Annotated in this window: 60 protein-coding genes; 20 read left to right on the plus strand and 40 right to left on the minus strand. The window is 37.3% G+C overall.

Translation table 11 applies throughout. From position 1 onward, the window contains the following. Together WQ54_RS18975 and WQ54_RS18980 are read right to left on the minus strand one after the other, a co-directional pair. Window positions 1-511, minus strand: a 511-nt coding sequence (locus WQ54_RS18975) for an IS1182 family transposase (RefSeq protein WP_046586336.1), incomplete at its 3' end; no start/stop codon positions are given. A gap of 104 nt (window positions 512-615) precedes the next feature. Continuing rightward, window positions 616-1221 carry a KinB-signaling pathway activation protein gene (locus WQ54_RS18980; RefSeq protein WP_046586431.1) on the minus strand — a complete coding sequence of 202 codons (606 nt, stop codon included), beginning with the start codon at window positions 1219-1221 and terminating at the stop codon, window positions 616-618. A gap of 147 nt (window positions 1222-1368) precedes the next feature. Here WQ54_RS18980 and gerD point away from each other — a divergent pair, with 147 nt between their 5' ends. Next, entirely contained in the window at window positions 1369-2007 is a 639-nt protein-coding gene (gerD, locus tag WQ54_RS18985; RefSeq protein ID WP_046586338.1) for a spore germination lipoprotein GerD, read from the plus strand. 99 nt (window positions 2008-2106) lie between these two features. On the opposite strand, the gene WQ54_RS18990 is transcribed toward gerD, so the two are convergent. The 3 genes from WQ54_RS18990 to WQ54_RS19000 form a co-directional block, all read right to left on the minus strand. Further along, window positions 2107-3162: an Mrp/NBP35 family ATP-binding protein gene (locus tag WQ54_RS18990; RefSeq protein WP_046586340.1), complete on the minus strand. Its 1056-nt coding sequence runs from the start codon at window positions 3160-3162 to the stop codon at window positions 2107-2109. Window positions 3163-3241: 79 nt separating this feature from the next. Beyond that, window positions 3242-3955, minus strand: a complete 714-nt coding sequence (gene cwlD, locus WQ54_RS18995) for an N-acetylmuramoyl-L-alanine amidase CwlD (RefSeq protein WP_046586342.1) — start codon at window positions 3953-3955, stop codon at window positions 3242-3244. A gap of 82 nt (window positions 3956-4037) precedes the next feature. Next, entirely contained in the window at window positions 4038-4475 is a 438-nt protein-coding gene (locus tag WQ54_RS19000; RefSeq protein WP_046586345.1) for a DUF2521 family protein, read from the minus strand. 147 nt (window positions 4476-4622) lie between these two features. Between WQ54_RS19000 and WQ54_RS19005 the strand changes: the two genes are divergently transcribed. Next, window positions 4623-6035 (plus strand): LysM peptidoglycan-binding domain-containing protein, encoded by a 1413-nt coding sequence (locus WQ54_RS19005; RefSeq protein WP_046586346.1) that lies wholly within the window; start codon window positions 4623-4625, stop codon window positions 6033-6035. A gap of 201 nt (window positions 6036-6236) precedes the next feature. Further along, window positions 6237-6965 (plus strand): hypothetical protein, encoded by a 729-nt coding sequence (locus WQ54_RS19010; RefSeq protein WP_046586433.1) that lies wholly within the window; start codon window positions 6237-6239, stop codon window positions 6963-6965. A 47-nt stretch (window positions 6966-7012) separates the two neighbouring features. Here the strand turns inward: WQ54_RS19010 and WQ54_RS19015 are convergent, their stop codons facing one another. The 5 genes from WQ54_RS19015 to WQ54_RS19035 all read right to left on the minus strand — a co-directional run bounded on the left by WQ54_RS19015 (window position 7013) and on the right by WQ54_RS19035 (window position 15077). Next, entirely contained in the window at window positions 7013-9568 is a 2556-nt protein-coding gene (locus tag WQ54_RS19015) for a LamG-like jellyroll fold domain-containing protein (RefSeq protein WP_046586348.1), read from the minus strand. 625 nt (window positions 9569-10193) lie between these two features. Continuing rightward, the gene (locus WQ54_RS19020) at window positions 10194-11012 is read right to left on the minus strand and encodes a glycerophosphodiester phosphodiesterase family protein (protein WP_156178022.1); all 819 of its coding nucleotides are present in this window, start codon (window positions 11010-11012) and stop codon (window positions 10194-10196) included. A 131-nt stretch (window positions 11013-11143) separates the two neighbouring features. Beyond that, the gene (locus WQ54_RS19025) at window positions 11144-11854 is read right to left on the minus strand and encodes a hypothetical protein (protein ID WP_046586350.1); all 711 of its coding nucleotides are present in this window, start codon (window positions 11852-11854) and stop codon (window positions 11144-11146) included. Between the two features lie 688 nt (window positions 11855-12542). Next, window positions 12543-12905: a ribonuclease toxin immunity protein CdiI gene (cdiI, locus tag WQ54_RS19030; protein WP_046586352.1), complete on the minus strand. Its 363-nt coding sequence runs from the start codon at window positions 12903-12905 to the stop codon at window positions 12543-12545. Between the two features lie 6 nt (window positions 12906-12911). Continuing rightward, window positions 12912-15077 carry an EndoU domain-containing protein gene (locus tag WQ54_RS19035; protein ID WP_052737871.1) on the minus strand — a complete coding sequence of 722 codons (2166 nt, stop codon included), beginning with the start codon at window positions 15075-15077 and terminating at the stop codon, window positions 12912-12914. Between the two features lie 308 nt (window positions 15078-15385). On the opposite strand from WQ54_RS19035, the gene WQ54_RS19040 reads away from it, so the two are divergent. After that, window positions 15386-16003, plus strand: a complete 618-nt coding sequence (locus WQ54_RS19040; protein ID WP_231597580.1) for a cell wall hydrolase — start codon at window positions 15386-15388, stop codon at window positions 16001-16003. A gap of 142 nt (window positions 16004-16145) precedes the next feature. Here WQ54_RS19040 and WQ54_RS19045 read toward each other — a convergent pair whose 3' ends face one another. Next, window positions 16146-17354, minus strand: coding sequence for an MFS transporter (locus WQ54_RS19045; protein ID WP_046586354.1), 1209 nt, complete (start codon window positions 17352-17354; stop codon window positions 16146-16148). Window positions 17355-17539: 185 nt separating this feature from the next. Here WQ54_RS19045 and WQ54_RS19050 point away from each other — a divergent pair, with 185 nt between their 5' ends. From WQ54_RS19050 to WQ54_RS19060, 3 genes are all read left to right on the plus strand, one after another. Beyond that, entirely contained in the window at window positions 17540-18415 is an 876-nt protein-coding gene (locus WQ54_RS19050; protein ID WP_046586356.1) for a LysR family transcriptional regulator, read from the plus strand. A 272-nt stretch (window positions 18416-18687) separates the two neighbouring features. Next, window positions 18688-19542 (plus strand): GRP family sugar transporter, encoded by an 855-nt coding sequence (locus tag WQ54_RS19055; protein ID WP_046586358.1) that lies wholly within the window; start codon window positions 18688-18690, stop codon window positions 19540-19542. A gap of 14 nt (window positions 19543-19556) precedes the next feature. Continuing rightward, the gene (locus WQ54_RS19060; RefSeq protein WP_046586360.1) at window positions 19557-20342 is read left to right on the plus strand and encodes a glucose-1-dehydrogenase; all 786 of its coding nucleotides are present in this window, start codon (window positions 19557-19559) and stop codon (window positions 20340-20342) included. A gap of 279 nt (window positions 20343-20621) precedes the next feature. On the opposite strand, the gene rpsI is transcribed toward WQ54_RS19060, so the two are convergent. The 16 genes from rpsI to secE all read right to left on the minus strand — a co-directional run bounded on the left by rpsI (window position 20622) and on the right by secE (window position 31609). After that, a complete protein-coding gene (gene rpsI / locus WQ54_RS19065) occupies window positions 20622-21014 on the minus strand; it encodes a 30S ribosomal protein S9 (RefSeq protein WP_046586362.1) in 393 nt (130 codons plus the stop codon). Between the two features lie 20 nt (window positions 21015-21034). Beyond that, window positions 21035-21472: a 50S ribosomal protein L13 gene (gene rplM / locus WQ54_RS19070; protein ID WP_046586364.1), complete on the minus strand. Its 438-nt coding sequence runs from the start codon at window positions 21470-21472 to the stop codon at window positions 21035-21037. A 142-nt stretch (window positions 21473-21614) separates the two neighbouring features. After that, entirely contained in the window at window positions 21615-22358 is a 744-nt protein-coding gene (truA, locus tag WQ54_RS19075; RefSeq protein WP_046586365.1) for a tRNA pseudouridine(38-40) synthase TruA, read from the minus strand. Between the two features lie 7 nt (window positions 22359-22365). Continuing rightward, window positions 22366-23163, minus strand: coding sequence for an energy-coupling factor transporter transmembrane protein EcfT (locus tag WQ54_RS19080; RefSeq protein WP_046586367.1), 798 nt, complete (start codon window positions 23161-23163; stop codon window positions 22366-22368). Beyond that, window positions 23160-24026 carry an energy-coupling factor ABC transporter ATP-binding protein gene (locus tag WQ54_RS19085; protein ID WP_046586369.1) on the minus strand — a complete coding sequence of 289 codons (867 nt, stop codon included), beginning with the start codon at window positions 24024-24026 and terminating at the stop codon, window positions 23160-23162. Before WQ54_RS19085 ends, WQ54_RS19080 begins: the two co-directional genes overlap by 4 nt. After that, window positions 24002-24844: an energy-coupling factor ABC transporter ATP-binding protein gene (locus tag WQ54_RS19090; RefSeq protein ID WP_046586371.1), complete on the minus strand. Its 843-nt coding sequence runs from the start codon at window positions 24842-24844 to the stop codon at window positions 24002-24004. The genes WQ54_RS19085 and WQ54_RS19090 overlap by 25 nt, the downstream gene beginning before the upstream one ends. A gap of 629 nt (window positions 24845-25473) precedes the next feature. Next, on the minus strand, window positions 25474-25869 hold the full coding sequence (rplQ, locus tag WQ54_RS19095; protein ID WP_046586373.1) for a 50S ribosomal protein L17: 396 nt from the start codon (window positions 25867-25869) through the stop codon (window positions 25474-25476). Window positions 25870-25963: 94 nt separating this feature from the next. After that, window positions 25964-26908, minus strand: a complete 945-nt coding sequence (locus WQ54_RS19100; protein ID WP_046586375.1) for a DNA-directed RNA polymerase subunit alpha — start codon at window positions 26906-26908, stop codon at window positions 25964-25966. Window positions 26909-27087: 179 nt separating this feature from the next. Further along, entirely contained in the window at window positions 27088-27477 is a 390-nt protein-coding gene (gene rpsK, locus WQ54_RS19105; RefSeq protein ID WP_046586377.1) for a 30S ribosomal protein S11, read from the minus strand. Between the two features lie 22 nt (window positions 27478-27499). Next, window positions 27500-27865: a 30S ribosomal protein S13 gene (gene rpsM / locus WQ54_RS19110; RefSeq protein WP_026561242.1), complete on the minus strand. Its 366-nt coding sequence runs from the start codon at window positions 27863-27865 to the stop codon at window positions 27500-27502. Between the two features lie 22 nt (window positions 27866-27887). Next, on the minus strand, window positions 27888-28001 hold the full coding sequence (gene rpmJ / locus WQ54_RS19115) for a 50S ribosomal protein L36 (RefSeq protein WP_003156543.1): 114 nt from the start codon (window positions 27999-28001) through the stop codon (window positions 27888-27890). 35 nt (window positions 28002-28036) lie between these two features. After that, window positions 28037-28255 (minus strand): translation initiation factor IF-1, encoded by a 219-nt coding sequence (infA, locus tag WQ54_RS19120; RefSeq protein WP_003348578.1) that lies wholly within the window; start codon window positions 28253-28255, stop codon window positions 28037-28039. Between the two features lie 294 nt (window positions 28256-28549). Further along, window positions 28550-29296 carry a type I methionyl aminopeptidase gene (gene map / locus WQ54_RS19125; protein WP_046586383.1) on the minus strand — a complete coding sequence of 249 codons (747 nt, stop codon included), beginning with the start codon at window positions 29294-29296 and terminating at the stop codon, window positions 28550-28552. Next, window positions 29283-29945: an adenylate kinase gene (locus tag WQ54_RS19130; RefSeq protein WP_046586385.1), complete on the minus strand. Its 663-nt coding sequence runs from the start codon at window positions 29943-29945 to the stop codon at window positions 29283-29285. The genes map and WQ54_RS19130 overlap by 14 nt, the downstream gene beginning before the upstream one ends. A 57-nt stretch (window positions 29946-30002) precedes the next feature. Continuing rightward, window positions 30003-31295 carry a preprotein translocase subunit SecY gene (gene secY, locus WQ54_RS19135; RefSeq protein ID WP_046586387.1) on the minus strand — a complete coding sequence of 431 codons (1293 nt, stop codon included), beginning with the start codon at window positions 31293-31295 and terminating at the stop codon, window positions 30003-30005. A 137-nt stretch (window positions 31296-31432) separates the two neighbouring features. Continuing rightward, window positions 31433-31609 carry a preprotein translocase subunit SecE gene (gene secE / locus WQ54_RS19140; protein ID WP_156178023.1) on the minus strand — a complete coding sequence of 59 codons (177 nt, stop codon included), beginning with the start codon at window positions 31607-31609 and terminating at the stop codon, window positions 31433-31435. A gap of 349 nt (window positions 31610-31958) precedes the next feature. Here secE and WQ54_RS19145 point away from each other — a divergent pair, with 349 nt between their 5' ends. Then, complete coding sequence (locus WQ54_RS19145; RefSeq protein WP_046586389.1) at window positions 31959-32132, plus strand: tryptophan RNA-binding attenuator protein inhibitory protein; 174 nt, start codon at window positions 31959-31961, stop codon at window positions 32130-32132. 399 nt (window positions 32133-32531) lie between these two features. Here the strand turns inward: WQ54_RS19145 and WQ54_RS19150 are convergent, their stop codons facing one another. The 3 genes from WQ54_RS19150 to WQ54_RS19160 form a co-directional block, all read right to left on the minus strand. Further along, window positions 32532-33455, minus strand: coding sequence for an AEC family transporter (locus WQ54_RS19150; RefSeq protein ID WP_046586391.1), 924 nt, complete (start codon window positions 33453-33455; stop codon window positions 32532-32534). 430 nt (window positions 33456-33885) lie between these two features. After that, window positions 33886-34296, minus strand: coding sequence for a GNAT family N-acetyltransferase (locus WQ54_RS19155; RefSeq protein ID WP_046586393.1), 411 nt, complete (start codon window positions 34294-34296; stop codon window positions 33886-33888). A gap of 372 nt (window positions 34297-34668) precedes the next feature. Beyond that, window positions 34669-35121, minus strand: coding sequence for a MarR family winged helix-turn-helix transcriptional regulator (locus WQ54_RS19160; RefSeq protein WP_046586395.1), 453 nt, complete (start codon window positions 35119-35121; stop codon window positions 34669-34671). 119 nt (window positions 35122-35240) lie between these two features. On the opposite strand from WQ54_RS19160, the gene WQ54_RS19165 reads away from it, so the two are divergent. After that, window positions 35241-35684, plus strand: a complete 444-nt coding sequence (locus WQ54_RS19165; protein ID WP_046586397.1) for a GNAT family N-acetyltransferase — start codon at window positions 35241-35243, stop codon at window positions 35682-35684. Further along, window positions 35681-36334 (plus strand): YitT family protein, encoded by a 654-nt coding sequence (locus WQ54_RS19170; RefSeq protein WP_046586398.1) that lies wholly within the window; start codon window positions 35681-35683, stop codon window positions 36332-36334. Before WQ54_RS19165 ends, WQ54_RS19170 begins: the two co-directional genes overlap by 4 nt. Window positions 36335-36489: 155 nt before the next feature. On the opposite strand, the gene WQ54_RS19175 is transcribed toward WQ54_RS19170, so the two are convergent. Then, window positions 36490-36984 carry a CBO0543 family protein gene (locus WQ54_RS19175; RefSeq protein WP_046586400.1) on the minus strand — a complete coding sequence of 165 codons (495 nt, stop codon included), beginning with the start codon at window positions 36982-36984 and terminating at the stop codon, window positions 36490-36492. 861 nt (window positions 36985-37845) lie between these two features. Between WQ54_RS19175 and WQ54_RS19180 the strand changes: the two genes are divergently transcribed. After that, window positions 37846-38751 carry a helix-turn-helix domain-containing protein gene (locus tag WQ54_RS19180; protein ID WP_046586402.1) on the plus strand — a complete coding sequence of 302 codons (906 nt, stop codon included), beginning with the start codon at window positions 37846-37848 and terminating at the stop codon, window positions 38749-38751. Window positions 38752-38912: 161 nt separating this feature from the next. Here the strand turns inward: WQ54_RS19180 and helD are convergent, their stop codons facing one another. Continuing rightward, window positions 38913-41213 carry an RNA polymerase recycling motor HelD gene (gene helD, locus WQ54_RS19185; RefSeq protein WP_046586442.1) on the minus strand — a complete coding sequence of 767 codons (2301 nt, stop codon included), beginning with the start codon at window positions 41211-41213 and terminating at the stop codon, window positions 38913-38915. Between the two features lie 706 nt (window positions 41214-41919). On the opposite strand from helD, the gene WQ54_RS19190 reads away from it, so the two are divergent. Then, a complete protein-coding gene (locus WQ54_RS19190) occupies window positions 41920-43683 on the plus strand; it encodes a Rieske 2Fe-2S domain-containing protein (RefSeq protein WP_046586404.1) in 1764 nt (587 codons plus the stop codon). Window positions 43684-44214: 531 nt separating this feature from the next. Here WQ54_RS19190 and WQ54_RS19195 read toward each other — a convergent pair. Beyond that, window positions 44215-44667 carry a MarR family winged helix-turn-helix transcriptional regulator gene (locus WQ54_RS19195; protein ID WP_052737872.1) on the minus strand — a complete coding sequence of 151 codons (453 nt, stop codon included), beginning with the start codon at window positions 44665-44667 and terminating at the stop codon, window positions 44215-44217. Between the two features lie 353 nt (window positions 44668-45020). Between WQ54_RS19195 and WQ54_RS19200 the strand changes: the two genes are divergently transcribed. The 7 genes from WQ54_RS19200 (at window position 45021) to WQ54_RS19230 (ending at window position 50891) form a co-directional block, all read left to right on the plus strand. Then, window positions 45021-45206, plus strand: coding sequence for a hypothetical protein (locus WQ54_RS19200; protein WP_046586406.1), 186 nt, complete (start codon window positions 45021-45023; stop codon window positions 45204-45206). 227 nt (window positions 45207-45433) lie between these two features. After that, window positions 45434-46069, plus strand: a complete 636-nt coding sequence (locus WQ54_RS19205; RefSeq protein ID WP_046586408.1) for an HlyD family secretion protein — start codon at window positions 45434-45436, stop codon at window positions 46067-46069. Window positions 46070-46106: 37 nt separating this feature from the next. Next, complete coding sequence (locus tag WQ54_RS19210) at window positions 46107-47699, plus strand: DHA2 family efflux MFS transporter permease subunit (RefSeq protein WP_046586409.1); 1593 nt, start codon at window positions 46107-46109, stop codon at window positions 47697-47699. Between the two features lie 30 nt (window positions 47700-47729). Then, window positions 47730-48260: an NAD(P)H-dependent oxidoreductase gene (locus tag WQ54_RS19215; protein ID WP_046586411.1), complete on the plus strand. Its 531-nt coding sequence runs from the start codon at window positions 47730-47732 to the stop codon at window positions 48258-48260. Window positions 48261-48272: 12 nt separating this feature from the next. Further along, on the plus strand, window positions 48273-48635 hold the full coding sequence (locus tag WQ54_RS19220) for a hypothetical protein (protein ID WP_046586413.1): 363 nt from the start codon (window positions 48273-48275) through the stop codon (window positions 48633-48635). Between the two features lie 737 nt (window positions 48636-49372). Beyond that, window positions 49373-49873, plus strand: a complete 501-nt coding sequence (locus WQ54_RS32030) for a cupin domain-containing protein (protein ID WP_052737873.1) — start codon at window positions 49373-49375, stop codon at window positions 49871-49873. Between the two features lie 526 nt (window positions 49874-50399). Next, a complete protein-coding gene (locus WQ54_RS19230) occupies window positions 50400-50891 on the plus strand; it encodes an Rrf2 family transcriptional regulator (protein ID WP_046586415.1) in 492 nt (163 codons plus the stop codon). A gap of 407 nt (window positions 50892-51298) precedes the next feature. Here WQ54_RS19230 and WQ54_RS19235 read toward each other — a convergent pair whose 3' ends face one another. From WQ54_RS19235 to WQ54_RS19255, 5 genes are all read right to left on the minus strand, one after another. Next, window positions 51299-51688 (minus strand): peptidoglycan-binding protein, encoded by a 390-nt coding sequence (locus WQ54_RS19235; RefSeq protein ID WP_046586417.1) that lies wholly within the window; start codon window positions 51686-51688, stop codon window positions 51299-51301. 219 nt (window positions 51689-51907) lie between these two features. Next, on the minus strand, window positions 51908-52534 hold the full coding sequence (locus tag WQ54_RS19240) for an ABC transporter permease (RefSeq protein ID WP_046586419.1): 627 nt from the start codon (window positions 52532-52534) through the stop codon (window positions 51908-51910). Window positions 52535-52538: 4 nt separating this feature from the next. Continuing rightward, on the minus strand, window positions 52539-53426 hold the full coding sequence (locus WQ54_RS19245; protein ID WP_046586422.1) for a glycine betaine ABC transporter substrate-binding protein: 888 nt from the start codon (window positions 53424-53426) through the stop codon (window positions 52539-52541). Window positions 53427-53451: 25 nt separating this feature from the next. After that, complete coding sequence (locus WQ54_RS19250; protein WP_046586448.1) at window positions 53452-54054, minus strand: ABC transporter permease; 603 nt, start codon at window positions 54052-54054, stop codon at window positions 53452-53454. Between the two features lie 46 nt (window positions 54055-54100). Further along, window positions 54101-55234, minus strand: a complete 1134-nt coding sequence (locus WQ54_RS19255; protein ID WP_046586424.1) for an ABC transporter ATP-binding protein — start codon at window positions 55232-55234, stop codon at window positions 54101-54103. Between the two features lie 437 nt (window positions 55235-55671). Between WQ54_RS19255 and WQ54_RS19260 the strand changes: the two genes are divergently transcribed. Next, on the plus strand, window positions 55672-56085 hold the full coding sequence (locus WQ54_RS19260) for a DoxX family protein (protein WP_046586425.1): 414 nt from the start codon (window positions 55672-55674) through the stop codon (window positions 56083-56085). Here WQ54_RS19260 and WQ54_RS34350 read toward each other — a convergent pair. Both WQ54_RS34350 and WQ54_RS19265 read right to left on the minus strand, forming a co-directional pair. Continuing rightward, window positions 56050-56337, minus strand: coding sequence for a hypothetical protein (locus WQ54_RS34350; protein ID WP_197089628.1), 288 nt, complete (start codon window positions 56335-56337; stop codon window positions 56050-56052). The two genes, WQ54_RS19260 and WQ54_RS34350, sit on opposite strands and share 36 nt — an antisense overlap. A 206-nt stretch (window positions 56338-56543) precedes the next feature. Then, window positions 56544-57584, minus strand: coding sequence for an NAD(P)-dependent alcohol dehydrogenase (locus WQ54_RS19265; RefSeq protein WP_046586428.1), 1041 nt, complete (start codon window positions 57582-57584; stop codon window positions 56544-56546). Window positions 57585-57671: the final 87 nt, after the last annotated feature.

Here is a 57671-nt window from a genome sequence, read left to right on the forward strand (position 1 = left end):
TTTTTGTTTCTGCTTTGACAGCTTCTTTTATAAACTTCCTCTTGTTTGCATTTGCTTTAACATGTGTAGAGTCTATAAAAACAACAGAAGGATCAACAAACCCTTTTTCTATTGCTTCATTAAGAATATGGTAAAAAATCTTCTCAAAAAGATCAGTGTCTTTAAATCGTCTCTCATAATTTTTACCGAAGGTGGAAAAGTGGGGAATCTTTTTATTGAAGTCAAAACCTAAAAACCAGCGATACGCAACGCTCGTATCAATCTCATCTATTGTTTTTCTCATTGATTTAATTCCGAATACATATTGAATAAAGACCATCTTTATTAACACAACAGGGTCGATACTTGGACGACCATTATCCAAACAATACAAATCTTCAACTAGGTCATAAATAAAACTAAAATCAATAGCGGCTTCAAGCTTTCGAACAAGATGATTAGCAGGAACTACTTCATCAAGTGCAATCATCGATATTTGATAACGACCTTCCATTGATTGTTTCGATAACATATATTTGCACCCCTCAAACCAACTTTACTTCTTTATTCGACAAAAAAAGCTTGTAGACCTGCCTGAATATCAGACTTTGTCTACAAGCTGAGAGCTAGTATATACTAGCTCTTTTTATGTTGGATAAATTTAGGAAGCATTAATAATTGATAAGCATTACAAACCTGTATTGGGATCAGCATAAGCAATAACCAATCATCTTCATTTACCCTTAATGCTGGAAACCATTCAATTGTTGTAACAACAACCATAAAAAACAAAGCAGGGACAAACGCCTCTTTATTCGTATCCGATCTTTTTATAAACGCAACAATAATGGCAACAATAAAGATATAACCCGCCATTAACAAATAAGGAAATATTGTTTCATGTGCCTCGGCAAATAGCTGGTAACGAAAATAAACTAAATCAAATAAAACAAAGGCGACTAATACAATTTGTGCTAAATTCCACCTAGATACTGAGCGGAAAATCCCTAATCCAAACCTATGTACAGTTAAATAAGCGAAAAAGCCCATTTGACTAATGACACTGAAAATAAGCCCAACTCCAAAAAGCCAAAATAAGATTGAAATGATCTCTTTAAAATCAAACCGAAGAAACAGTTCATTATATTCTGACCATTTTAACGCAAATCCAATAATACTTGTAGCGATTCCGCCAACAAGTAAAGTACTTAGAAATAAACGAACCCAATTTCGACTATTCACTCCACTATCCTCCATCATGTTACTCCTATTGATTTTACCAATCCTTCATTAAAATTGCCACATCATAAGCATTTTCCTCGTATAAATTCTCCTATCTAAATCAAAATATAAATAGTAAGTTGAGAAAAGAAAGGAGCTTGGATTAACATGAAGAGATACTCGCTCCTCATGATTATAGCAATGTTGATTTTTACTGTCATATCCGGGTGTGCTCCAAGGGAAGAATCCGCGGGACAGGTAGATTATGAAGAAACAAAGAAGATGGTTGTAGATATATTAAAAACAGATGATGGGAAAAAAGCCCTTCAAGAGGTAATGAAGGATGAGGAAATGAAACAAGTCCTTATAATGGACCAAAAAGTTGTTACCGATACAATTGAAAAAACCTTAACATCTGATAAAGGGGCAGAATTTTGGAAGAAGGTCTTTGAGGATCCTAAATTTGTTGAAACTTTTGCAAAAAGCTTGCAGGAAGAGCATGAAAAAGTTATTAAAGGGTTAATGACCGATCCTGAGTACCAAAAGCTCCTTATCGATCTTTTCCAAGATCCTGAACTAGAAAAAACCATGCAAACATCACTTAAAAGCCAAGAGTTCAGAAAGCATCTTCAAGATGTCATTACGGAAACCTTAAATAGCCCTTTATATAAAGCAAAAATTCAAGAAACTTTATTAAAGGCTGCAGAGGAAGCAGGAACTGGACAACAAAGCGGCGGCGGTCAGTCAGAACAGGGCGGCACCCAAGGTGAAAATGCAGGTGGCGGCGGACAGGAAGGCGGAAGCTAAAAGAGACTGTCTCAAAAGGGTCCAATCCTCAAAAACACCATCTATATAGGTGTTTTAAAGGATTGGCCTTTTGTTTTCCGAGACAGCCTCTTCCTTATGCTATACAGGTATAATATTTGTTATTTGCTCAGCAATTGATTGATAAATTTGACCTGTTGAATGGTCTTGTGCATACACAGATGGAGCAAAATCATCATCATTCCAATCAGGCTGCTGTAAAGGAATCTTCCCAATCAACGGTACTCTAAGCTCCTCAGCAAGCTTTTCTCCACCGCCGCGTCCAAACACATATTCTTTTTCTCCTGTTTTGGCACTTTCAAAATAAGCCATATTTTCAATTACTCCGACAATTTCATGGTCAGTCTGGATAGCCATCGCCCCGGCTCTAGCCGCAACAAATGCTGCCGTTGGATGTGGTGTTGAAACAATAATTTCTTTGCATGACGGGAGCATGGAATGCACATCTAATGCCACATCTCCAGTGCCTGGAGGTAAATCTAATAACAAATAGTCAAGCTCTCCCCATTCTACTTCATTGAAAAAGTTAGTAAGCATTTTACCTAACATTGGACCTCTCCAGATAACCGGTGCATTATCTTCAACAAAAAAGCCCATAGAAATGACCTTTACCCCAAATCGTTCAACAGGAATTATTTTTTCTCCCCGCACAACCGGTCTTTTTGTAATCCCCATCATGTCTGGTACACTAAAGCCGTATATGTCAGCATCAATTAAACCAACCTTTTTCCCTAAACGGGCGAGGGCAACAGCTAAGTTAACGGAAACAGTTGATTTCCCAACCCCTCCTTTTCCACTTGCAATTGCCAAAAAGACCGTTTTCCTTCCTGGTGACAACAGGGAATTAGATTGAGCAGAAGACTCTTCATAAAAAGCAGCTATCGTTTCTTGCGGAAGCTCATGGAAACGAAGCCCTACAGATTCTGCCCCTGCTTCCTTTACTTTTGCAACAATTTGCTGCTGTAATTGAAGCTGTTCCGCCGTATTTGTTTTTGAAATTCCTACCTTTACGCTAACATGAGATTTTTCTTGTTTAATGGTGATTTCTTCTATTGCATTTAGCTCTTCTAACGATTTATGTAAAAAAGGATCTTGTAGTTGTCCGATTATTTTTCGTAATTCTTCTTCATGCAGCATGTTTACCACCCTTTTTGATTTCGTTTACATCAGTATAACATACTTGCCAAAAAGGGAAGTTTTATAAGCACTTAATTATTTATTCAGGTGGGTCTTTTTCATTTGAAAAATATCTTAAAATACCAGTGTAGATCGATGCTGCAATTTTTTCTTGGTACTTATCTGTAGCAAGAAGCTTTTCCTCCTCTGGGTTTGATAAAAATCCAACCTCAACAAGAGCACCTGGTTTTTCAGCTTTTTTAAGCAGATAAATCCCGTCAATTGGCTTGGCTAGACGTTCGGTATTTTCAAGATTTCTCCGAAGCTCATCTTGAATAAATTTTGCCACATGTTCATTTTCAATAAATTTACCATGATAAAAGGTTTGTGCACCGCTCCATCTTGCTGAGGGAATCGCATTTAAATGGATACTTAAGAATAGATCAGCGTCAGAATGATTGATTATTTTCACCCGCTTCTTTAAATCCTCTGCTTTTCTTCTGCTGTACCCCTTTGTATCTTCATCAGCAAGGTCTATATCCTTTTCTCGTGTTAATAAAACGAGTGCACCTTGTTCTTGTAAATATTCTCTTACCTTTAGAGAAATACTCAAGGAAATGTCCTTCTCTAAAGATGAGCTGCCAACTGCTCCTCCATCCGGTCCTCCATGTCCTGGGTCAAGGTAAATAATCTTCCCCGTTAAGGGTAGGTTCCAAGATTCCCACGAATTATTATTGTTAAATTGCCATTGGAATAAAATTAGCAACAAGACAAATCCTGCTATAAAGCCAAATAACTTTATTTTTTTATTCATATTATTCCCTCCTGCTCGTCCTCTCTTCAATATATGGGACAATTAGGAGGAATATGATAATGAAAGTACAAGACAACAACTGTTAATGAAGCCTTAATTTATAACGTTTCTCACCTTTAATAAAGCCTTGTTTCCACCAGGACTGTATAAAATATTCACAAGCAAAATAAATTTCATCAAATGAGATGTCCTTTTCATTCATTTTTCCCCAGTTTGTAAAGTAATCAAAAAGATCATCAATTAATTGTCTTTCCTCTGATTGGCATCTGCGATTTGCCGACTGCATGGATTCCCCATAATAACCAAATCGGCTATATTTTGCTCCTAATAAAAATGCTTCTATTGCAAAATCGATACAGCCATCTTCAATGATTGACCTTTTAACCTTTCCAGCAAAGCTTCCAAAACAAGCTTCAATTCCACTCTTTATCTCTGATAAAGAAAGCTCTCTTAGCATTTTCTTCTCATATTTCAACTCTTTTTGGTGTCTTTTTTGCTTTAAAGAGATAATATCATTCATTATAGAAGCCTCCCTTATCTGTATTGTTTAACCTGCTTTCTTTATCATTCGTGAGATCTCTTGCCAATTTACCATTCTATTTAATAACTTATATCTCCCTTGGAACAGGAATATAGATAAATAAAGCGGTTTTCAAGGAGGGATATAATGGTCATTCATGTGATCCAATATGGGGAAACACTGTGGTCGATCGCCAAGCGTTATGGTGTTACCATTCAGCAAATTGCTTCTGTAAATGAGTTGGAAAATCAGAATCAACTTGTCGCCGGTTTAGCACTTGTCATCCCAACCCCATATCAAACCCATACCATCCGGTTTGGAGAAACATTATGGTTGATCGCCAGACGTTATGGAATAACCGTTCAGGAAATAGTTCAGGCAAATCAATTAATTGAACCTTCACTCATTTATCCAGGAACTATTTTAAGGATTCCGGCAAAAAGCCATACGGTTCGAATTGGGGAATCTCTATGGCAAATCGCTCAAAATTACGGTACAACTGTCCAAGAAATACTGAGAATTAACCAAATAGAACAGCCAAATTTGATTTATCCAGGAACTGTTTTAACCATTCCGGCTTCAAAGACTGTCATTGATGTGAACGCCTATACCATCAACACAGGTGAGACCGGGGCAAGTGAGATTCGAGAAGCAGGAAAATTTTTAACCTATTCATCCCCCTTCGTCTACATCATGAGAGAAGATGGGGGCTTAGCGTCTATAAACGATGACGCCATTATTACAGCCTCCTTTGACGATAGAGCTGTCCCTATGATGTGCATAACAAACTTTACCCATCGGGATCCGGGGTCCAAACTGGCACGAACCATTCTTTCTAACATTGACATTCAGGACAGATTGCTAACAAATGTTTTAACAACGATGCGCGAGAAGGGTTATCTTGGTTTAAACGTTGATTTTGAAAATGTATATCCCGAGGACCGTGAATTATACAATCAATTTTTACGACGTACCGTTGACCGTCTCCACCCTGCAGGATTTTTTGTGTCAACAGCACTCGCACCAAAAACAAGCACTAAGCAAAAAGGATTATTATATGAAGCACATGATTATCTAGCACATGCCAAAATTGTCGATTTTGTCATTTTAATGACCTATGAATGGGGATATAGACTCGGTCCTCCTCAGGCAATTTCGCCTCTTAACCAAATAAGGCGAGTCCTGGATTATGCCGTTTCCGTTATTCCACGCAACAAGATTTTTATGGGCTTTCAGATTTATGCTCGTGACTGGCTGCTTCCCCATGTACAAGGACAGGAGGCAGAAACATTTAGTGAGCAGGAAGCGGTACGCAGAGCACTTCTATATGGGACAGTCATTCAATATGATCCAGTGTCACAAACACCATTTTTTCGCTATATTGACGAGCAAGGACGCAGTCATGAAGTTTGGTTTGAAGATGCACGAAGCGCTCAGGCCAAATTTGATATCGTAAAGGAATACAGACTTCGTGGTATCAGTTATTGGGTACTCGGTTATCCATATCCCCAAAACTGGACCCTGCTAGAAGACAACTTTTCCATTCGAAAAATACTCTAGTTGGAAGGTGGGATGAAAATGAATACGCATGACCTCAACAGCATGCATTATTTTTACACGAAAATACAAGAAACGAATCATCCTTATTATTGGTACAGTTTAGCTGATACTCAAGCAAGAGCCGGTTTGACAAGCGAGGCTTTGCAAACAATCCATCAAGCCTTATCTTACCCAACTCCTTACGAGCAGCAGTTCAAAGACATGAGGGCAAGTCTTGACCGCTCCGTAAATCCGACTAAACCTTCTGTTGTGGCAGCAAAACGAGGATTTATTGATGGTGACCGGATAAAAGACAATGTCATGCTTACCGCTAATAAAACTCCTGACAGCCCATTTTGGAAAAATATCACTTTGGTTGTGCAAAACGGAAGAACACAGCAATATGAGCAAATCTCTTTAAAAAATAACAGCGGATACAATCCTACCCTTTTCCTTGGAGATGTTACAGGTAACAAAACAGATGATATTTTAGTGGTTATTGATACAGGTGGAAGCGGCGGAGCCATTTATGCCTATGTATTTTCCTATCTCAATGGAAAGCTCAGAGAAATTTTTAATTCCGATGCCTTCAATGACACGTATAAATATGAAGTGCGGTATGAAAATCAATATCAAGCAGCTGTAACAAGCTACCATCTTCAGAAAAAGTATATTGTTGATCTTACCTACAAGGGCAAGGAATATTTATCTGAGATTTATACAAAAAATGGGGTTTTAAAGGAACCAATTGAAGGGTGGGTAAATCCGTTATCCGGATTATATCCTATTGATTTTAATAGGGATGGTACATACGAACTTGTAGCGTATCAGCGGATTGCAGGGAGATACAATGCGGATTCACTGGGGTTTGTACAGACCGTATTAAAATGGAACGGCCATGCTTTTGTCCCTGACCGGCAAAGCGTGTCTATTTCGGGCGGACAAATTTAGATAAAAAGGGCTGACTCTTATTTGAGACAGCCCCTCCTTTCTTCCATTTACTTTGCTAAGCTTGCCACTTCTCCAGGAGATAATGCCCCTTCATAAATTCGTAATTCATCCATTAATCCCTTATATGGCTGATCCCACCAGTTAACACCTAAGCTAAAATTAGCATCAGTTGTAGTGAATATATTTGGGAAGTTCGTTCCTGCAAACGTTTGTTCCCCATTAACATAAACCGTGATTGTACCGTTGTCTACCGTAAATGCCAAATGTGACCAATCGCCTTGCTTAATTGTCATTCCTGCAGCAGCATCATACCATCTGGCACTTCCTGACCAAACCATTGTATTTCCGTTTGCTGGTCCGTTTGGGACAAGACTTACCCAGTTATTGGTGTCCCGTGCTCCAAAGAAGGTCGTCGTAAAGGTCGTTAATTGCTCAGGCTTTAACCAAAGCGATACCGAATAGGTGTTGCTAGAAATTATCCCATTCGGCAAGCGGATACCTGATTCTCCGTTAAACACTGCAGCCTTGCCGCTTTTACCGTCAGTATATGTTATCGTACCGCCTGTATTATCGATTCGATTTCCTGTAATCGTACCATCTCCGAACGTATTATTGCCATCAGCGATGTTATTTTCAAATTCATAATGTGCCGTTAATCCAGCCTCTTGGTATGGCAATACCGTAATCGTAAAGGTTTTTGTTTTCGTTACTTCATCTTTTGTAATGATTGCGGTCAGTTCAGCTGATAATGAACTTGTCCCAGCTTCTGGTCGAGTAATTTCTCCTTTCTCTGAGACAACGTCAGGATCGGAGGTCTCCCATGAAATGGCGGTATGACGAGTACCTTCAATAGGAAGAGTCAAGTTGGAAATAACCTTATCAGTGTCACCGAGATCTAAATCTTCATAAACAGAGTCTACAATCTCTTGGTCTGTTTTATCTTGAAGCTTGCTCCCCCACACTGAAACTCCTTCTTTTGATATCGCTGTAAATGTCATCACATAGCGTTCAGTTGTCGGATCCCATTGACGAATGAACACTCCATCATACGTCTCACCCTCAATCGTAAGCTCCGCTTGGTTGTGGCTTGTTTTTTTCCAAGCACCTTGAAGATCACCAGAGACCGTATTGTCCTTATTTAAGCGAATAAATACAGATTTATGGATCGTTGATGACGTGTCTTTTTCATGGTTAATAAATTTATATTCACCTATAATATCCTGTCTGTTCACTTGATCAAGTGTTTCACCCGAATAGCGGTAAGGGGCAGCAACAGGCCAGCCATCTTCATTCATGAACAGTTGGTGGATACGAAGCTCATGCATCTCCCCTGTTTCTGGGAAACGTGTATGGAAAACTAAAAACTTTTGATTGGTTTCCTGATCGTAATAAACAGAATTATGTCCCGGCGCAAGATAACCGTATCCTAGTCCATTACCTGGATCTCCTACTTTTCTTTCAAAAAGGAAATTTCCCATAAGTTTTAGTCCATATGGTGAATGATCAACATTCCCTGGTAATACTGCATTTTGTCCTTTTGGATCTAAGTATGGGCCATCCGGATTTTTTGATCTAAATACTCTTATATTATAGCCACCGTCTGCACCGAGCCAGCCGTAGGATACATACAGGTAATAGTAGTCTGTATTCTTGTCATAAATGACATAAGGTCCTTCTCCAGACTTTGTATATCCCCCTGAAATTTTTGTTCCAAAATAACGGTCAATGAGTCTGCCGTCCTTAGTTTCTCCATCCTTCCCTGGATAGATAACTTGTCCTGTCGCTTTATCAACTTCAAGAGCGAAAATTCCCCCTGACCACGAGCCATATGTCATCCATAGCTTGCCATTCTCATCATAAAACAAGTTAGCATCGATGGCATTTGGATAAGTAGCATTTTCATAAGATCCGTCACTATTAAACCATGCTTCATTCGGACCTGTTACTTTTCCGTTATCAATCAGCTTTTTAATATTTGTATTTGTCCACTTCTTATTTACTTTACTATTGGCATCATATGACTCTTCTTCCGTAAATCCTGAATAGATAATGGTATCGACATATTTATACGGTCCCTCGATATCCTTTGCCACGGCATAACCAATGGCAGATCGGATATAAGTAGAAGAAGCGCTGTAATAAATCATATAAGCACCTTTTGTGCCATCCTCATTCACGTAGTCCTTGTTCCAAAACACATCAGGAGCCCAAACAGCAAAACCTCCCTTACTGTCAGAATCATTTTCACCAGCCCAAGTAAAGGATCCCGCTAAATTTTTTGATAAATCTCCATAAAGCGCATTTCCTGGTGTTTTATAGCCATTTGTAAATTTTGACCAACTTATTAAATCCTTCGATTTTGCTGCGTCAATATGAGATCCAAACACATAATAAGTATCTCCATCTTTTACAATAGAAGGATCATGGACAGATACATTTTGGAAATTTGGTTCCTTACCTTGAGGATCAAGGTTTGGCTTATTACTATTATCACTTGGCTTACTTGTTGATTTATCGGCCCCTATTCCAATAACAACAGTCGGTATGATTAATACAAGCATTAACAAACCAAATGCCATTCTCCGTTTCCAGCTTTTAAACATGCTATTTTTCTCCTCTCTTTTTTAAAAATGTAAACGTAACCATTTAAGTGCGTGTTATTAAAACCGCTATATAATCGTTACTAAACGATATATAGTTATCTCCCGTTCTGTGTAAAGATCATGTATAATGCCTAACTTGTTGTATGAAACGTCTTTAGAATAGATCTACTATTTAACTAGATTGAGTTTAAGTCAATAATGATGGGCAATAATATGAAGCATGAATATTGCCATCTATGTTGATGAGCTTTGAAGATTGTAGTTGTAAGCTAGTTTAATAATAAACGCAAATCCCCTCCTTCCGAAAAAATCCATTTCATAAATCGTTAGCGCTCTCAAACAACTATTTGTTAATATATTTATTAACAACTTAATAATAATATGAAATATATCATTCATCAAGTGTGACATTTTTACTATTTTGTTTATATCGTTCACCTTTTTGTTAATCTGTTAAAAAAATCTACTTTATATTTCGGCTCTAAATCAACGAGCTATCAAATAGTTCAATAAAAAAACTCCCAACCCAATCGTTGAGAGCTTTTTTCGAATTTAGATTATCTATGTGCTCATTACTAAAAATCACTTAAAATATCATAGTAACCCTAAAGTACATCCTGAAATATTAAGGAACAATTACATCTGTTTCGATCAAACGCGGATGAATCTTTTTTGCTTTCGCATAGGTTTCATCTGTGTTCACTTTATAAACATGGAGTTTTAACCCAGCGTCTTTGATTTTTTTGGCCGATTCTTCATCGATATTATGAATGGATGTTGTATAAATAGCATTATTGTATTTCTTTAATTCTTGAATATCGGCTTCTGCATTCGTCAAAGCATTTCCTAAAAATGTCACAGTTGCATCTGGATACCATTTGTTAAATTGGTCTCTGATACTTTGATTACTTAGGACAAAGAATGAATGATTTAATACGTTAGCTTTTTTAGCCTCTTTCATAAGTCCATCTACAAATTCCTTGTCTTCCCATTTTCCTTTTGAACCGTCAAAATTAATGCCGAGTCTGTATTTATAAGCTTCTTCTAATACTTCATTAAGTGTTGGAACCTTATAGCTTGTCACATTTCCGTCTTTATCTTCAATTGCAAAGCTTTGAATTTCTTCCAATGTTAACTCTTCAACTTTTCCAGAGCCGGTTGTTGTACGATCAATAGTTAGATCATGCATTAATACATAATGACCGTCTTTTGTTTTTTGGACATCAATTTCAACAAAACCATATCCTAATAATCCAGCCTGCGTAATCGACTCCAATGTGTTTTCAGGAGCAGCCACCTGTGCACCGCGGTGAGCACTTAACTCCATTTTGTTACTTTGCAGCCAGTTATCATCCGGCTCTGCTCTTACAGCATGTCCAAAAAATCCAAATGTGACAAAAAACATACACAATGTAGCAAGCAACATGAATCGCCTCTTCTTCACTTTTTCTTCACTCCTATTGTATGATTATGTACACCTTTACATTACCTAGCTGTTGTAAACAGGAGATTAATTTCTTATTACATTTTTAAAAATTTTAAGCATTCTTTAAAAAAACACGTGTGTACTTTATTTTAGGTTTTACGAAATAATGAGAGAAGCCAATCAAGACTTCCTTTAGGTTTTTGAATTGCCTTTTCCAACCGTTCATTAAATTCATTTTGTGAGCGCCATTCATCTTGCTGTTCTTTGCGCAAATTTTGTATTTCTCTTTGGAGCAATTCATTTTTTTCTTTTTCTTGATGGAGCAATTCTTCGTAATAGTTCTTTTGTTGTTCGGTGAGTTTTTCAATTTTCGCATGGGTTTTTTGTGATGAATTTCCAATACTTGAGCTTATCACATGGTGATCTTGCTGGAGACGGGCAACCGTTGTTTTAAGCTGAGTCATATCGTTTGTCAGTTGGGTATTCATTTCACGTGTCGCTGCGAGTTCATTCCCCAAAAATAGCAAGAACTCTTTTAATTGATTGGGATCGTAGGGTACGTTTTCAAATGTATCTGGTACCGCTATCTCTGTATCACTGGATCCTGTTAATTTTTCCTTTTGTTGATCCACTAAGTCCTTCGCTGTTTCATCAAGGGGCTTGTCTGAATCTCGTAACGCTATAAGCGCTTCAATATCGGATTGAACAAAAATACGCCGATCGCCATCTTTTAAAAACTCATATCCATTTCGCTCTAAGATTTGACCATATTTCCGGACTGTGGGTGTTGCAATTCCAACTTCTTCTGCCACTTCCTTAGAAGAGTAGGCACGTTCATTTGATTGAATATCATTTCGCATAGTGAATCTCCTTTTCTTTTGAGATGAAGGTTTAAATGTATTTCAACGTTATATCGCCCTGCGATACGATACCATCTCTTATACCGTACCTCCTTTTCTGTTAAATTTAAAGGTCTTTTGATCATTTTGCGTTATATCGCCCTGCGATACAAAGCAAAAAAAAGCCGCTCAACCTCTTTCTTATGAATTTTACCAAAAGATTCCCCGCTTTTGGTCTAGTTTATCTCGATGTCTTTTTGTATTTCTTATAAAACTGCTTTGATTATGATGTGTTGGACATAAATCGCTTTGTTAGATCACTCAATATATCGGGCGTATTGCCAATCTCTTTATATATTTCGTAGTAAAATTCATTTATTGTAGTTAGGACTGTAAAAAATTCTCTTAAATTTATTCCTCATATTTAAATAGGCTGCGAGGAATGATCTACATGAATTATATCCAGTGAAAAAAAGAAAACCGGGGAATGATATTAAGTGGTGAAAATGGATAGTGGACAAATAAGAACCTAATTTAAAGTTGTTAAAACGTACAGATGATTAAATTAAGGGAATTTTCCAAACATAAAAAAGACCCCCTGCCAATTTGGTTGAGAGCCTCCGAACATGTAAATGTTTTGAGAACTGCGGTGCACGACGAGCGCTTTTTAGACCTTATTTTTTAAAACCTTGAATTCTATAAAAGCTAATCAAAGTTCTTGTATATTAAATCGTTTTTTAATCCTTTCTAATTGTACTTCTACTTCAGATTGATCCTGGGGATATTTTTCAAGATAACCTAGACAATCTTCTTTTAAATATCTAAAGAAAGTAGGATAATCTAAAATAATTTCTTCGTCTTCCTCTACTGCAGGGCGATCAAAGTAATAAGCTATTCCTTCTTTTCCAAAATAATCTTCTTCCCACTCTTCATAGTAGTCAGCAAACAAGAATCTCGCATATTCAGTACCATATCCTTCACCTTTTGCATAACTTTTTAAGATTCTTAAAAAGTTACTGTCCCCCATATGGTGATAGAAGTATTTTATTAACTTTCTCTCCTTATCCTCCACGATGGTTCAACTCCTTATATCCAAGATAGGGAAGAAATTAGTCACTTCTCCTGATTCATCAATAAAACCTTTAAATTGGAGCCCATTAGAGGAGACTCCTGTAATCTCTCTTCCATCAACCGTACCATTTTTCATTGCTTCTTCTCCCCATTTTATCATCTGTTCATCTGAAATGATGTTAGGATCGTAAACTGTTTTTGGATGGGAAACTTTCTTTAACTCTCCGGGTATAATCTTTCCTTCCATATCCTTTTTAGGAAAGCCATATTCTATTTCATACACACCTTCGATAGATGGATGTTTTCGTTTTGAAATAATACATTCATCTATATCCCAGCCTTGATCTTTAAATGCCTTTTCGAAATTTTTAAGATTATGCCCGCCAACGATCCCCTTACCTTTTTTCCTGACAACATCTATTACTTCCACTAAATGTTTTTCATATCCTGATTTGAACGTAATATTATTACTCGGTTCCTCTGTTTCCTTAGAATCATCATCTTTACTATTATCGTTTGTTTTCTGATTATCCTCTTCCTGGTTTGCTTTCTTTCCAGAAGAATTCTGATCATCGTTTTTATTGTGATTATTTTTCTTACCAGTGAACATCTCCAGGATCTTCTTCAAATAGGGTTTTATTGTTGAAGAAACAGAGTCTCCCAGTTTTACAAGGGCTTTCCCAAAGGGAATTCGATTTAACAGTGCACCAATTCCCATTGCCAGAACCGTTTCAGGCGTAAGTAATTTTTTAGGATTACGGATAATATCTGCGATCTGACTACCACCTGCTGCTATTCCGATTCCAGTCGATACGGCACCTATTGCCGACCAGAATCCTAATAACGGGAACATTAAAGCAAATGCTCCAAGGACAATCAAGCTTTTTTCTAATCCTGACAGACCCTTCCACCAGTTTTGCAGTTTATCAAATAAACAGGCAAAACATGCCTCTTGGCCATTGGCTGTCATTCCCCAGCCATATAGAAGCATAGATGTGAACAATACCAAAAAGACAACGATTAAAGCTTTGTAGGAATGCTGAATGTTTGCTTTTATGCCTGGTAAAAGTTCCCTGGCTTCTGTTTTACCGTGTAATAATGTATATCCCAGTTCTCTCCGTTCCCGATAAAATAGCAGCAAGTATCCAAAACGCTGTCTATCCACAAAAGCATATCTGAATAGATTCCACAATTCAGAAACGGGATTGATCATAATTTCCTCATCCAGCACGGGAAGCTTTTCTCTCACCCGGTTTATTTCCCAATAATCGATGAGTAACGCAGCACCAAGCATCATTAAAAATAACGGTTTTGCGGCATAGCCGCTTCCTAATAAATCATGAATTCCTGTTAACCAATCCGGAGCATTATAACCGGCATTCCATATTGCATGATCAAAAATAGCCCAAACTAATAGGATACTAGGAAAAATAAATACAGATCGTTTTAATTTACTTTTATACCTTACTGTTAACCCGATTCCTAACGTTACCATTGCAGTTAACACGGAATGTCCAGCAGACATTTTGTCAGGCAAAAAACCCTCTTCAAAGTATCCTGGAAATAAGCTGAAAAAGTCCCAATGAAGCACTTTTCCTCCAAGTAGCGTGACACCATAGCTATCTCCAGAAACCAATCGGCGAGTGGTTTCCTCCATAAATTGGAACCCTGCCCCCGTTGCCGCGCCAATAAGAGCATAATCACTTAAACTTAATACAGAAGCACGTCGTGATAAAAATAGATAAACTCCAAGGGGGATCAATTTTAACACTTCTTCAGCAATGGGGGTTAAAAATGATTGACTCCATATATCTTGTTCTCTGCCACCGAAAATAGCTGTAATGGTACTGACAATAAAAGAATTCAACGGGACAATTAACCATGCTCCCGCCAAAAAGAAATAGGTGTACTTCTTCCAAGTTAACGTTTTACTTCTGCTGAGCAGCCAAAATTGTAAAATGACGTAAAATGACCACAAAAACTGGACAAACATTTTTCTGGAGTCTTCCATAAAGATTAAGCTGAGTACGAGAGCACATAACGATATCCATGAAAAAATTGTAAAGACACGTAAAATGAATGGATGTTTGTGAATCCATTCATTCCAAACCTGGATAACAGACTCGAGCTTCTTCCTTAAACTCACTCTAAATTTTTCAACATGACTCGTCATATTGCATCACTCCGATGCACTATTATTTTCATGCAGCATGATTCAAATAAAAATGTACGTTAATAACCGCCGCTTACAATTTCATACTATACTCGAACACCTCAATAATTAGAATAGGACGAATTTTCCAAATATTTATAAGAACAGTACCTTATTCCTATATAAAAGAACATAAACCAATAATGAGAATTGCAACTAATATTTAGGGAGAATTTGACTAGTAAAAAATAGAACTTTTTAATGAAAAATATCCTTTACTTGTATGATAAAGTAAAATATTAGAAAAACAACTCGAAGGATGTGGTATCTTGAGGTTACATGTAAAAATTTCGTTTGTTGTTATTTGCTGTTTCATGTTTTTACTGCCAAATTCAATCTTTGCTCAAGAAGTATTACACAAAGGAAGTCAAGGACAAGCAGTTTATAGCTTGCAAGAGAGTTTAAAGAAAATGGGTTACTTTACTGGTCAACCGACAGGGTATTATGGTTCTATTACAGATCAAGCAGTAAGACAATTTCAACTGGATACTAGCCTATTATCAGATGGAGTCGTTGGATTTCAGACATACGAAAAATTGAATAGTATAGATATGATGGCAAGAGTTGTTCATGGAGAAGCTCGTGGTGAGACATATGAGGGGAAAGTAGCTGTAGCTGCTGTTATTATGAACCGAATGTCAACGCCAGGCTTTCCTAAAAATACATACGATGTTATTTTTCAGACGAATGCTTTTACAGCGGTACATGACGGTCAATATAATTTGACCCCTAATAGCTATTCTTATCAAGCAGTAATTGATGCTTTAAAAGGCTGGGATCCTACATACGGTTCGGTATATTATTATAATCCAACGATAGCAACAGATGATTGGATCTTCACAAGGGATACAGTACTTAGAATAGGAAACCACTTATTTGCAAAATAAAGGCTGACCGCTCACTGCTTAAAAGGGTCAGGCATATACTGCCTGGCCTATGTATGTACGGCGGTTCCCTTTATATCTTATTTTAAGATACTATGACTATGATTAATTAGCACCTTTGTTTATTGTATTGCGATTATGATCATTAGGCTGCTTTAGTAGCTTTCTTCGAATGCTGTTCAATTTTTGAAACCAATGCCCAAAGTATTAAACCAATAATAAGGAAGCCAACATTCATGCCAATGACTCCTCCCCATCCAAATATTGACCAAAATACCCCCCCTAATGTTCCTCCTACACTTGAGCCAGAATAGTAAAGAAATAAATATAATGAAGCGGCTTGTGCTTTGTTTTGTGTAGCAAGTTGTCCAACCCAGCTGCTTGCAATCGAATGACCTCCAAAGAATCCATAGGTAAACAGTCCCAACCCAAGTATTTTAATAGATAAATTGGAATCTAAAGTCAAACATACTCCGATTAATGCAACTAATAAGTTTAGGAATAATATTTTTTGCTTACCATGGACTTCTACCAGTTTTCCTGTCCAAACAGAGCTAAACATTCCAATGATCATAATAAAAAATAGCCAACTTACAAATGTTTGACTTAGTGAATAAGGCTTTCCAATTAATACGTAAGCGATATAATTGAACAACGCTACATTACACCCTAAAAGTAAAAATCCCAAGATAAATAAACAAATTAGGGATGGATCTTTTAGATGATCAATTAATGATTTACTTAATTCTCTAATTTCTAATTGACGTGCTTTGAAATTTTGCGAAGGCGGTAAACTACGCCAAAAAATCAGGGTGGCAGCTAAGCTTATGATCCCAATTACCCCTATCGCTATGTGCCATCCAAAATAGTCGCTCAACACCCCCGAGAAAACTCTGCCAAAAACAGCACCAATTGAATTCCCACATATATATAACCCCATAGCCGTTCCAAGACTTTTAGACTCTATTTCTTCTCCAAGATAAGCCATTGCAATTGAGGGCAGACCCGCCAATAAAACTCCTTCAATAGTTCGTAATGCCAGTAGAAAATGAAAATTAGGACTGAACGCTGTCAAAATACAAAACACAGAAGCGGCAAACATGGAAATAACCATGATAGACTTGCGTCCCCAAACCTCTGACAAAGAACCAATAATTAGCATGCTTATAGCAAGTACCATTGTTGTGATTGAGAGCGACAGGCTAGCTGTAGTTGGTGTAATATTGAATTCTCTTGTGAATTCTGGCATTAAAGGCTGTACGCAGTAAAGGATAGCGAATGTATTGAAACCAGCGGAAAAAAAGGCAAAACTGGTTTTGCGAAAGAGCCGCGTACCTTGTTGAATGTAACTCATAGTATGATCACCCTAAAATTTATTTGGATTTTTTCTGAATGCATAATAAATTATCTCTTTCAGAAACATCCTCTTACGCTCCTGTTTTTTATACTACCACCGTTTTTTTATGTTGTATAATTCATTATAATAATGTTTTTAATGAATATATGTAATAAATAATACAGAAAGGAAGTGGTGTTAGAATGGAATGGCAACAGTTTGAATATTTCCAAACATTAGCACGAATGCAACACGTAACTCATGCGGCCGAAACTCTATCCATTACCCAATCAGCTCTTAGCCGCTCGATTGCCCGATTTGAGGAAGAAATCGGAGTGCCTTTATTTGAACGTCAAGGACGTTCTATTAGATTAAATAAATATGGTCATATCTTTTTAAAGTATGTAGATAATATGATGAAGGAATTCGATGAGGGGAAACAAGTAATTAAGGGTTTACTTGATCCAGATAATGGAGAAGTGTCTCTTGGGTTTCTGCACACTTTAAGTACAAGTCATATACCGGATCTGCTCGCTTCTTTTCGTAGCCATTATCCAAAAATTAATTTTCGGCTAGGACAAGGTCCCTCCCATAATCTTATTGATCAGCTGCAATTAGGAGAATTTGATCTATGTCTAATTGCTCCAATGGAGATGATTAAGTCTCCAATTGTATGGAGGCAGCTTTGGAATGAAGAACTTTTTGTTATTATCCCTAAAAATCATAAATACGCTAATCGAAAAAATATTACGTTAGAAGAAATTGCAGATGACTCTTTTATTCATTTAAAAGAAGGGTACTCCCTGCGTATCACCATCGAGCAATTGTTTAAAGAATTGGGAATTACACCTAGGATTACATTTGAAGGAGAAGAAGCAGACACCGTTGCAGCGCTCGTCGCTGCTGGACTTGGGATTTCCATTCTGCCGAATTTAAAAGGGACAGACCAAAGTAAAATATTACAAATACCTATCAAACGTCCAAAGTGCTATCGGACAATTGGAATTGCATGGGTGGAAGGAAGATATTTATCACCTGCAACTGAAAGATTTAAACAATTTGTTTTAGACTATTCCTAAGAATTAGAATAGGAATGGTCATTCTTTTAAGCTGAATTTTAATTCACAATATCCATATACAGTTAGCATGATCGACGTTCACAAAATGAAACAATGATCGAAACAGACTAGTAAGTTCAAAGACCGAAGAGAGGTTTTTCTAAAAATCTCTTCGGTCTTTTTATCTGTTTTTTGATCCCCCCTAAGAATAAGATGTTTTCTATTAATCCATGCTAATAAGAACAGTATTCATCTTTATCGTTTAGAAAAAAAAGAGAATGGGGTACTCACTTATGACGGGAATTCTTTTAGCCATCCTCGCAGCTGTTTCATGGGGCAGCATTGTATTTGTCAGTAACAAGCTTGGCGGTGACGAAGACAGTCAAACACTTGGAACAACAGTAGGTGCCTTGTTATTTGCTATTGCAGTGTATATTTATAAGATGCCTGGATTATCGACTGTTACCTGGGCAGTAGGTTTTGTTTCAGGCTTGTTTTGGTGTATTGGGCAAAAAAATCAGTTTGGAGCAGTTCGCTACTTAGGTGTTGCCAAAACAGCACCCATGTCGACAGGCCTGCAGCTGATTGGAACAACTTTTTTCGGCGTTTTTATTTTTAAGGAATGGCAAACAACCTCAAGTATTGTGATAGGACTCGCTGCACTTGCTTGTATTATTATTGGTGCCTTACTTACCTCATTCAATCAGGGGGATGAGAAAGGGCAGAAAACGAGTCGAAAAAAAGGATTACTTATCTTGCTCATATCGACTGTAGGCTATGTCACATATGTCATCTTAATTCGCTGGTTTAATATTGATGGCTGGGCTGCAATACTCCCCCAAGCAATTGGGATGGTTGCAGGTGCATTCTTTATTACGATGCGGGAGAAACCATACAATAAGTATGCTATTCGTAATATTTTGACAGGCCTTATCTGGAGTGCAGGAAATCTTGGACTTTTACTTGCGTTGCCTAAAATCGGTGTGGCAACAAGCTTTTCTCTCTCGCAAACTGGTATCGTCATTTCAACCATAGGCGGGCTCTTCTTTTTAAATGAACGTAAGAGTAAAAAACAGGTATGGATTGTTCTCTTGGGATGTTTGTTTATTATCATAGGCGGAGTTTTGTTAGGCCTTACAAAACGATAAAGGAGTGAATCGGGATGTATCCAAGCCTTGAAGGAAAAGTCGTAGTTATTACAGGTGGTGCAACCGGCCTTGGAAAGGCAATGGCTGAGAGATTCGGTGCTGAAAAAGCGAAAGTTGTCATTAACTATTTCAAAGAGGAGGAAGAAGTTAAAGCCATTATAAAAACCATTGAAGAATCTGGCGGGAGCGCAATTGCGATCCAAGGAGATGTCACTCAGGAAGAAGATATAAAAAGGATGATTAATCATGCTGTAAAGACGTACGGTTCATTGGACGTTATGGTTAATAATGCGGGTATTGAAAATGAAGTCCCTTCTGAAGATCTTTCACTCACTGATTGGAATAAGGTCATTTCGACAAACCTGACAGGCCAATTTTTAGGGTGTCGAGAAGCGATTCATTACATGCTTGATCATGATATAAAAGGCTCTATTATCAATATGTCGTCTGTTCATCAGGAAATCCCATGGCCTCATTTTGTCCATTATGCAGCAAGTAAAGGTGGAGTCAAGCTGATGACTGAAACACTTGCACTTGAATTTGCTCCACATGGAATTCGAGTGAATTGCATTGCTCCTGGTGCAATCGATACTCCGATCAATAAGGAAAAGTTTGAAGATCCTGAATTGAAGAAAGGTGTAATCGAACTTATTCCAATGGGGTATATCGGTAAACCTGAGGAAATAGCAGCATGTGCAGTATGGCTTGCTTCAAGTGAAGCCAGCTATGTCACCGGTCTGACCCTCTTTGCAGATGGCGGAATGACCCAATATCCCGGATTTCAGGCAGGAAAAGGTTAGGAGTTCGAAATGATTGATTGATGAGGCTAACTGTAGTTAGCTTCTTTTATTTGATTATTTTTCCGTTTTGCATTCCGAATCGAATAATCACCTATGCTCATTTACAAGTAAGATTAGAACATACAGATATTCAAGCAATAATGGATATCTATACTCATGTGACAAATACAGCAACAAAATATTATATATTTCTATAAATTTTTAAGGTATGGTATTTTGCAAATTAAAAACCCTTCCTCGGCAATCCGAGAAAGGGCTGTAACGTTGATATAAAGAATATTAACGTTTTGAGAACTGAGGTGCACGACGAGCGCCTTTAAGACCGTATTTTTTACGTTCTTTCATACGAGCGTCACGAGTTAATAAGCCTGCACGCTTAAGTGATGGGCGGTATTCTGGATCTGCTTCTAATAAAGCACGAGAGATACCGTGACGGATAGCGCCAGCTTGACCTGCATATCCACCACCTGAAACATTTACAAGTACATCGTAGTTTCCTGCAGTTTCAGTTAAGTTTAATGGTTGTTTAATATCTTCGATTAAAGCAGCTGATGGGATGTAATCTTTAATATCGCGATTATTTACAACGATACGGCCTTCGCCTGGAACTAGACGTACACGCGCTACTGAGCTTTTACGACGGCCAGTACCGTAATATTGAACCTGTGCCAAAATAATAACCTCCTTTTAAATTATCCGCGAAGTTCGTAAACTTCAGGTTGTTGTGCTTGGTGTGGATGTTCGCTACCAGCATATACATGTAATTTTTTAGCCATTTGACGACCTAATGAACCTTTTGGAAGCATTCCTTTGATTGCTAATTCAAGCATTTTCTCAGGATAGTTCGTACGCATTTCCAAAGCAGTTCTTGATTTTAAACCGCCAGGGAATTGGCTGTGACGGTAATAAATTTTGTCTGTTAATTTTTTACCTGTTAATTCGATTTTCTCAGCGTTGATGATGATCACGTGATCTCCAGTATCAACGTGTGGTGTGTAAGTTGGTTTATGCTTGCCACGTAGGATTGATGCAATTTCACTAGAAAGACGACCTAAAGTCTTGCCTTCAGCATCAACTACGTACCATTTGCGTTGGATATTTGCAGCGTTTGCCATAAACGTTGTACGCATGATTTTCCCTCCTGATTAATTAAATAAAATGTCTATTTCATAACACGATAAGTTTCCGGGGCTTATTCGTGGGGTTGAAATACATACCATCAAATATAATATAACTTATAGTACCTAATGTCAAGAAAATGTTACACCTGGTTTAGTTGTCATAATAAACTTTCCATAAATAGAGGCCATGCCCTGGTACTGTTTTGCCGCTCAGATTCCTATTTTTCCCTTCTATAATGGCGGGAATTTGAGCCGGGGCAGTTTCCCCTTGACCTACGTCCAATAACGTTCCAACTAAAATTCTGACCATATTGTAAAGAAATCCGCTTCCTTTAAAGCAAAAAATGAGTTCTGAATCTTCTTCAAGAAGTTCAATAGAATAAATGGTTCTTACTTTATCTTCAACCTCTGTTTTTGCTACACAGAAGCTCGTAAAGTCATGTGTCCCGCATAAATAGTTGCAAGCCTCTCTAATTGCGCTCAAATCAAGTTTATAAGGGAAATGATAGCTATAATTACGCTTAAACACATCGGCAATTTTTTGCTGGCTGATCCGATAACGATATTCCTTAGCTGTTGCATGAAACCTTGCATGGAAATTCGGCTGAACATAGCTGGCTTTTAAAAGAACAACATCATTCGGCAGCAGGCTGTTTAATGCATATGGCCATTTTTCTTCAGGTATGGTTAGATGGGTATCGAAATGCAGGACTTGTCCTAAAGCATGAACCCCTGCATCCGTCCTTCCTGATGCATGAACCTTAATAGCCTGTCCTTTATGAAGCTTACTCAAAGCCGCTTCGATTTCTCCCTGAACTGTTCTCTTATTTGGTTGTACCTGATATCCGCTAAATTGGGATCCATCATAAGAAACAATACATTTTACCCTCATCATTTTGCTCCTATGTCCTTAAAAAAAGTAAAAACAGCCCTAAAACGACCACCAAGCATAAAATGGAAGTATCGAGTCCCTCCCACTGTAACTGCCTTAGCTTGGTTCTGCCTTCTCCGCCGCGATATCCTCTTGCTTCCATCGCTGTAGCAAGCTCCTCCGCCCGTTTAAAGGCACTTATAAAGAGGGGGACTAGTAAGGGTACTACCGCCTTAAAACGATCCTTTACAGGGCCGCTGGCGAAGTCTACGCCCCTTGCCATTTGAGCTTTTAATATCTTATCTGTTTCGTCCATTAACGTCGGGATAAACCTTAATGAAATTGACATCATTAAAGCAAGCTCATGTACAGGTAACCTAATCTTTTTAAATGGTCCCAATAGACTTTCCATCCCATCGGTAATTTCGATTGGCGTAGTTGTTAAGGTTAAGATTGTTGTCATTAAGATTAAATAAAGAAAACGCAATGATAGATAAATTCCTTGCTTCAGCCCTTCTTCATAAATACTGAGAAATCCTAAATCTAATAGGACCTCTCCTTCTTTCGTAACCAAAATATGAAGAAGAAACGTAAAGAGAATGATCCATAAAACTGGTTTAAGTCCTTTTAGCAAAAAGCGTATAGGAAGCCTTGTTAATACAACAATGGCCATAGTAAACAAGCCAAGCATTAAATAGGTGATAAAGTTATTTGCCAAAAATACGATAAAAACAAAGGCAAAAATCATCAGTAATTTTGCACGGGGATCCATTCTATGAATAAGAGATTCACCAGGAACATATTTCCCTATAATCATACTATTCATCATCTTAGCTCCACCTCACCCATAAGAGCCTTTAGCTGATCAACTGCTTCATCGATCGTTAGCGGAATATTATCAAAAGATAACCCTTTTTCTACTAATAATCGTTGCAATTTAACTGTTTCAGGCATATCCAGGCCTAGCGAGGAAAGCTTATCAGCCTGACTAAATATTTCTCGTGGTGTGCCATGCATCTCGATTGTTCCCTTATTCATCACAATAATCTCATCGGAATATTTCGCTGCATCCTCCATACTGTGCGTAACAAGGATAATAGTCAGTTTTTGTTCTTGGTTCAAACGATAGAATAAATCCATCATCTCTTTTCTTCCCCTAGGATCTAGACCTGCAGTTGGTTCATCTAATACAAGAACTTTAGGACCCATAGCCAAGACTCCTGCAATGGCGACTCTTCGCATTTGACCGCCGCTTAAATCAAATGGTGATTTTTGCAGAATCGATTCTGGCAATCCAACTATCTCTAAGCTTTGTCTTGCTTTTCTTATGGCCTCTTCCTCACTTGCACCAAAGTTCATCGGACCAAACGCGATATCCTTCTCAACGGTCTCTTCGAAAAGCTGATGTTCTGGAAATTGAAAAACGATGCCAACTAAGCTTCTGACAATCTTCAAATCCTTCTGCTTCCTACCTGCCGTGATTTTGTGATCTCCAATTTGAATTGAACCCTTAGTAGGTTTAAGTAGCCCATTTAAATGCTGAAGTATGGTTGATTTCCCCGATCCGGTATGTCCGATAATCGAGACATATGAACCCGATTTTACCGATAGATTGATATCATAAAGAGCAAGTCTTTCAAATGGTGTTCGAGCCTGATAACGATGCTCTACATTTTTGATTGTAATGTCCATAGCTCTTTCACCAGGCCTTCCTCAGTCAAATGATTATGTTGAATCGGTACCCCAGCCTCACGAAGCTTTTTGCTTAGTTGAAAAGGGAACGGCAAATCCAGACCGATTTCTACTAATTCTTCATCTCGCTTAAATACCTCTTCAGGCGTTCCTTCAGCAAACTTCTTTCCGCCATTCATTACGATAATTCGATCTGCCTTTGATGCTTCCTCCAGGTCATGCGTAATAGAAATAACCGTTAACAGCCCTTGATCATTCAGCTCACGAACCGTTTGGATTACTTCGCTTCTGCCTGCTGGATCAAGCATCGATGTTGCTTCATCTAAAATGATTATGTCAGGTTGAACAGCGATAACTCCTGCAATGGCTACACGCTGTTTTTGGCCTCCTGAGAGATGATGTGGCTCATGATTGTGAAATGCATCCATTTTGACCTTTTTTATAGCCCAATCAATTCTTTTGATCATTTCCTCTCTTTGTATACCATTATTCTCAAGACCAAAGGCAATGTCATCCTTTACCGTCGCACCTACAAATTGATTATCCGGGTTTTGAAAGACCATACCGACATGCTTCCGTATTTCCCATATCGAATCTTCAGATAATTCTATCCCGCAAACTTTGACCTTTCCTGTTTCAGGAATATATAATCCGTTTAATATTCTTGCTAATGTCGATTTGCCAGATCCGTTATGACCTACAATCGCCAGCCACTCACCTTGTTTAACCTGAATGGAAACATTGTCTAATGCAGGAGCAGCTTCCTGATGATAATGAAACGTTATGTTTTCTACATCTATGATTGTTTGACTCATCATTCGTTTCTCCTCAATAAGAAAAGCATTAATGCCTTGACCAGCGACGAATGAACTGCAGCAACTCCTAATCCACCTGCAGCTGAAATGCTGACTTAGGGTATAAGGAGTGTGAAACCCACTATGCGCTGAAGCTAGACACCAAAATTAACAGAAAACTATACTTTCTATCGAAATTTTATAAAAAGCTTTGACTCTTTTCCAAAAGCTTGTTGGTTTTAACCTTGCCTGTTGATTTTCTCTTAAGACGCTCTACTTCCTTGAGTGGTCCAGGAGCCTCCTCAGCGCCTTGCGACCGCGTAAGGTCTTTATTTATTTGGCCCTGTCGCTCCCACAGTAGTCTCGCCTGCACGTTCCAATTAACATAATGCTACAACTCAAAGAAGCTTTTAAACAAGGAAGGAGTTAATTAGTCCAATAGGTTATCCACTTACGAATACGTTGATTTAATAGCTCTTCTTTAGTAGAACATGACTCTTAAATAACACTTCTTAATTTTACAAACAACAATGCTTGCGAAAACAGCCAAAGCGCAGGACATAAAAACACAGCAAAAACTCTGTTTATCTTATCCTATAAAAAAAGGGCATTGATCCAGTTTTGCAACTGTCACGCCCTTGTAGTAAAAAGTATTAAACTAATTCAATGATAACCATTGGAGCACCGTCACCGCGACGAGGTCCAAGCTTCATGATGCGAGTGTAACCGCCTTGGCGATCTTCGTAACGTGGAGCGATATCACTGAAAAGCTTTTCTAAAGCATATTTCGGTTTATCTTTTTCCTTACCTTCCTCAGTTGTAACTTTTACAAGTTCAGCAACTTCGTTACGAACATAAGAAGCAGCTTGACGGCGAGCATGAAGATCTCCGCGCTTTCCTAAAGTAATCATCTTTTCAACAACTGAGCGTAATTCTTTAGCACGTGCTTCAGTAGTTTCAATGCGTTCTGAGATGATTAAATCAGTTGTTAAATCACGTAGCATCGCTTTACGTTGAGCACTTGTGCGACCTAATTTTCTGTATGACATCAGATGTCCCCTCCTTCGTTGTATAATGTATGTTTGGTTTATCTAAAAACAAATGTTTTATTGAAACATACGAAAACGCTAGTTAACTTTCTAACTAGTCGTCTTTTCGAAGACCTAAACCTAGTTCTTCTAGCTTAGCCTTAACTTCTTCTAGAGATTTACGACCTAGATTACGAACCTTCATCATATCTTCTTCTGTTTTATGAGCAAGCTCTTGTACTGTGTTAATTCCAGCACGTTTTAAACAGTTGTAAGAACGGACAGATAAATCTAGTTCTTCAATCGTCATCTCTAAAACTTTCTCTTTTTGATCCTCTTCTTTTTCAACCATAATTTCTGCATTTTGAGCTTCATCAGTAAGCCCTACAAAAATATTAAGGTGTTCAGTAAGGATCTTTGAACCTAAAGCGATTGCTTCTTTCGGTCCTGTACTACCATCAGTCCAAACGTCAAGCGTCAGTTTATCATAGTTGGCAACTTGACCAACGCGTGTTTTCTCTACTTGGTAGGAAACACGTGCAACTGGTGTATAGATCGAATCAATTGGAATTACTCCAATAGGCTGATCCTCTCTTTTGTTTGAATCAGCAGGCGTGTAGCCACGGCCGCGCTTAGCTGTTAGTCTCATTCTAAAGCTAGCATCTGATGCAAGAGTTGCAATATGAAGATCTGGATTTAGAATTTCAACATCACTATCATGAGTAATATCAGATGCAGTTACGCTGCCTTCGCCTTGAACATCAATCTCAAGCGTCTTTTCCTCATCAGAATAGATTTTAAGAGCAAGTTTCTTAATGTTTAAGATAATCGAAGTAACATCCTCAACAACACCCTCGATTGTTGAAAACTCATGAAGTACGCCATCTATCTGGATCGATGTTACAGCGGCACCAGGGAGAGAGGATAAAAGAATACGACGTAAGGAGTTACCCAAAGTTGTACCATATCCACGCTCAAGTGGCTCGACGACGAACTTGCCGTATTTGGCATCATCGTTGATTTCAACCGTTTCGATTTTTGGTTTTTCAATTTCTATCATCTATAAACCCTCCTTCAAAACGTCGAAACCCCGGCTAGACAAAAAATGTGTAAAACGTCTAACCGAAATTCCCCATTCAAAAGTTCCCGAATGTGCACAACAACTAAGTGATTCTGCTAGAACTTATATACTGTATCATAACCCATTATAGACAGAGATACAAAATCTATACAGAAAATTTACACACGACGACGTTTTGGTGGACGGCATCCATTATGTGGAACTGGAGTAACGTCTCTAATTGCTGTTACTTCTAACCCTGCAGCTTGAAGTGAGCGAATAGCCGCTTCACGTCCTGCACCAGGTCCTTTTACAGTAACTTCAAGAGTTTTTAAACCGTGTTCCATAGATGCTTTTGCTGCTGTTTCAGCAGCCATTTGTGCAGCGAAAGGAGTAGATTTACGAGAACCTCTGAAACCTAACGCACCAGCACTTGACCATGAAAGTGCATTACCATGAGTGTCTGTAATAGTAACAATCGTGTTGTTGAAAGTAGAACGAATGTGAGCAACACCACTCTCAATATTCTTTTTCACACGACGTTTACGAGTGTTCGTTTTACGTGCCATTATTGGTTACCCTCCTTTTATCTTATTTTTTCTTGTTTGCTACAGTACGACGTGGACCTTTACGTGTACGAGCGTTATTTTTTGTATTTTGACCGCGAACTGGTAAACCGCGACGATGACGAATACCACGGAATGAACCGATCTCGATTAGACGCTTAATGTTTAAAGATACCTCACGACGAAGGTCACCTTCTACTTTAAGCTTATCGATTACATCACGAATTTTTCCTAACTCTTCTTCAGTTAGGTCACGTACACGAGTATCTTCAGAAACTCCAGCCTCAGCTAGAACTTTCTGAGCAGTTGAGCGTCCGATCCCAAAGATATATGTTAATGAAATGACAACACGTTTGTCACGAGGAATATCAACACCTGCAATACGAGCCATTAAGCTTGCACCTCCTTAAAAATTAACCTTGTTTTTGCTTATGCTTAGGATTCTCACAAATAACCATGACTTTGCCTTTTCTGCGAATGACTTTACATTTTTCACAAATCGGTTTAACAGATGGTCTGACTTTCATGATTTTAATACCTCCTTAGTAGTACGGAGTGCTAATTATTTAAAACGGTACGTAATTCTGCCACGAGTTAAATCATATGGAGATAATTCTACCGTAACTTTGTCTCCAGGTAAAATACGAATGAAATGCATGCGGATCTTTCCAGATACATGCGCTAAAACCGTATGACCGTTCTCAAGTTCTACCTTGAACATTGCATTTGGCAATGTTTCAACGACAGTTCCTTCAACTTCAATTACATCGTCTTTCGCCATCGAACTGTTCTCCCTTCTCAAAATCAGTAACTTGCTCATTGACAAACTTTCATTTGTCACACGACCTGTTTCCACTATACTGTTCTGAACTTCCGGAGATACTCAGGTAAAGAATTCTAGATGATGAACATTCTTTTACTTGGAGATTCAAACTTCGCTTTCTCCATCAGCATTAAAACGAAATGACATCCGAAATTTCCAATCAATATGGCATATCGTACTTGCTTATGAACTAAGCAAGTTGACACATGCATGGAATCGAATTAGGTTCGTTCAAGCAATGTCACCTTCAGATTAGGCTTTTGTTAGAATTTCATAGCCTGTTTCAGTGATCGCAATCGTATGCTCAAAATGTGCACACACTTTACCATCTACTGTAACTACTGTCCATTCATCTGCCAATGTTTTTACATAACGGGTACCCGCATTAACCATTGGTTCAATCGCCAACACCATTCCCGGCTTAAGCCTTGGACCTTTGTTAGGCGGACCATAATGAGGTATTTGGGGATCTTCATGTAAATCTTGCCCGACACCGTGACCAACATACTCTCTCACAACAGAAAAACCATGTCCTTCAACATACGTTTGAATGGCATGAGAAATGTTCGAAAGTCTATCTCCTGGTTTCGCTTCTTCTAGTCCCTTATATAAGGACTCCTCAGTAACAGTTAAAAGTTTCCGAGCCTCTTCAGAAATTTCACCAACCGGATATGTCCAAGCAGAATCACCATGATAACCGTTATATTTAGCACCGATATCAATGCTAATAATATCTCCTTCACGCAATACGCGATTACCAGGTATTCCGTGAACGAGTTCTTCATTTACAGAAGCACAAATGCTCCCGCGGAAACCATTATACCCTTTAAAAGATGGAATTGCATCATAACCGCGAATAAACTTTTCGGCAATTGCATCCAATTCTTTTGTCGTGATACCAGGTTTGATATATTTTTGCAGCTCTTGATGTGTTAAAGCAACAATTCGACCAGCTTCTCGCATAATCTCAAGTTCGCGCTGAGTCTTACAAATGATCATGCACTAGTCCTCCAAGCAGCTGATTAACGTCATCAAATACTTTATCAATATCCTGTTCCCCATTGATGTTTCTTAAATAGCCTTTATCGCTATAGAAGTTCAATAATGGTTCAGTCTGCTTTAGGTTAACTTCTAAACGGTTTGCAACCGTTTCTTCGTTATCATCTGCACGCTGATAGAGCTCTCCACCACATTTGTCACACTCACCTTGTTTAGCAGGCGGATTAAATACTAAGTGATAGGTTGCGCCACAGTTTTTGCAAATACGACGTCCTGTTAAGCGTTCCATTAGAATATCTTTATTTACTTCAATGTTGATTACGTAATCAATCTGTTTGTTTAGATCTGCCAGAATTCCCTCAAGTGCTTCAGCTTGAGCAACAGTTCTAGGAAAACCATCTAAAAGAAAACCTTTTTGGCAATCATTCTTTCCTAAACGTTCACGAACAATACCTATGGTTACTTCATCAGGAACAAGTTCACCCTTATCAATAAAGGACTTTGCTTGTAACCCTAGTTCTGTCTCTTCTTTCATAGCAGCTCTGAACATATCTCCTGTTGAGATATGAGGGATGTCGTACTTTTCGACAATACGTTCAGCCTGAGTGCCTTTTCCAGCACCTGGAAGGCCCATCAATACTAGATTCATTTGTATTTCCCCCTCAGTCTCTATTTAGAGAGAATGGGAACAGATCCCATATCCTCCCTATTTAATAAAGCCTTTATAATGACGTTTCACTAGCTGACTTTCAAGCTGTTTCATTGTTTCAAGGGCAACCCCGACAACGATTAACAAGCTTGTTCCGCCAATCTGTGCAGATTGCGGCAGGTCAGCGAATTTAATGAAGAAAACAGGAAGAACAGCTATAACTGCTAAGAAAAGAGAACCGACAAAAGTTAAACGATATAATACCTTTGTAACATACTCCTGCGTATTCTTACCCGGTCTGATACCAGGTATATAGCCGCCTTGCTTCTTCAAATTTTCTGCCATCTGCTCAGGGTTCACTTGAACAAATGCATAGAAGTATGTGAAAGCAATAATTAATGCGATATAGATTATCATCCCTATAGGCTGTGTGTAATCAAATGTTTTCTGGATCCAATCCGTCACATCATTAGGACCAAAAAAGGCTGCTATCGTTGGTGGAGTAATAATAAATGACACCGCAAAGATAACAGGAATAACGCCAGCAGGGTTAACCTTTAACGGCAAATGGGTTGTTTGCCCGCCGCTCATATTGTTAGCCCCAGAACGCTTAGCGTACTGAATTGGAATCTTACGAAGTGCTTGTTGGATGAAGATGACCCCAACGATAACGGCTAATATAGCCAATACAAGAATGGCAACTGTAACTATTCGGATGAATAGCTGGTCACCGGCATCTTGGAATTGCTGTGCATATATTTGGTTGATCGTTGAGGGAATTCCTGCTGCGATCCCAGCAAAGATAATGATGGAAATTCCGTTCCCAACACCTTTGGAGGTGATCTGCTCTCCTAACCACATTAAAAATGCTGTACCAGCTGTTAAGACAATCGCAATTAATAAGTACGTCCAAATACCAGGATTCTCGATTAATAATCCACCCGATTGGGTATTAAATCCATAGGACATACCTAACGCCTGGATGAAACCTAAGATGATCGTAAAGTATCTTGTAAATTGAGCGAGTTTGCGGCGCCCAACATCACCTTGTTTCGACCATTCAGTGAATTTTGGCACAACATCCATCTGCAAGAGCTGAACGATGATTGATGCTGTAATATAAGGCATGATCCCCATCGCTAAGATCGAGAAGTTATATAAAGCACCGCCGCCAAATGTGTTTAAGATTCCGAATACATTCAGTTCATCCTGTGCTTTTAACACATCTGCATTAACATTCGGCACAGGAATGAATGTACCAATACGAAAGACAATTAACATTAAAAGGGTGAAGATGATTTTGTTCCGGATATCACTCACACTCATGAAATTAGAGATTAGTTTAAACATTCAATCACCTCAGATGTACCGCTAATAGATTTATTTGCTCCTTTAAAGGCAGAGAATTTGTCAGCTTTCTCTTTACGTTCATATATTTTTTACTACTTAACTCATAAACTAAAAAAAGGACCATAAAAAAAGATTAATCAGTTATTCATTACAAATCGAATGATAAAAGAAATACAAAAATCAATAATAGCAAAAAAAACACTAGTAAATAGAACAGTGAATAAAACGGTTATTGTATATCTTGTCAACTCTTTACTCTTTGGCCAGCTTACCTTCTTCATCTCGCGATTAATATCTGAGAAAAACTTAAAAATCCCTTGTTTCTCTACAATTCTATCAGCTTTTAGCAAACCCTTATTTATAAGAACCACCCCCTTTTTTATATAATAAAACTATTTATATATATAACCCTATTGTAAAACTCCTTTATTATTAATGAAATAGAAAATTTTATAGAAAAGTATAATTATTTTGTTTTTCCTTTTTAATTGCGCTTTATTTTCTATCTATAAAGGAAATAAGAATCGGCTGCTTTGTTTGCAAACTGTTTTTAAAGAAAAGCCGTGGTTATTTTATCAAGCAAATCTTTCTTAAAAAGATGTTGTGTTATAATTTTTTATATCTACATAAGTTAATTTTTTCAAAATAGGAAGGTGAAAAAAGGTGTCAGTCATAATTTCAACAGATGATTTAGAACATTCTTGTCCTAATTGTAAAGGTCAAAAATATATTATTGCGAATGATCAGAATGAGCCTTGTCCAAAATGTGAGGGTAAAGGGGTTGTATTAACTGCATTAGGACAAACATTACTTCACTTTATAAAAAAACATATTTGAATCATTTCTATTGAAAGAAGGCTAACTATTTACTTGTTAGCCTTTTTTACAGGAATGCTGACCCATTAGTCGAACAATGTCTTGCTCGTTATTGAAGCAAAAATCCCGTGAACCATCTATGCCTCAGTATGGCACCACAGAAGATGGAAGTTCTACCGTATTCCCATGGAAGTGTGAGTACAATAAAACTTTCCAGACTATTACATTAGACCTGACACGCAGCTCTCAAGCAGTTTTAAAATTTCCTGCCACCCGTCCTTCTAGTATCCATATGTATCAGAGCTCTGATTAATGGCGGTTCTTATTCCCTTGTGACTTGTATTTTTTAAATTTTTTGGCACCAAGCATGCCACAAAACACAAATCATAGTATAGAAGCACCAAAAGTCCTCCCAGTTGCCTATTTAACCAGCACAATTAAAACAGGCAATACTATAAAGGACAACAGTGTAGTCCAGAGAATCGTTTGCGTTAAAACCTTAGGAGACGCATCAAACTTCTCTGCAAGAATACCAGCATTGATCGCTACTGGCATACACGCTAAAACAAAAAGGACTGAAAACATGATGCCATCAATATCTAATAGATATAAACAAAACAAAGAGATAAGCGGACCAATAAATAATCTAATTCCCATTCCTATCCAAAAGGTAATCTGTATATTCTTGTCGGTACTTCCTGTTCTGACATTGGCAATTTGCGCTCCCAAAATAGCCAGAACAATGGGCGGGTAAGCATCGGCAATCATGGAGACTCCAGTGAAAACACCCTCTGGCAGAGATAGATGAAATGCACGAAACAAGATCGCCAACATTGCTGCATAAATGGCCGGTAAAGAAAAAACTGATTTGAGCGCATTTTTTACCGTAAAGTGAGATCGTGCTGCAAAATAGACTCCAAGCGTATTCATCATAATCATTTGCAAAACAATAAAAATGGATGCCTTTTCAAGTCCGCTCTGTCCGAACGCAAGCAATATAAGTGGGATACCGTAGTTAACAGAATTTGTGAAAGCAGAAATTAACGTCAATCCCGCTATATCATTCGATGGCAATTTAAAAAGTTTACCAAATAGATTGGATGCCGCCCAAAGCAAAAGTAGACTTAATAGGGAATATGCAAGAGTCAAATAAACATCCTCACCCGAAACCTCAGCCTCCATTAATGTATCGAATATCAAAAACGGAGTGAAAAAATATAAGACAAAGTTTAAAATTGGCCTTATTTCCAGCTTTTTAAACTTGGTGAGAAAGACCCCAGATATGACCGGGATAACGAGTGGAACAATCACATTAAATAGAGTAGATAAAATTTCTTGGATCATTCATTTCCCTCTCAAATATTTGTAATGTTATTTAATGACCTATGATTATATCATTCTTAAACCTTACCATAATTAATATGGAAAAAAACATCCCTTCGATTGGTAAAAGGATGTTTTTCTTTAAGTTACATTTGTTTCTAGTAATAGCAAATCTATTTTTTGTTCGTCTTGTTCTAAGTTATTGCATCTATCTCTTTAAAACGAGAATAATCATCTATGACTTTATTAGTATCTGCTCTTTTTTTCTTTTGAAGACAAAAGCAAAAATATGGAGAAACACCTCTGCGCTATCGGAAGAGACGGTGATTTTTTAAGAGGCTTACCAAAAAGTTAGGATCACAGACCTTTTGGAGCCTCTATTTTTATGTGTTGGGAACATTGACAGTTTCGTTCATATCAATACATTTTTTCACAATAGGTTCATATTATCCTACAAGTCTTTTTCTATTATTACGTAAGTTTTACCGTCTTTTGTAAACCTATAATTGGATTCTTCAAGCCCAAATTTTTTATAAAAATCTACTTTATTCTCTCTGGCATTACACCAAATTCTTTTCACGCCAAGGTTCTTTGCTTCTTGTATTAGATAGCCTAACAATTCACTTCCATATCCCTTACCTTGTTCTTGTTGAAGAGTTGCAAATATTCGAAATTGACCTTCTTCATTGTTAATAAAAAGGGAGATAACGGAAATCAATATGTTTTCTTTAAAAAGACCAAAATGAATACCTAAATCATCATCTACTAATTTAATATAGTCAAAAGCTTTATCGGGCCACATAACTTTATGCCTCAATTCCCAAGCTATTTCCTTATCTATTTTTATTATCGTGGTTTCCATTGTACTCTCCTTATCTTCTCTATAAACTAAGGAATACAGGGATCGTAATAGTCTCTCTCATTTAATTAAGATAGTAATGTTCCTCTTTAGTTAGTACAATCGTTTACCTAACCGATTTCAATGCTCTTTATTCAGATAGACACCAAAGAGAGTTTAGCACCCAGGTTCTCTCAGAATTAAACCGAATACTGTGATTAAAATCATAATTATTTAGTTTTATTTGTAAAAAAAATGCTGTATACAATCCTGGTTCGTTAGCCGGAATAAGAAAAGGATTGCCGGAGCAACCCCATTGTTTGACGTAACACAAGTTCGTTTAAATATAATACTTCAAAATCTGTTTCCATAACCCTGCTTTAAAGTATTAATAAATCAGTATTCTCTCTTGTTCCCCTTTTTTACAAAGTCCCACTCTACCTCTATATTTTTTCTAACCCGTTGAAGAAGCTGAAAAATAGTTTCTGTTTCTTCGTGGGAGAATCCAGAAAGTGCAACCTTATTGGAATATTCCCCTTCTCTCTTTAAAAAGGGATAAACGTTCTTACCTTTCTCAGTTGGAAATAGTTTCTTTATTTTTTTATTAACTTCATCGTCCCTTCTTTCAATAAATCCTTGCTTTTCAAGTTTTTGTATGGCACGAGCTGCTGTTGTTCGGTCTACTTTTATCATTTCTGCTAACTTTTCTTGAATAATTCCCGGATTTTCACAGATTCGAACTAAGTACAAATACTGTCCTTTTGTTAAGTTATATTCTTTAAATTCAATATTGCTTATCGAATCTAATGCCCTGGCTATCATTCCAATTTCACGAAGAATTTCCTTCATAAAAAACCTCCGAATTTTGTTGCATTTACAACAAAATATTTTTCATATATACTTCTTAGTGATGATTAATTTCATTATGACTTGTTTAGATAAATAAATCCAGAAAGGGGAGAAAATAAGTGAAAATTAAAAAAATAACTAAGGAAAATGACCTGAAAACAGCCTTTGAAATCAGAAAAGAAGTATTTGTTGAAGAACAAGGTGTACCATTGGAAGGTGAATTTGATGAATTTGACACACTGAATGGACAATGTGAACACATATTAGTCTATTACAATGAACATCCAGTTGGAACGGGAAGGATAAGAATTCTAGATGGCTTTGGCAAACTGGAGAGAATTTGTATCTTAGGACCCTTCCGTAAATTTGGTCTTGGAAAAATAATAATTAATGCGTTAGAAGCAATTGCGAAAGAAAAGGGAGTCTCCCAGGTTAAATTACACGGACAAACACAGGCAGAAGGTTTTTATAAGAAACTTGGTTATCGGTCTTCATCTAATATATTTATGGAAGATGGAATCCCGCATCTTTTAATGCTAAAAGAATTTTCTGCAAAATCATGATAAATAGGTCGAGGAAAGCGAAATATGCTTTTTATGTATTAGGAATTTTACTATTAACCCTTGGTATTTCTTTTACTATACAATCGGAGCTTGGAACATCTCCTTTTGATGCACTTTTGGTAGGTCTATCCCTAAACGTAGGGCTTACTGTGGGAAGTTGGGAAATAATTATTGCATTCATTCTGATTTGTTGTAATTCATTACTAATAAAACAAAGGCCTGAACTTTTAGGCTTGTTAACTGCATTAATCACGGGTATTGGTATTGATATGTGGCTTTTTTTATTACGCAATTTGATAACACCTGAACTATGGTTCGAAAAACTTGTTTGTTTTGTAATCGGCTTATTTGTTATGGGATTCGGAACTGCAATTTATTTACACACAAATTTTGCACCGATTCCAATTGACCGATTAACATTAATCATACAAGAATTAACGAGAACTACTATATTTTTATCGAGAACCTTCATTTACCTCGTATTTTTGATAATGGCCATTATTTTTAATGGACCAATTGGCGTCGGAACTTTATTAACGGTTTGTTTAGGGGGATTAATACTTAATTACTTTATGCCATTTACTGAACGTATCCTAACAAACGCTAGTACATCATTTGATTATGGTACAGATAAAAACCATTCAATATAAAACTGTCATAATCATTCCAAAAGGAAGACTTAATTTTCCCAAAAACATCACAAAATACCCATTCTGATCAGATTGGGTTTAATCTGATCAGAATGCAGCCTTAATTCACCACTCCCTACTTTGGAAGTTAAAAATAGAAAAAAGAGAGTTTTATCCTATATATAGTCGAAAATCATAAGGAAAAACATAACAAAAAAAACTGATAATGCTAAAGCCAAAAGCTTATGAACATGATGAAGCCTTATCATGGGAAACATGATGATCACAAATAAAGCAGACCACCAAAAATGCCATCCATTGTGATATGTTAATAGTCCAAAGTGTTTCCCTAACCACTCTATTAATAAAAAGATAATTATCCACTTTAAAGAGTAGATAAATTTAGACATCATTCTATTTGGATAATTAGATAAATAAACAAATGCTAATAATGGATTAATTATCAAGTTGTGTAGAAAATGTACATTCATATGACTTATATAAGAGCTTTCTTCAAGCTCCCACAAATGGAAATGACTATGTGAAATAAATTCATATAAAAAAGTAGCTAAAGCTATGTATAACATTGTGGGATAATATGTCTCCCATTTTTTCCAATCACCTTTTAATAAGGAAAAAAGTATGACCATGATGACAAGAATAAAGTGCATCTAACCTTCTCCTCGTTACAAAAGTAAAATAATAAGAGTATTCATAGCTTAGCTTTAATTTTTCAATCTGCATTTCACTTTTAAATTGATAAGATTCAAAATAGATTTCTTTAGAATAGAACTTAATGATGCTCTCATTATGTTATAAATTAATAATTTCTTATAGTTAGCTACCAAGGCTATCTATTTAAGGTTAACTCTTACTTTTAAGGATTAATTACTGTGTTGATTCTTAATCAATAGTTCCACATCCGAGGCATTGACTAATTCAACCTTAAAACTTGTCGTCTCACTCTTTATTTCCATAAACCCTGAATGATAGATGTGTATAATAATATAAAATTCACCGTTGTATTTGACCCTATCTCCTGGAGACAATTTTCATCAGAACCTTTCAAAACTAGGATAAGCACTACCGGAAATGATATTTGCTTTCCCTTAAGGAGTTGCTTATATATTTAGATTTAGCTTTGTTGATAAATATAAAATATATATTTGTGATTTGTATAATATGATTTGTTTTACATAATCTATAAATAATAGAAATTTTAACTAAATGTTGACACGTTGCATGTTCTTTTAATGTTCAAAAGGTAAACCTTCTGCATGAACTGTGTTGGACTCTCCTTCATTTGCCAAAAAGCCAAATTGTGCCAGTATGATACCTATTATTAGAACGAACTTTAATACCATTTTCATTTAATATTCCACCCTTACCTGCAAGTTTTCCTTAATCCTAAAATGTTTAGGATTTTGCTGCGTTTTTGATAAGAGCTAAAATAATTTAATAAAATACAGCAAATCATTATAATTGTGAGATATGCTAAAAAATTATAAAATTTTTTATATTTTGGTGAGATCATGATTGAGTTGAATACGAAAGCACTCGGAATGGAAATTAAAAGACTAAGAAAATTAAATAATCTTTCTCAATCTCAATTAGCAGAAGGAATTTGTACACAAGCTACAATAAGTGGAATTGAAGCGGGAAAAGGCTACCCTAGTGTCGATATTCTTTATGTATTATCAATCCGTTTAAAAGTTACTTTAGACTTCTTTTATAAAATTTTATTAAACGATGCACAAGAATATATTCAAGAAACGGAGAAATATTTACAGGAATTATTGAAGAAAAAGAATTATGAAGAGGCATTTCAACTTTGCTCAAATGAATTATCACAAAAAAATAGACAAATGGGTTATAAATTTGATCAATTGATTAAATGGAATTATTTCGTATCAAGTTACTACTTAAAAAAAATGGATTTTCGTACATCTATTAATAATCTAAAACAGCTTTTAGATAAAAGCCACCCTCTATTTGGTCAAGATTTCCTTGATTTTAAAATTCAAAACAGTATCGCTATTATTTATGCCGAAAACCAATTATATCAGGAAAGCCTTAATCAATATCACTTGATCCTTTCTTATAAAGACTTTTTATCTCAACAATACCGTTTTCATATTAAAATTTACTATAACTTATCAAAATTGTATTTCTTACTAAAGGATTATGAAAAGTCCTTTAAATTCGCAAATTTAGGAATAAACATGTCAGTATTAAATGAAGATATGTCAATGGCAGGCCAACTTTATTTTCAGAAAGGGATGTGTTTGGAGAGATTAAAAAAAGGTTCAACTGAAATAAACAAATCTTATCAAAATTCTCTCCTTATTTTTCAATTACTTAAGAGGGATAATTATATTGAAATGGTAAAAGAACAAAAGGGGAAATTTCTGGGGAAAAATAATGAATCAAATTCTTGAAATACCTTTCCCTTAAATCCCCTTTAACATCAAAAATATCCCTTAGAACACAAATAATTAGGCTTAATAACTTCATAGATACCTGCGGCATCACTCCCCCGAGAAAAAAATAATCAAAACATCCTGAATTCTTAAGAACTCAGGATGTAATTTCTAATAACCTACAATATCGTTATCAAATCATCATGTATATGTTCTAACAAAAACACAGAAGGACTTTTTCCGAAAAACATTAATTGGTGCAATGGTCTGGTCATTGCCACATACAGTAATTTCAATTCAATTTCACTAAGCTCATACACTTCGTCCAGCGCAAAAAGGAGGACAACATCAAACTCCAATCCTTTGGCCAGCTGTGAATGAACAATGATTAAGTCTTCTTGGTTGATTTCTTCATTTTCACGAAGTAACTGGGTTCGTAACTCACCTCCAGCATGTTTCCTAAGCAATTTTTCTATTTTCACACATTCTCTCTCTGTTTTCCCAATAACCGCAATGGTTTTCATTCCCTCACGATAAAAACGCTGAACTTCCGTTTTAAGCTTTTCAACAGCTTTCATTTCATCATTCCAATAATGAAATACTGGTTTATGGCCATGTCGAACGACTGGCTCTACTTTCGGAAGATCTAATGGCAATAATGAAAGAATATCATTAGCTGCATGCATAATCTCTACTGTTGTTCTGTAGCTTTTTTGTAAAGTGGTATAAGTAGCTCTTGGAAAAATGTTCTCCTTAACTAGGCTCCAGTCGTTTAACCCTCGATACGAGTGAATACCTTGAGCTAAATCTCCTACAATTGTAAACATGTCTGTTTCCAAAGCACTCTTAAGTGCATACAATTGAAAATAGCTGTAATCTTGTGCTTCATCTATGACGACATTACGAGCACGAAGCTCTTTCTTTATTCCAAATAGATGATACTGTAAGTATAATAGACTCGCCAAATCTTCTACTTCAAATTGCCGTTTTTTTCTAAGGTTTACTTGATAGTTATATAAAAAGTCAATTTGATTCTCAGCTAATAGATCTCCAGCGTATTTCACTAATTGCTCTTTATCCGTAAATAGTTCATCGAAATAATGGATAAGATCATGCTTCTCAATCTGCCTAATATATGCTTGAACCCCTGATCGGGACTGCTTGAGAATGTCGTCCTTAAGTTCATCTTTTTTGTCCATCGCCTTTGTAACATAGTTTTTTCTTTTGTCGGGATCTATCCTTGTACTAAATAAAGCTTTTTCAATCTTTTCTTCGTAAAACTCTTCTACTTTTTTCAGTAGTACTTTCTTTTCTGTTCGCACATAGTTTTGCAAAACTTCTTTTATCTTTTCCAAACGTCGGTAATAAGGCAGGTACGTGTATTCCTTTTGCATGAGATGTTTTATCTTATCGGCACTATAAAGTTTAAATTTTGATAAATAAAAGTCCTTTTTAGGTGTAATAGATTCCAATATATCTTCTAAATACCGGTCAATGATGATTTTCATTTCTAATGAACCCTTAAAGCTAGAAATCCATTGTATCATTTCAGGATTTTCATAGGTTCGGTCAATAAATTTTCCAAGCTTTTCAGATGGAGATGTTAGCTTTATTTTTTTCGAGATACAGGCTTTGACATAATCACTGAACGTCATCTGTAAGATGCGGTCTACCCCAAGCTCGGGCAGGACCTCTGATATATAATCAATGAACAAATTGTTTGGAGCAAGTATCATAAGCTCCTCCGGTTTAAAATATTCAGCATACGTATAAATAAAATAAGAGATTCGGTGAAGAGCAATCGTTGTTTTTCCGCTCCCAGCTGCTCCTTGAACAATAATAGGCTTATTTAAATCCGCTCGAATAATTCTATTTTGCTCTTCCTGTATGGTAGAAACAATATCTGTTAACCGATTACTTGAACTAGCTGAAAGAGATTCTTGAAGCAGTTCATCTGTGGTTGTAAGATCGACATCTCGAACGTCTTTAAGCTCTCCTTCTTCAATGATATATTGTCTCTTTAATGATAAATTTCCTTCATATAGTTCTCCTTCTGCTTCGTATGTTACGTCACCAAGCCGTCCATCATAATAAAGATTTGCAATAGGAGAACGCCAATCAACAATAATAGGATCCTGAGTTTCACGATCAAATAGAGACGCTTTACCAAAGTATAAAATCTCTTCATCACTTTTATCATTCGCCTTATAATTAATTCGAGCGAAATATGGCTTATGGTAGATTTTTTTGAGACTACGTATTTCTTCTTCTGTTCGTTGAAGCAAACTTGAATTTGTTAGCATGTTTAAGTACCTTAAACTGCTATCCTTTAAATCAATTCCTTCCAAGGATTCCTTGGCACTTTTCCGAAAGGATTCTTCATCAAGCTCCCTTGCTTGAATTAGCATTTCCATATACTTTTTAGTAAATCTCAGCCGCTCAATTTCTTCGTAAAAATCAGGATGCTGTTTTTGTCCCAAATTTTTCACTCTCCTATTTAACCGAGTATTTTTCTTCAGGCAAACGTACAAAATACCATGAAAAAGGCAGCCGAACCCTATCCATGGTATTAATAAGTATGTCTGTGATGTAACAGGAAACGTATACAGTTCTGTCTTGTCGGAATTCCAATTATAAACGTTTCCATTCACATTTGCAATTTCCTTCCATTGTTTTTTGTTCCGAAATTTTAAAAACCTTTTTTTATTTAAACAAAAGCATTGTTCCCCGATACTTCTAACATCCATAATCGTAAATCCTTAAAGAGAAATATGATTGAATTCAGATTTTACTAGATGCTTGATTACCTCTATACGCTGATACATAAATTTTCCAATAAATAAATCAATCCATTCCAGAGGGGGGGAGAATGACTCTGCAGAAGTGAATAATTGGAGGTTTCATTTACCCTATAATTCTATGTAATTTAAGGGAAAATATAGATTTAAACAGACTACTATTCGTACATTGAATGAATATTTGGATATGCAGCACAAACCAGACGGTCAATTTTTTTACGCGGTTTTTCTTAACAAGTATCAGACTTTAGAGTGAGAAAAGTCTCAACTTATGGAGGATTACTGACTTCCTTCTATAATATAAAATAGTAAATAACAATTTTGTAAGCCCTCTATTTATCCCTATTTGGAGGGGAATTGAATACTATGATCCGGGAGAGTGATCCTTTTGTCCGAATTGATTTATGCAGGTTCATTAAAGACACTTGAAGATGTTGGCGCAAAGGTTATAAAAGGTGGAAGTCATGCAATTGCAGTATTTGTTCACGAAAAACAAGTTTATGCAGTGGATAACCGTTGTCCTCATATGGGTTTTCCCCTTCATACAGGAAGCTTGTGTGATGGGATTTTAACGTGTCACTGGCATCATGCCCGCTTCGATATAAAAAGCGGCGGAACCTTGGATCCATGGGCAGATGATGTTCCTACTTACCCTGTCGAGATTAAGGAAGATGAGGTTTGGGTTCATCCTGTTCCTTATAATAAAATAACAATCGAAAAATTAAGGCAGCGATTACGTGAAGGTCTTGAGCAAAATTTAAGTCTTGTTATCGCCAAATCGGTTGTTGGATTGATGGAAGCTGGTTTTCCTGCAACAGAAATTGCAAAGGTCGGAGTCAGCTTCGGGACGACTCACAATCAAAGCGGCTGGGGCTCTGGATTAACGATTTTAACAGCCATGACGAATGTATTGCCTATATTAGATAAAACCGGTCAGATTTTAGCATTGTTCCAAGGTCTAGTTCATGTTGCACGGGAATGTTCTGGAATGGGATCACGCTTTTTACTCGGATCCCTTCCTGTTTCAGAAGATAGGAATGCCCAATCATTTGAACAATTATCAGAATGGTATCGTCATTGTGTAGAAGTTCGTGATTCACAGGGAGCTGAACGAGTACTGTTGACAACGATTGAATTAGGGTTCTCGAATGAGCAGATTGCTAACATGATGATGACAGCAATCACTGATCATTTTTATGTAAATACAGGTCATTCGCTCGATTTTCATAATAAAGCATTCGAGATTCTCGAACAGATTGGTTCTGAGTATCAACCATATGTTTTATCATCATTGTTACCTGGTATCGGTCAAGTATCCCGTAGTGAAGAATCCCATAGCTGGCAATCACCAGTGAACTTGGTTAAACCATTAATGGAAGCGTTTCAGAAATTACCTGATATTCTTGCTAATGCCTCACCACAAGGGGACACTGATGTAGACGAAGCAGGATTGGTAGAGCAAATTTTATCAGATGATGCGTTAAACACGGTAAAAATGATATTGGATGCTCTGAAAAGAGGAGTCTCCCCTGTCCGTTTAGCCCAGCTGGTAGCTTTGGCCGCAGCGGAACGGATTTCCCGTTTCCATGTACAAAATGATTTCAGTGATTGGATTACCGTCCTTCATACTTTTACTCACGCCCACGCGGTACATGAATCATTACGCCGCTCTACGACACCTGAATTGACCCGAGCTGTTTTCCATGGAGCGATGAGTGTCTATCTTGATCGTTTTCTCAATTTACCGTCTGCCCGAAGACCGGAACCAAAGAATGCAGAAGCTGAACCTCAGAAACCTGGTGAATTATTGGAGATAATGAATAAACAACATCAGGTTGCAGAATCAGCACGATGGGTAGTGAATTACCTGGCTCGCGGCGGTGAGAAAAGTGGACTCTTCAATACACTCGGTCACGCTTTACTAAGAGAGGATGTAGAGTTTCATTCGTTTCAAATGTTTGAAGCGGCAATGGTCGAACATGAACATTGGCAACTTGAAGATTCCGAGCTTGCTCGTTATGCACAGGAAACGTTGATCCTCGCAGTAACACGCTATCTTGCAGGCCATGCCCCAACTGCTAGAGAAATGCCCCATGCAGCACGGATTGCAATTCGCCTCCATCGCGGTGAAAAATTATTTGAAGATGAATGATTAGTGAAAGGGAAAGTACAATCCCGCTTGATCCATTTCAAGCGGGATTGTCTTTTTATTATCTACTTTCCCTTATGCCCTTTGAATCTTTCAATGGCGGAATTTGATCTAAACCTTCTTGACTTCGTACACTGCATAGTGATTCTTCGGTTCAATTATTCCATAAAGCCCTACTATAATTTTTTCCACTTAATGTATTTTGGCCATAGCTTATAAGAATAGACGTCATTATTTATTTCCCTCAATTCTTCAACCAACAGTTTCTTGAATACAAACGATAGTAAGCCTCATACATCATACCTTTTATTACATGGTTAAACGATTTGCTCGATACTTGATTGCACGAAATAAGGCACTATCCTTATTTTGGATAAGTGCCTGATAGAGGAATATCATTTATATTTTGTCATTGAAGTTGTCAAGCAGAAGGGAACCTCATATTTACTAAACCAAAGTAAATAATAATTTCAGGTTGGTTATTGTCAAAATATAAATTTAACCTAAACATGCTTAATTACAGATAAGCATTCCTCAGCTTCCCTCTCTATTCGTTGTACTAATAACTCCATCTAGCTTTTCAAATAATTGAAGAAAGGTTGATAATTCTTCTTCAGAAAAACGGGAAAAATAATGGCTCATCATCTTTTGATGAGATTGCCTTACTTCTTCTAATAATTCGATCCCTTTAGGACTGAGTTCCATCATAACTACCCTGCGGTCTTCTAATGAGTGTGTTCTTTGGACGAGCTCACGTTCAATCAAGCGGTCCATGATTACAGTAATGGCACTCGGTTTCACCTTCATTAAATCAGCTAAATGGGTTACACGCGTACCCCCTTCTCTCTTTAGGGCCAGCAGCATATGAAATTGAGGACCTGTGATACCAAACGGCTGTAAATCCTTTTCGACAATAAGTCGAAGTTTTTTGTTAATAGATGTCATTGTCATAATAATGTTATCTATTAAGTTCTCGTCATATTGCACGAAATTCCTCCTTCTGCTAATTGTTTAAGTAATTTAAACTTTAAATTACTTAAATTTAATTGTCAAATTCTACCCACCTATATGTAGTTCTTATTTCTTATATTTCATAGTCGGATTTACATAGACATTTTAAATTAGTGCCTTTAAGCCAAATGAGTTAGATATGCTTCAGATTCTTCCCCTCTTATAGTTTGTATCCATATACACACGGATTATTTTTTTTACATCCAACCAACCTTATTATGTTACCACTTTCTAACGATCGCATTTAAATTAAATAATTGACCATTTTATTTATATAAGTTAATATTTATACTGTTTAAATATAAACTAAAGAAAGGAGTAAGAAGAGGGTGAATGATCCGAACCTTACTATCGATATGGCAGTTAGTCTTCACGATATGTTAGTATCCATCGGTATAAAACAATTACTAATCCTTAAAAAGGTTCTTAAACCATTTAAAAATACCACTTTTCATTTACGAATTATTTTTACGCTTCATAAAAATGGACCATTTATTGAGGCAGGGACTGATTGACCGGTACGATGACAAAAGATCGCCGGGTAGTGATTTTTTTGTTCAGCTTTCGTCTATAGGAAAACAATTGGAAATTGAAAGTGATAAAAGAACCCAATGGACGAAGAAGTTAGACGAAACATTGGATACATTTTAGGATTAGGAAGATAAAACAAAAGATTATTAAAGAAAGTAGCCATATTTCTTTATTCATTTCACAGAAAAAGAACTCGAAAGGAGAAAAAATAATGAGTAAAGGACGTTTAATTATTACAAATCTCATTGGAATTCTTGTTGTTTTTGCATTAGTAGCTGGAGGAGGCTATTACTATTATCAAAGCGAGAATTATGTAAAAACAGATGAAGCAAAAGTGGCGGGAGATATTGAACAAGTAGTGGCGCCTGCAGCCGGACAATTAAAAGAATGGAATGTACAAGAAGGTAATACTGTCTCTAAAGATGCTGTGGTAGGAAAAGTGTTAGAAGGCGAAAATACAGTTTCTGTGACATCCATGATGAAAGGAACGATCGTAAAAAAACAAGCAAATGATCATCAATTGGTGCAGGCTGGGCAAGTATTAGCTCAAACCATTGATATGGACCATCTTTATATCACTGCGAATTTGAAAGAAACCGAAATTAAAGATATTGAAACTGGAGATAGTGTAGACATTGTAGTTGATGGGGATCCCGATACTACATTCGAAGGAGAGATCGAGGAAATCGGTTATGCAACAAACTCGGTATTTTCTCTCATGCCACAGCAAAATTCAAGCGGCAACTATACAAAAGTAACACAAAAAGTTCCGGTTAAAATTTCGTTAAAAGATCCTTCAGATAAAGTGCTGCCAGGTATGAATGCAGAAGTAAAAATTTCAAAATAATGATTTTTCATGACCAACCGGAAAGGAGGTTAACTGGATGACTTCTCAAACTGTCAATTCGAATAACCAAGGAGTTAGACAATATATTCCCCTGCTTACCGTGTTAATGCTGGGACTTTTTTTAGTCATCTTAAATCAAACTTTATTGAGTGTAGCGTTGCCGCATTTAATGACAGAATTTGGGGTGGATGCACCGACGATCCAGTGGCTATCTACTGGCTTTATGCTTGTAAATGGCGCATTGATTCCCCTATCAGCATTCTTAATTGAAAGATTCGGCACACGCCTTTTATTTTTGATTGCGATGTTTTGCTTTACGCTCGGTACTCTTATTTGCGGTATTTCACCCAATTTTTCTACTATGTTAATCGGCCGCTTAATTCAAGCGGTAGGTGGAGGAGTATTGCAGCCATTAGTCATGACGATTATCATGTTTGTCTTTCCGCCTGAAATACGCGGTAAAGGGATGGGTCTTTTTGGATTAGCGATGATGTTTGCACCTGCTATTGGTCCCACATTATCCGGCTGGGTGATCCAAAATTACAGCTGGCGTCTCATGTTTAATGCAATGACTCCACTTGGGGTCATCATCATTGTGATCGCGTTCATGACATTGCGAAATCTTATAGAGCCGAAAAAAATCAAATTGGATGTCTATGGGGCTTTCCTTTCGTTAATGGGTGTTGCTTCCCTGTTATATGGTGTAAGCGAAGCAGGAAAAGATGGATGGACCGATCCGTTCGTTCTTTCCACCATCATTGTAGGAGTTGCAGCGATTACAGCTTTTGTCATTCAACAATTAAAATCGGAAAATCCGATGCTTGATTTCAGAGTGTTCAAATATGACATGTTTTCACTCTCGAATGTTATTAGTGTCGTGATCACGGTTGCCATGTATGCAGGAATGTTCTTGCTTCCTATTTATTTGCAAAACTTAAGGGGATTTACCCCATTTGAGTCTGGTTTATTAATGCTGCCAGGAGCTCTTGCGATGCTGGTCATGTCCCCGATATCAGGAATCTTATTTGATAAATTCGGACCGCGGCCGTTAGCCATTCTGGGCTTACTGTTGACATTCGTAACAACATACGAATTTACACAATTAACAACAGATACTTCATTTGAATTTATTATGCTTTTAAACATGGTGCGTTCTTTTGGAATGTCCATGCTTATGATGCCCATTATGACTGCTGGTATGAATCAATTGCCAAAACACTTGAACAGCCATGGAACAGCGATGTCCAATACGCTGCGTCAAGTCACAGGGGCAATTGGTACAAGTTTAGTCACCACCATTTATACAAATCGAACTGCCATTCATTATGCGGCAATGACGGATCAACTGAACACATCGGATCCTTCTTTTGTGCAAACTTACCAATCTTTTGTTCAGTCTGTTGCACAAACCATAAATGCGCCAGTTGAACAAGCAAAACAGTATGCTCTATCCCTACTTTCTGGTCAAATGCAATTGCAATCGAATGTGATGGGGATAAATGATGCATTTTACTGGGCAGCAGCATTTTGTGTTGGCGGAATCATTCTAAGCTTGTTCTTACGTGATGTACGAAAAGAGAAACAAGCAGTTGCAATGCTTCCTCCTCCTGAAGAAGTAAAAGGAGCATAATAAGATTAAAACTAAGGGGGAGAATTTTTTATGAAAATTTATGTCATATACGATAGTGAAGGACATCATACTGAAGCACTTGCTCAAGCGATTGCAGAAGGTGCCAAGAAAGTAGACGGCGCCGAAGTATACATTAATCATGTGAACGAAGCTGACGTGTATAAGCTGCCGGAAATGGATGCCATCATTTGGGGCTGTCCTGGCCATTTTGGCACCATCAGCTCGGGATTAAAAACGTGGATCGATCGACTCGGCTATCTATGGGCAGAAGGAAAGCTCATCAATAAGGTTGGAGCTGTTTTCTGCACTACAGCCACTATTCACGGCGGAATAGAAGCGACGATGCTTAATCTCATTACACCAATGCTTCATCAAGGAATGATTATTACCGGATTGCCAGGTAATATTCCAGAAAATGCGCTGTATGGTTCCTATTATGGAGTAGGAGTAACTTGTCCGCCTGACAGCTCAGAGCTTATTTCGGAAAATGGCCTTGAATTAGGAAAAGCACTAGGAGAGCGGGTTGCACAGGTCACCAAGTCTTTTGTAAAAGAACAGTAGGGAGATGACAAGATGATAACCGTTATCTTATGTATCGCGATTGCTGTGATTGTACTTCTCTTCTTAATGAGGATGAATATCCACTCTGTCTCTTCTAAGCAAAATCATTCGAATGGCAAGTTGGAGCAAAACTCAACTGTTAAAGAGAAAACCGAATCAACCTCTAAAATATTTGACGAAGTATCTACAGCCATTGAAATCGAAGCATCTCATGGGAGTAACCAAGCACCAAAGATGGATGATCAGGTATATCGTCAAGCATTGCAACAATTACAGGATCTAAAACAACAAGATACAAAAGAACAGACTAAAAAAATGAGTGATGAGAGGTACCGCGAAATGCTGCGGGCTTTTCGTAAGAAAGATAAAGGGTAATCCATTTTATAGTGACCCCAAAACCACATTCTTTTTGTGTTTTGGGTCACCTTCTTTATTTAACTTTTTAACTTGCTATTCACATATCCGAAATATTCTTTATCGCACATTGTTGTGTTTAATCCCATTTCCTATAACGAATGAATTCTGGCTTAAGCGGCTAAAAAGATGAAATATACACAATATAATAAATAAAAGCCTAATATATTTGAAACAAAACCATGGGAAAGGAGTGTTGAACATACTTCTCCTAATTAATCGCTCTTAACTTTTTACATAATCGCAATCTTGATACCTAAACGTATATCATGGTTGCAAATCTTGATAATTCAAGGTAGTTGAAGAACGTTAAATATATAATCCTTTAAAAAACAGTTCATATAAAATACATCCAACTATTAAACAACAAATATTATTCATGTCACTTTCCTTTCCAACCCATACCACAAGTTAATTTAGTTAGTTATCTCCCCTATCTATTCGTGTATAGAACCAGTGAGGTTCTTACTTCAGTTCAATTTAAATGAAACGTTCCCTTTTTCCATTCACATTTCATACTGATTATTCAAAATAAACATAATCTTGTTTCAATTATCTCAAGAGAGGGTTGACATAATAAAACTTATAACCTATTATAGACCATATTAATCCGCGATTAATATGGTCTATAATTACTAGGTCAATACAACCTACAATTCAATTATTTATTGAATAAACTTACTAAGGAGGTAATTAAATTGGAACGACGAGAAGGACAATCCGTAATAGAGACGAAAGCCGTTTTCCAAAAAAATGAAGAAATAGAGTGGCACACAGTGGATCACGTCCCTGGGGAATATATCAGTGTTCGTGTAAAAGGTGAAGATACTAATGGTGCATACGCCATCCTGGATCTAGTTAAGGAACCTTCGGAGGGACCGTTTTATGGTCCTGGAATTCATATTCACAAAAGAGCAGACGAAATTTTCCGTATCATTAAAGGAAAAGCTCGTTTCCACATAGACGGGAAGGAGTTTGATGCGGAAGCACGTGATCTCGTTGTAGTTCCAAAAGGTACCGCACATACTTTTGCAAATTTTAGCGACACTCCTTTACACATGCAGATTACGTTTACTCCTGCGGGAGATGAGCTTGCATTCCAGGATTCAGTCGGAAAGACAATAGATGAAATTATAGAAATGGCAAGAACTAAATATCAAGTCATCTTCACAGGACCTCCTCTTGAAAAAAACAGCTGAAAGTTACCTTTCTCAGATTGATGAGAAATAAACTTTTTCTCAGGGGCAGTGTATTTGGGAACGTAAACAACCCCTCCCCAAAGTTTTTTGTGGTGGGGTTTGTCCCTTTTGTTTCTTATTAAAGAATATAACTTGCCCGTATGAAGAGAATACACGAACAGCATCTCTTCTACTTTCAGGCTTCGTCGTGTTTAGCTTCATTTCTTTTCTTTCGTTATTTATTTAAGGGGCAGTGCCTTTTTTCGTTTTCTTCACGGTCGACATTGATTTTTTCGTCTAAGCTTCGCTCGTTAGCTCCTGTTCTTTTCATTGTTTTTCCTATGCACTTAAAACCGTTTTCTCTAATATAGCCGCTTTATCATTGTAAAAGTAAATCTGTTAAATTGCTTCGCTATAATATACACTATCATTGTTTTTATTAAATGATTATGATATACCAAAAGAGATTTCTTTTATTTTGACTATCACTCTAAATACTTTTAAGATACAATTGATATCCCTTAAAATCAAAAGCAGGTGAGTTTAAATGCAGTATAGTGTCGGAGTTGAATATGCTTTGCATTGTTTGGTTTATTTAATTGGTGTTCCTCCCAAGGATAGTATTGGGATAAAGGATTTGGCAGAATTTCAAGGACTTTCTGAAACATTTCTTTCAAAAGTTTTCGGTAAATTATCTAAAGCTGGCATTGTAAGTTCTGTCCCTGGTGTAAAAGGAGGATATAGGTTATCTAAGTCCCCAGAAGATATTTCCTTTTGGGATGTAGTTGAGGCAGTTGAAGGTCCTAAGCCTATTTTCCAATGTAAAAATATTAAAGATAATGGTTATTTATATAGAGATAACTGTTGTACAGCTCCCTCCTCCTGTACCATCAATTTAGTTATGCTCTCTGCGGAAGAAAAAATGCGTGATTTCTTGCGTAGTAAAACACTTGCATGGTTAAATGAAGAGCTTGATCGTGCCTTATCAAAACAAATACGTGAAGACACTCGGAAATTTTTTTCGAAGAGCGACATATAAAACAAACCTCTCATGAAATTCCTAAATGAACAGGAATTTAGAGAGGTTTTTTACTTAGTTCAAGCAAAACTCATTAAGCCCGTACTATAAAATTTTTTGCAATTGTTAGCAGCAGTGCAGGCAAACCAATCTCCGTAAGGAAGTTTTTAAACACATAGTTTTCAAGTTTTTTATCAGGTAAAACCTTAGTTGATTAAGAAGAAATGTTATCTTCAAACACGCATTAAGGTTTCTGCACCCGACTTTCTGCTTATCACTGTATTCTTTACAATGACATAAAAAAGCAGGGATTATATCAATGAGTTTTTCAGCTTGTTATTAATCATGTAAAACTTTATCTAAGACTATTTTTGTTTTTGGTCCAAACACACCATCATCCGCTAGTTCTGGAAAACATTTTTGAAATTTTAATACGGCTTCCCTCGGCTGCCAACTTTTAATACATTACTTGGTAAACCGAATGAATTGATGTCTTGGGAATGGGATGCATGTGTTTTAGGTCCATATATTCCATCATCAACTAAAGATGATTTTGTTTTTTGATAGACGAGTTCAGCTTTACTTGTTAACGGTCCGTATACTCCATCCTCTTTTAATCCAGCTTTAACTTTCTCATTTAAGGCGCGTTGTAAAATTTTGATGTTTTCGCCTCGAGCACCTTCCTTAATCATTCCTGTCTTTGGATAAGCGAATATTGAGTAATCTATTCTTTCTGCTGCACTACCTTCAGAAGGCACCCCAAATAATAATGCAGATGCAGTTAACACTGTCGCTGTTACCTTTTTCCAATTTTTCATTAATATCCTTTCCCTACATTGTTTTCAGTTATTAGACAGAGGATCATTCTTAAATGTTACATCTTTTATCACCGTTTTTGGGGGTAATATTTGATTAGCAGGTAATATTCCCAAGCTATAAAAAGATCATTTATCTTTTTTAAAGCGACTACATATTCCAGGCATCCCAAAACCTAAAAAAAAACTGATATCTGCTACTGCAGATATCAGCAATACCATTTATTCTACATTCGCGCGTTTTTGCGCTTTACTAAGCAAGAAGTCTGCTAGTAGGGCAAGGAGCGCGGCAAGAATTGCACTTGTATAAATTTTCACATTGTCCCGTAGATTGATACCGGAATAGATCTCTTTTCCAAGTCCTTCTCCGCCAATAAACGGAGCAAGAGTGGCGACACCAATGGCAATGACGGCTGCAATCCGCACACCTGCCAGAATAAATGGCAAAGATATGGGGAACTGAACCTTTGTGAGCAATTGAAACTTAGTCATTCCAACCCCTATTCCAGCCTCGACCGTACTTTCATCGACTTCCTTTAATCCGACATAAGTGTTGCGAATAATCGGCAACAACGAATATAGGAAGAGACCGATGACAACAGAGGTAAAACCAATCCCGAAAAAAACCATCAAGACTGCTAATAGCGCCAGGCTTGGAAATACTTGAATAATGTTGGCAAAAGCCAAAATAACAGAAGCAGCCCGTTCGTTTTTCGCTGATATAATTCCAAGTGGTATACCGACAACAAGAGCAAGGGCAACTCCTAAGACTACCATGGCGATATGCTGAAACGTCAATAAAAGCAGTATGGTCCAGTTATGTTCAATATACTGTATAAATGCGTTCATTTTTTCACCTCTTTAATAAACCCTGTTCCTCTAAAAATTGTTTAGCCACGTCCTTCGGAGCCTGTTTCTCTATATCTACTTTGGCGTTCAATGCTCTCATTGTGTCCAGATTGATTGTTCCTTCTAATGGTTTCAAAGCTGATTTGATTTTAGGATATTTTTTGATCGTATCATTCAATACAACGGTAGATGCGTCATAAGGAGGGAAGAAACGTTTATCATCTTCAAGTGTTACAAGATCGTATTCTTTAATACGCGCATCTGACGAGTAAGCAAGAACAATATCCATTTGCTTCTTCTCTACTGCTTTATAGACAAGATTGATTTCCATTGGATATACATTTTTAAATTTCAATCCATAATGTTTCGAAAAAGCATCATATCCATCATGCTCGCGTTCGAGCCAGGCTGTATCGACACCAAGAGTCATCTTGCTTGCAACATTTTTTAGGTCAGAGATTTTCTTTAAATTGTATGCTTCAGCGACCTCTTTTCTAACGGTGAACGCATAGGTGTTCTCAAACCCTAAAGGATCAAACCATGCCATCCCCATGTACTTATCAAACCCATTTTGGGCTTGCTCTAATACTTTTTCCGGATCTTTCGTTTCTTCTATAGGGAAATGCTTATTAAAAATTTCTCCGCTGTACAATGTCCCAATTTGCAGCTGGTTTTCTTTCATTGCATTAAGGACAAACGGGCTTGATGCAAGGTCAGTTTTGACATCGACATCGATATCTGTTTTGTCTTCTATTAAATATTCGTACATATAGCCTAAAATTTTTGTCTCTGTAAATGTTTGCGTTCCTACAGTAACGGTTTTGCCTCCCGCGCAACCTGCAAGAGAGAAAACTAGAAGTAGTGAAGCAGCAAAAACCGTTAGTTTCTTCATTCAATAACCTCCGATGTTAAAAGGATTACGCCTCACTGAGAGTACTTTTCGTAATTGCTTTTTCTACTAACGAGAGAAGGAAATCCATGACAAGTGCGAGGACCATTGCTAAAAGGGCCGACGCAAAAATCAGCGGTTTATCATATACCGCAAGTCCTCCGACAATCAGCTGCCCTAACCCCCCGGCACCAATTAATGTTGCTAGGGTTGCCCAGCTAATAATATAGACCGTTGTTAAGCGAATCCCTGACATAATAAAAGGGATTGCAAGCGGCAGTTCAATTTTTATCAACCTTTGCCGCGGACTGTACCCCATCCCTTTCGCAGCTTCCATAATTCCCGGGTCAATGGACTTAAACCCAGAATAAGTGTTTCGCAAAATCGGCATTAAAGAATAGAGAAAAAGAGCAATTATAGCCGGTAGTGTGCCAATGCCAATAAGCGGAATTAGAATAGCCAGCAAAGCAAGGCTTGGGATCGTTTGAAATATGTTCGTAATCGTAAAAGAAAGTGACCGAATCCATTGAACCTTCGTTTTCGTCAGATAAATACCAAGAGGAATAGCTACAATACATCCTAACAGCACTGCACCAGCGGTTAAGCCAAGATGTTCCGTTAATGCCTTCATTAAATCCGACCAACGCTCAACAAAAACGAATAGATACTCATTCACGTTACATCACCCCGGTCTGTGGAGGATAAATGTCTGATAAGAATCCGACAATACTGCCCCTTGTGACAATTCCGAGTAATTTCTTCTCATCATTGACAACCGGAATATATGGCAATTTGTTTTCATCAATCATTTGCATAACGTCTGTTAAAAGAGTATTTGGACTAATGGCATGCTGAAACGGCTGAAGAATATCGGATACTCGTTTTGTTTCATTCCTAAATTGATTTAGTACATCATAAATCGTAATGTATCCTTGTAATTCGTTTTGGTCATTTACAACAAGAAGAGAATCAACCTGTCTTCGCTCCATCATCTTAACGGATTCGGCAAGTCCGCGACTTGGGAACGTAGTAGCCGGTTTCCGATTCATAACTTCCTCAGCTATTGGGATATCTGCTACTTGCTGAAGGCGTTTTTTACCGATAAAGTTTTTCACAAAATCATTCGCAGGATGTCGTAAAATGTTCTCCGGCGTGCCTTCCTGAACAATTTCGCCATCCTTCATAAGCACGATTTTATCGGCAATTTTCAGTGCTTCGTCCATGTCATGCGTCACGAACACAATCGTCTTTTTGATATCTTTTTGAAGGCGAATGAGTTCATCTTGAAGCTGCTCCCGGCTAATCGGGTCAAGTGCGCTAAAAGCTTCATCCATTAAAATGATGGAAGGCTCAGCTGCCATTGCCCGAATCACACCGACACGCTGCTGCTGCCCTCCGCTTAGCTCAGATGGACGGCGATTTCGATACGTGTCTGGGTCTAATCCGACCATATCCAATAATTCATCTACCCGTTTTTCAATACGTTCATTGTCCCATTGGAGTAAATGAGGAACGACTGCAACATTTTCAGAAATGGTTAGGTGAGGAAAAAGTCCGATGTGCTGGATCACATATCCGATTTCTCTTCTTAACTTCACCGGATTAATGTTCGAAATGTCTTTACCGTCAATGTAGATTTTTCCTTTGGTAGGATTGATTAAGCGGTTTAACAATTTCAAGGTAGTTGATTTACCGCACCCGCTTGGTCCGATGAGTACAGTAATCTCTCCTTCTTTACATTCGAGGTTAATGTCTTTCAGAGCAATATACCCGTCACTATACTTCTTTTGTACATGTTCTAATTTAATCATTCGATTGAATCACCTTCTGTTTTTAAACTCTTGATGCTTTAGCTTTACATCTATATGGCACTATTCATTGCCACATAACGTTACTATACCCTGTTTCAAAAATGCCTAAACCGCTATTTTGAAAGATTACTCAGTTAACTTGATTTTTGGCAAATCAATGATTTTCTTTATTAATAAACAACAATTACAGCTCAAGGAAGCGATGGAGATTGATAGAAAAGGAGTTACATTGTTTGTTACAAAGATTGTTTCGTTAGCTCGGTACGATTCAAATTGAAGATCCCTTTCCATTATGCCAAAAACAAATATTGACAGGACACCATTAAGTGTCATATTATAAAAAAGACACTTAATGGTGTCGTATTAGAAGTTAGTTATTTTTGAAAGTTTAAAACCTGAATAAGTTTTATTTGTGGCAAATATAAGGAGGGAAAAAAATGAGTAAAATTACCTTTGCGGAAACAACCGCAAAAACAGTGACCCAACCCCGAGTAAAAATAATTGCATATTGGTCAATCACGTTACTGCTCGCAGCATCTATTATGTTAAGTGGTATCGGGCAACTGATGCAATATGGGGGAAATATTGAGTTAGTGACGAATCTTGGTTACCCATTATACGTCTTGACCATTCTTGGAATTTGGAAAGTGCTTGGAGCCATGGCTCTCGTCGTGCCAGGTTTTCCTCGGCTTAAAGAATGGGTTCACGCTGGTATCTTCTTTTTAATGACTGGTGCGGCTCTATCTCATGTATTTGCTAACGATAATTGGTTTTCTATTATCCTTCCGCTTTTATATGCTGCACTAAATATTGCCTCATGGGCGCTGCGTCCGAAGAGCCGCAAACTTTAAGAACAACAGATTACGGGCTGCCTTTGACGCGATTGCAATCTTTCTAGCGTCGACCGATTCGTATGTTAGCTGAGGCTGAGGAGATTCCACTTCACAAACTAACGGCACAATTTCAAATGGGCGTATCGCTGTTTCTAAACGTTTAACAATTCTTAAGACACAATCGATTGTTTCTATATGACTTAAATAATAGAAATATTGATTTGGCTGGAAACTACTTTCGAATCCTTTTTGATGGAGAAGAAATTTCATGAAGTAATAACCATTTGCTATATCGTAGGATAGACAGGTTCTTACCTGTGATAAAGAACCTTGTAAATACAAAGAGCTTATTGTGTGAAAGGCTGAATAGCTTTTGTGTTGATTTTTACCTAACCAAACATATATAAAAGGGTGTCCAAAAGTTAGGCTTTTGGGACACCCTCGTAATAACCACCAGAATTTATTTTTTACGCAACTTACATTGTGCTTGTGTCAATGACGAATCGATACTTCACATCTGAAGATAATACACGTTCGTAGGCTTCGTCAATTTGATCGGCTGAAATTACTTCAATCTGAGGAACAATGTTATGTTTCGCACAGAAATCCAGCATTTCCTGAGTTTCACGAATACCGCCAATCATTGAACCTGCAAATGAACGGCGATGTCCGATAAGAGAAAACACATTTACTGACAATGGCTCTGCGGGTGCACCCACGTTTACTAGAGTACCATCCAGAGTTAGCAGTGAGAAATAAGCATTAATGTCAATTTTTGCACTTACTGTATTAATAATTAAGTCAAAGGTTCCTGCAAGTTTCTTGAATGTTTCTGGATCGCTTGTAGCATAATAGTCGTCTGCGCCGAATTGCAAGCCGTCTTCCTTTTTCTTCAATGACTGTGACAGAACAGTGACCTCGGCACCCATTGCATGCGCGATCTTAACTGCCATATGACCAAGGCCGCCCATACCAACAACCGCTACTTTCTTTCCTGGACCTGCTCCCCAATGGTTAAGTGGAGAATAAGTGGTAATACCAGCACAAAGTAATGGTGCTGCGACGTCAAGTTCAATGTTATCAGGAATTCTCACTACGAAGTCCTCAGTTACGACAATATGAGTAGAATAGCCACCTTGAGTTGGCTCTCCATATTTATCAACACCAGCGTATGTAGGGATATTTCCATTTAGGCAGTATTGTTCCTCCCCTTGGCGGCAGTTCTCACAATCGCCGCAGGAGTCAACCATACATCCGACCCCTACCCGGTCTCCGACCTTATACTTTGTAACCTCTGTTCCTACATCTGTGACAATTCCCGCAATCTCGTGTCCAGGTACAAGAGGATAGTTCACGGCACCCCATTCACCGTGAGCAGTATGAATATCAGAATGGCATATGCCTGCATATTTAATTTCAATTAGAACATCGTGCGAATCAAGATCGCGTCGTTTAATCTCAGCAGCTCGAAATGATTTGTCTGGACCATCAACAGCTCGTGCTTTAGCAGTTATCATAAAAAAACCTCCTAAAATTTGTTTACAAGAGAATGAGATTGGTATAGATATAATTGAAAAACTAGGTTAATGAAATTACCCTTTATT

This window comes from Bacillus sp. SA1-12 (genome assembly GCF_000981385.1).
GTDB lineage: Bacteria > Bacillota > Bacilli > Bacillales > Bacillaceae > Metabacillus.

What these genes read in the sequence shown, in the direction of transcription:
- gerD (WP_046586338.1), top strand. Translation starts at nt 1,369, where the DNA reads ATGAAGAGATACTCGCTCCTCATGATTATAGCAATGTTGATTTTTACT.
- WQ54_RS18990 (WP_046586340.1), bottom strand. Translation starts at nt 3,162, where the DNA reads ATGCTGCATGAAGAAGAATTACGAAAAATAATCGGACAACTACAAGAT.
- cwlD (WP_046586342.1), bottom strand. Translation starts at nt 3,955, where the DNA reads ATGAATAAAAAAATAAAGTTATTTGGCTTTATAGCAGGATTTGTCTTG.
- WQ54_RS19000 (WP_046586345.1), bottom strand. Translation starts at nt 4,475, where the DNA reads ATGAATGATATTATCTCTTTAAAGCAAAAAAGACACCAAAAAGAGTTG.
- WQ54_RS19005 (WP_046586346.1), top strand. Translation starts at nt 4,623, where the DNA reads ATGGTCATTCATGTGATCCAATATGGGGAAACACTGTGGTCGATCGCC.
- WQ54_RS19010 (WP_046586433.1), top strand. Translation starts at nt 6,237, where the DNA reads ATGAGGGCAAGTCTTGACCGCTCCGTAAATCCGACTAAACCTTCTGTT.
- WQ54_RS19015 (WP_046586348.1), bottom strand. Translation starts at nt 9,568, where the DNA reads ATGTTTAAAAGCTGGAAACGGAGAATGGCATTTGGTTTGTTAATGCTT.
- WQ54_RS19025 (WP_046586350.1), bottom strand. Translation starts at nt 11,854, where the DNA reads ATGCGAAATGATATTCAATCAAATGAACGTGCCTACTCTTCTAAGGAA.
- WQ54_RS19035 (WP_052737871.1), bottom strand. Translation starts at nt 15,077, where the DNA reads ATGACGAGTCATGTTGAAAAATTTAGAGTGAGTTTAAGGAAGAAGCTC.
- WQ54_RS19045 (WP_046586354.1), bottom strand. Translation starts at nt 17,354, where the DNA reads ATGAGTTACATTCAACAAGGTACGCGGCTCTTTCGCAAAACCAGTTTT.
- WQ54_RS19050 (WP_046586356.1), top strand. Translation starts at nt 17,540, where the DNA reads ATGGAATGGCAACAGTTTGAATATTTCCAAACATTAGCACGAATGCAA.
- WQ54_RS19055 (WP_046586358.1), top strand. Translation starts at nt 18,688, where the DNA reads ATGACGGGAATTCTTTTAGCCATCCTCGCAGCTGTTTCATGGGGCAGC.
- WQ54_RS19060 (WP_046586360.1), top strand. Translation starts at nt 19,557, where the DNA reads ATGTATCCAAGCCTTGAAGGAAAAGTCGTAGTTATTACAGGTGGTGCA.
- rplM (WP_046586364.1), bottom strand. Translation starts at nt 21,472, where the DNA reads ATGCGTACAACGTTTATGGCAAACGCTGCAAATATCCAACGCAAATGG.
- truA (WP_046586365.1), bottom strand. Translation starts at nt 22,358, where the DNA reads ATGATGAGGGTAAAATGTATTGTTTCTTATGATGGATCCCAATTTAGC.
- WQ54_RS19080 (WP_046586367.1), bottom strand. Translation starts at nt 23,163, where the DNA reads ATGATGAATAGTATGATTATAGGGAAATATGTTCCTGGTGAATCTCTT.
- WQ54_RS19085 (WP_046586369.1), bottom strand. Translation starts at nt 24,026, where the DNA reads ATGGACATTACAATCAAAAATGTAGAGCATCGTTATCAGGCTCGAACA.
- WQ54_RS19090 (WP_046586371.1), bottom strand. Translation starts at nt 24,844, where the DNA reads ATGATGAGTCAAACAATCATAGATGTAGAAAACATAACGTTTCATTAT.
- rplQ (WP_046586373.1), bottom strand. Translation starts at nt 25,869, where the DNA reads ATGTCATACAGAAAATTAGGTCGCACAAGTGCTCAACGTAAAGCGATG.
- WQ54_RS19100 (WP_046586375.1), bottom strand. Translation starts at nt 26,908, where the DNA reads ATGATAGAAATTGAAAAACCAAAAATCGAAACGGTTGAAATCAACGAT.
- rpsK (WP_046586377.1), bottom strand. Translation starts at nt 27,477, where the DNA reads ATGGCACGTAAAACGAACACTCGTAAACGTCGTGTGAAAAAGAATATT.
- rpsM (WP_026561242.1), bottom strand. Translation starts at nt 27,865, where the DNA reads ATGGCTCGTATTGCAGGTGTTGATATTCCTCGTGACAAACGTGTTGTC.
- rpmJ (WP_003156543.1), bottom strand. Translation starts at nt 28,001, where the DNA reads ATGAAAGTCAGACCATCTGTTAAACCGATTTGTGAAAAATGTAAAGTC.
- infA (WP_003348578.1), bottom strand. Translation starts at nt 28,255, where the DNA reads ATGGCGAAAGACGATGTAATTGAAGTTGAAGGAACTGTCGTTGAAACA.
- map (WP_046586383.1), bottom strand. Translation starts at nt 29,296, where the DNA reads ATGATCATTTGTAAGACTCAGCGCGAACTTGAGATTATGCGAGAAGCT.
- WQ54_RS19130 (WP_046586385.1), bottom strand. Translation starts at nt 29,945, where the DNA reads ATGAATCTAGTATTGATGGGCCTTCCAGGTGCTGGAAAAGGCACTCAG.
- secY (WP_046586387.1), bottom strand. Translation starts at nt 31,295, where the DNA reads ATGTTTAAACTAATCTCTAATTTCATGAGTGTGAGTGATATCCGGAAC.
- WQ54_RS19150 (WP_046586391.1), bottom strand. Translation starts at nt 33,455, where the DNA reads ATGATCCAAGAAATTTTATCTACTCTATTTAATGTGATTGTTCCACTC.
- WQ54_RS19155 (WP_046586393.1), bottom strand. Translation starts at nt 34,296, where the DNA reads ATGGAAACCACGATAATAAAAATAGATAAGGAAATAGCTTGGGAATTG.
- WQ54_RS19160 (WP_046586395.1), bottom strand. Translation starts at nt 35,121, where the DNA reads ATGAAGGAAATTCTTCGTGAAATTGGAATGATAGCCAGGGCATTAGAT.
- WQ54_RS19170 (WP_046586398.1), top strand. Translation starts at nt 35,681, where the DNA reads ATGATAAATAGGTCGAGGAAAGCGAAATATGCTTTTTATGTATTAGGA.
- WQ54_RS19175 (WP_046586400.1), bottom strand. Translation starts at nt 36,984, where the DNA reads ATGCACTTTATTCTTGTCATCATGGTCATACTTTTTTCCTTATTAAAA.
- WQ54_RS19180 (WP_046586402.1), top strand. Translation starts at nt 37,846, where the DNA reads ATGATTGAGTTGAATACGAAAGCACTCGGAATGGAAATTAAAAGACTA.
- WQ54_RS19205 (WP_046586408.1), top strand. Translation starts at nt 45,434, where the DNA reads ATGAGTAAAGGACGTTTAATTATTACAAATCTCATTGGAATTCTTGTT.
- WQ54_RS19210 (WP_046586409.1), top strand. Translation starts at nt 46,107, where the DNA reads ATGACTTCTCAAACTGTCAATTCGAATAACCAAGGAGTTAGACAATAT.
- WQ54_RS19215 (WP_046586411.1), top strand. Translation starts at nt 47,730, where the DNA reads ATGAAAATTTATGTCATATACGATAGTGAAGGACATCATACTGAAGCA.
- WQ54_RS19220 (WP_046586413.1), top strand. Translation starts at nt 48,273, where the DNA reads ATGATAACCGTTATCTTATGTATCGCGATTGCTGTGATTGTACTTCTC.
- WQ54_RS19230 (WP_046586415.1), top strand. Translation starts at nt 50,400, where the DNA reads ATGCAGTATAGTGTCGGAGTTGAATATGCTTTGCATTGTTTGGTTTAT.
- WQ54_RS19235 (WP_046586417.1), bottom strand. Translation starts at nt 51,688, where the DNA reads ATGAAAAATTGGAAAAAGGTAACAGCGACAGTGTTAACTGCATCTGCA.
- WQ54_RS19240 (WP_046586419.1), bottom strand. Translation starts at nt 52,534, where the DNA reads ATGAACGCATTTATACAGTATATTGAACATAACTGGACCATACTGCTT.
- WQ54_RS19245 (WP_046586422.1), bottom strand. Translation starts at nt 53,426, where the DNA reads ATGAAGAAACTAACGGTTTTTGCTGCTTCACTACTTCTAGTTTTCTCT.
- WQ54_RS19250 (WP_046586448.1), bottom strand. Translation starts at nt 54,054, where the DNA reads ATGAAGGCATTAACGGAACATCTTGGCTTAACCGCTGGTGCAGTGCTG.
- WQ54_RS19255 (WP_046586424.1), bottom strand. Translation starts at nt 55,234, where the DNA reads ATGATTAAATTAGAACATGTACAAAAGAAGTATAGTGACGGGTATATT.
- WQ54_RS19260 (WP_046586425.1), top strand. Translation starts at nt 55,672, where the DNA reads ATGAGTAAAATTACCTTTGCGGAAACAACCGCAAAAACAGTGACCCAA.
- WQ54_RS34350 (WP_197089628.1), bottom strand. Translation starts at nt 56,337, where the DNA reads ATGAAATTTCTTCTCCATCAAAAAGGATTCGAAAGTAGTTTCCAGCCA.
- WQ54_RS19265 (WP_046586428.1), bottom strand. Translation starts at nt 57,584, where the DNA reads ATGATAACTGCTAAAGCACGAGCTGTTGATGGTCCAGACAAATCATTT.